The sequence below is a fragment of the Spirosoma spitsbergense DSM 19989 genome (assembly GCF_000374085.1).
Lineage (GTDB): Bacteria > Bacteroidota > Bacteroidia > Cytophagales > Spirosomataceae > Spirosoma > Spirosoma spitsbergense.
This window is the reverse complement of the sequence record NZ_KB893565.1, coordinates 1-57671: the sequence shown is the minus strand read 5'-3', so window position 1 is coordinate 57671 and position 57671 is coordinate 1. Positions and strand designations below refer to the sequence as shown.

Sequence of the window (57671 nt, the reverse complement as noted above, 5' to 3'; positions counted from 1 at the left end):
CCGCAATGATTTCAAGCAGCGGTATTTTGCGTTCTTTACCGATATTTCGCTGGACTACAAAAACTTCGCGTTCCTGAACCTCGTGGCCCGTAATGACGTGTCGTCCACACTGCCCATCAGCAACCGGAGTTACCTGTACGGCGGGGCAAGTGCGTCGCTGATTTTCACCGAAGCGCTGAAGATCCCCAAGAACATACTCTCGTTTGGTAAGCTCAGGGCGGGCTACACGAAGGTGGGTAACGAAGCCACGCCCTACCAGACCCAAACGGTCTATATTGCCAATCCGGTGTTAGGTATTGGTTCGGGTACCGGCTCCATTGCCTCGCCCTTCAACGGGCAGAGTACCCTGACCGAATCCGACCTGCTGGCCAACGCCGAACTCAAACCCGAATTCATTACCGAACTCGAACTGGGCACCGAACTCCAGTTTTTCAACAACCGGTTCGGGCTGGACATCACCTACTACAACAAGGAAAGTACATCGCAGATTTTTACGGTCAACGCAGCCCCATCAACGGGCTACACCCAGAAAGTGATCAACCTGGGTCGCTCCACCAACGAGGGTATTGAGATTGGCCTGAGCGCTAACCCGGTCAAGTTGGCCAATGGTTTTCGCTGGGATATTTCGTCGGCCTTTACCCTAAACCGCAACATCGTACGCGACATTGGCAACCTAAAAGAACTGCCCTATGGCGGTTTCTCGGGCCTCGGCAGCGTACACATTGCCGGTCAGCCCTACGGACAGATTCGCGGGTCCACCTTCGCCCGCGATGATGAGGGTAATATCCTGGTCAACCCCAACACGGGTAAGCCTATCCTATCGGGGCGCACCACGGCCATTGGCAACCCCAATCCCGATTTTATCTGGGGCATCACCAATACGTTCAGTTTCAAAGGCATCACGCTCAACGCCCTGTTCGACTGGAAAAAAGGCGGGGATATGTACTCGTTCACAGCCTACGAACTGCTGAGCCGGGGCGTCACTAAAGATACCGAAGAGCGGGAGGCCATCCTGGTAGGGCCGGGGGTGCTGGGTAACGTGAATACCCTGCAGCCGATTCTGGACGGCGAGGGCAAAAAAATCCCGAATAACATTGGCATTGGTGTTGCGGATTACTACTTCTCCGGTGGTTTTGGCCCCGGTGGTGCCGACGAAGCCAACGTGTTCGATGCCACCGTGTTTCGGCTGCGCGAGGTCTCATTGGGGTATCAGTTCCCTAAAGCGTGGCTGGCCAAAACGCCGTTCGGCGGGGCATTCCTGTCGATTAGTGGCCGTAACCTGTGGTACCTGGCCCCTAACTTCCCGAAGCACCTCAACTTCGACCCCGAAGTGAGTTCGCTGGGAGCGGGTAACTCGCAGGGCTTCGATTTCATCGGCATTCCAACCACGCGCCGGTTAGGCGTAAACCTGCGGTTCAGTTTTTAACAGGATCATCCCAATGTATCCACCCCTGATGTTCGGGGGTGAAGTTGGGACACTATCTCCAAAAGCAAAAAAACGAATGAATTTCATCAATACCATCCGAACGGCTTCGTTGCTGGGATTGGTCTTTCTGGCAGGCTCCTGCAAAGACTTTGTCGACATCAACGCCGACCCCAACAATCCCACAACGCCGGTACTCGACCTCATTTTACCTGCCACGCAGGTGTCTATGGCGGGTAGCCTGCGCGATGTAAACGTGGGCACGTCCATCCTCACGCAGCAGTTGTACATCACCAATCCCAGTCGCAACTTTCAGGATGGCACCGATTATCAGGCATCCTGGAACGCCCTGTACACGCAGGTCCTCGACGACCTCGAAATCATTATTCGCGAAGGTACCGCCCAGCAGCGATGGGACTACGTGTCTATCGCCAAACTGCAAAAAGCCTACATCTACAGCCTGATGGTCGATTTATGGGGCGACATTCCCTACACCGATGCCATAAAAGGACTGACTGTAACCGACCCGGTCTTTGAGAAAGGCGACGTCATTTACGACAAACTATTCACCCTGATCGACGAGGGCCTGGCCGACGCGGCTAAGGGAAACTTCGCCATCCAACCCACCACCGCCGACCTTATTTACAGGGGCGATAAAGCGGCCTGGATCCGGATGGGTAACTCGTTGAAATTGAAACTATTTAATCAGATTCGACTGGTACAGCCTGACAAAGCCAAAGCGGGTATTGCGGCCCTGCTTAGCACCAACGCCCCGCTCATCAGCACCAACGCCCAGGATTTTGCTTTCCGCTTCGGCTCGTCAGAAACGCCTGCCAACCGCCACCCCTGGTACCGGGCCGAGTACCAGGCCAGTAAAAGCTACTATATGAGCCAGAACTTCATGGAACGGCTTTTTGGCACCGACGACCCCCGGCTTCGCTACTTTTTCTTCCGGCAAACGTCGAACTACACCGTTGGGTTTACGCCCACTGGCAACGGTTATTTTGGCCGTTATACCGGCGACGCAACGGCATCGCCCAACGACAACGCCCTGAAAGCTACCTTCGGCGTGTATCCGTCCGGTGGATTGTATGACAACGCACCCATCAACAACATCACAGCAGCCAATGTATTCCTCAGCAATTCGGGGGCTACCGGAGCGCCCAAAGTAGTGACCAATACGGATGGCTCCGGGGCAGGCGTGTTTCCGTTTATCACCAACGCGATGGTTAAGTTTATTCTGGCCGAAGCGGCCCTCACAATGGGCACCACCGGCGACCCGAAGCAGTTGTTTCAGGACGGGATTACGGCGCACCTCAACAGCGTCAACACCATTGCCACATCGGGCGGCAACTCGGCTCCCGTGTTGCCGACGGCTACCATTACGGCGTTTGTGGCCAACCGTACCGCCCAGTATGACGCGGCTAATCCGGCGGGTAAACTAAGTGCCGTGATGACCCAGAAGTACATTGCCCTGTTTGGTAACGGCATCGAATCCTACAATGACTATCGCCGAACGGATTTGCCCGTGCTGGCCGCACCCATTGCTCCACTAAACACCTTTCCGCTACGCCTGACATACTCCGTTACTGAACTGTCTACGAACGGCAGCGTGTCTGATAACGCGGAGAAATTGCAGGCAGCCCAGCAAATTACTCCCGTTTTCTGGGACAAATAATCAACTACCCTCATGAAAAAAATACTCATTTATCTATCTTTTTTCGGTCTGCTGGCCCTGGATGCTTGTAAAACAGAAACCTACGAATGGGAAAAGTGGACCTATACTGCCGTTCCATTGGTGGCTTTGAATACGGCCAAATCGGCCCTGCCCACAGTAGTTACCTCCAATACCTCTTTTTTCGATTTAGGAGCGGCCAACCTGGCCAGTCAGGAGTTTGAATACAGTTTGAATTGGGAAGGGTTTGGCAAAGCCGAGGTAAAGTCGATTGAGGTGTATCTGGGATTCGTAAAAGCCCCCGCTACCGGCAACCCGTCTTACCCGATTATCCTCTCCAGCCCTGGTGGCGTGTATCCGAGTGTTACGCAGTTCCCCTTGCCAAGCCGGGTGGTGGCAACCGACAAACTGTACGAAACCGTCACACAGTTCCCTAAAACCTTTACCGTAACAGCGGCTCAGATGGCTACATTTACGGGTACTGACCTGACCAAAGTAGTTCAGAATGACTACTTTCTGTTCAAATTTATCCTCAACCTCCAGGATGGCCGCCGGATTGAAGGCTTTCAGGAAAACGTGTGCGACGAAGCACGGGGCGAAGTTGGCGATTGCCGGGTGGGTGTTCGGTTCCGAAGGAAGTAGACTAACTAATCATTCATTCAAACGCTCTTTCCTAACCGATGCGCTCCCCCATTTACTTACTCGTTTTTCTGCTGCTAACCAGCCTTAGTAAGGGTATAGCCCAGACCATTCCTTCGCCCAAAGAACACTTTGGGTTCGCTATTGGCGACGATTACCACCTGGCGAACTACACCCAGACCGAAGCCTATTTCAAGAAAATAGCGGCCGCGTCTAACCGGGTGAAATTAGTCGATATTGGACTCACCGAAGAAGGCCGACATCAGTATATGCTGCTGGTCTCTTCGCCCGCCAACTTAGCCAAACTGGACCGCTATAAGGACATTTCGACCAAACTGGCCCGCGCCGAAAACCTGACCAATGAGCAGGCTCACGCGCTGGCCAGTGAGGGGAAAGCCATTGTCTGGATCGATGGTGGTCTGCACGCTACCGAAGTGGTAGGAGCGCACCAGCTTATTGAAACAATCTACCAGATGGTAAGCCGCACCGACCCCGAAACGATGCGGATTCTGGACAACGACATCATCCTGTTTACCCATGCCAACCCCGACGGGCAGGAATTGGTCAGCAATTGGTACATGCGCGAGAAAACACCCGAAAAACGCTCGACTGACAACCTGCCCCGACTGTATCAGAAGTACATTGGCCACGACAACAACCGCGACTTTTTCATCATGAACATGAAAGAAACCCAGAACATGGGCCGCCAGTTGTTTGTCGAATGGATTCCGCAGATTATGTACAACCACCACCAGCGAGGTCCGGCGGGATCGGTCGTGGCTGGTCCGCCCTACCGCGACCCGTTCAACTACGTATTCGATCCGCTCATGATAACGGGTATCGATGCGCTGGGCGCGGCCATGATCAACCGGCTCAATGCAGAGGATAAACCGGGCTTTACGCGCCTGGGCGGCTCGGTATTTTCGACCTGGTACAACGGCGGTCTGCGAACAACCACGCACTTCCACAACATGATTGGCCTGCTCACCGAAATCATCGGCAATCCTACGCCCGAAGACATTCCACTGGTACCCAAACGACTAATTCCCAATGGAAACACTCCATTCCCCGTCAGACCCCAGAAGTGGCACTTCAAGCAGTCCATCGACTATTCGGTGTCACTAAACTATGCCGTGCTGGGCTATGCCGCCCGCTACAGCGACGATCTGCTGTTTAACATCTACCGCATGGGTAAAAACTCAATTGAGCGGGGCAGTAAAGATTACTGGGCTTTAACGCCCAAACGCATCGATGCCATTGAGGAAGCCTTTAACAGCGATCCAAAAAAAGTAAAACCACCCACCAACGCGGCCCTGGCACAGTATGGTTTTGTACCACGCGGGGGTGGGATGCCGATTAAATATTACGACACCATCATGACGGCACCCACCCAGCGCGACCCGCGCGGGTTCATTATCCCGGCCAGTCAGCCCGATTTTGCAACGGCGACTAAATTCGTGAATGCCCTCATTAAAACGGGCATTCAGATTCAGCAGGCTACCGCTGATTTCACCGTAGCCGGCAAACGCTACCCGGCGGGTTCGTATGTGGTTAAAACCGATCAGGCCTTCCGGCCCCACCTGCTGGATATGTTTGAGCCGCAGGACCACCCTAACGATTTTCAGTACCCGGGTGGCCCGCCCGTTCGGCCGTATGATGCCGCTGGCTGGACGCTGGCTTACCTGATGAACGTGCAGTTTGACCGGGTACTGGACGGCTTCGATGGGCCATTCAAAAAGCTGCCCCTCGGCGAACTCCAATCGCCCGAAGGCCACGTTACGGGTACCCCCTCGGCGGGTTATGTGCTAAGTGCCAAAGCCAACAACTCATTCATTGCGGTCAACGATCTGCTGGCATCGGGTATCGAGGTGTTCCGCATGCCAAACGGAACGGGTGGCAAATCGGGTAGTGAAGCCGGCGACTTCTTCGTATCCGCTTCGGCCAAAGCCAAAACGATGCTGGATAAATCGGCCAAAGACCTGGGGCTGGAAGTAAGTGGCTTAGCCAAACGCCCGGCTACGATGCTGAGTAAAGTATCGCCCATGCGGATTGCGTTGTGGGATACCTACGGCGGGTCGATGCCGTCGGGCTGGGTGCGCTGGCTGATGGAGCAATATCATTTCCCGATGGACGTGATTTATCCGAATGATGTAGATGCAGGGAATCTGAAAAAGAAATATGACGTGATTGTGTTCGTAACCCGAGCCATTCCGGCCCTCGACGGTAAGGATGAAAACCCATTCCAGGGTATGGAGCGTGAGCCGCAGAAAGAAAACACCCCGGCCGAATACCAGCCGCGTTTGGGTAAAATTACTGCCGAGAAATCAATACCGCAACTGAAAGCGTTTCTGGAAGCCGGCGGCAACGTGGTTACCATCGGCAGCAGCACGAACCTGGCTTACCACCTGAAACTACCGGTTCGTAATGCACTGGCCGAGATGACCAGCAGCGGTAAAGACCGGCCACTGCCCAACGAGAAATACTACATTCCGGGCAGCGTTCTGCGCGTAGCGGTCGATTCGACCCAACAGGCCACCTGGGGCCTGCCCGCTCAGACGGATGTGTATTTCGATGCCAGCCCTGTATTCAAGCTGGCCCCCGAAGCCATCGCCAAAGGGCAGGTAACGCCACTTGCCTGGTTCGATACGGCCAAACCGCTCCGCAGCGGCTGGGCCTGGGGCCAGTCGTATCTGCAGGATGGCGTAGCGGCTTTCATGGCCCCGGTTGGGGCGGGTAAGTTCTACGCTTTCGGACCGGAAATCACGTTCCGGGCGCAGGCACAGGGCACCTTCAAAATGCTCTTCAACCAGCTTTACAGCATTGGCAAAACCAGTACACCGGGCAGCGATGCTGCCGGTGAGTAATGGTTTTAGCCCAGCATTGGCGGGTTTGTCGGTTCAACCGGGCAAACCCGCCCCGTTTCAGGAAACCCTTAACTACTATAACACCTCCTTAACCGCCTTATGCATTTTTCTGTCAGGAAACTAAACATGTGCCGGGCCGGGCTACTCCTTGCCCTGCTGTGCACGACGCTCGTTGCGCTGGCGCAGGTGCCCAAACCAATCGATGTGTTTGGCTTTGAGCCGGGTGCCGATTACAAATTAGCCAAGTACAACCTGCTGATGGACTATTATCAGCGACTGGATAAGGCCAGCAACCGGGTAAAGATGGTACAAATCGGCAAATCGGTGCTGGGAAAGCCGCTGATGTTGCTGATGGTGTCCAGTGAGGCCAACATGAAGCAACTGGACAAATGGCGCAGCATCAGCGAGCAATTGTCACGGGCCAGAATCGACGCGAAACAGGCCCGGACGTTAGCCGAAATGGGTAAAGCGGTTGTCTGGATTGACGTGGGTTTGCACGCGTCGGAAGTGGCCGCAGCCCAGATGATGCCCGAACTGGCGTACCGCATGGTCACTGAAGAATCGACGGAGATGAAGAAAATCCGCGATCAGGTAGTAGCTCTGCTGATGATCGAAATGAACCCCGACGGACTCGATATTGTGGCCGACTGGTACAACGGCAACCTCGGCACGCCCTACGAAACCACCTCGCCCCCCTGGCTCTATCACCACTACGTTGGGCACGACAATAACCGCGACTGGTTTACCAACAATATGCCCGAAACGAAGGCGGTGTCGGAAGTGCTGTATAATCAGTGGTATCCGCAAATCGTGTATAATCAGCACCAGTCATCCCCCGCCTGGACCCGCATATTCATTCCGCCTTTTGCCAATCCGGTCAATCCGCACATTCATCCTGGCGTTACGTCAGGAGTTAACCTGGTCGGGTCGGCCATGGCCAGTCGTTTCGCCATGAAGAAAATGCCGGGCGTGGTTTCGCAACTGCGCTTTAGTATGTGGTGGAACGGCGGTATGCGTACCGTGCCTTATTTTCATAACCAGATCGGCATTTTGACCGAAACGGCCCACGCTACTCCATCGCCCCGTTTTTATCCGCCCGATTCGCTGCCCAAAACGGTAGGCGTGGGTGTAACGGCAGCTACCAACGGAACCGAAATTTTTTACGCCGACCCCTGGAAAGGGGGAGAGTCGCACTTCCGGGATGCAGTCAATTACATGGAAGAAGCCTCAATGGCCACCCTAGTCCTGGCCGCCGACAAACGGGAGGAGTTCCTGTTCAATATCTACCAGATGGGCCGCGATGCCATCGAAACCGCTGGCAAATCGAAACCATTTGCCTATGTCATACCAGCCGATCAGTGGGACAAAGGAGAAGCCCTCAACCTGATAAACATGCTACGGCAAAGCGGGGTAGAGGTTAGCAAGGCTACCCAGCCGTTTCAGGCCAATAACGTCAGCTACCCGGCGGGGGCTTACATCATTTACGGGGGGCAGGCATTTATCCCCTACGTGATGGACCTGATGGAGAAGCAGGTACACCCCAATCAGCGACTATATCCGGGTGGCCCGCCCATTCCGCCCTACGACCTGGCCGGTTGGACCTTACCTATGCAAATGGGCGTGAAGGTAAACCGGGTGGATAAAGAATTCACTGCCACGGCAGACCCCGTGAAAGGACAGGCGGTAGCCGCACCCGGCGAGGTAGCGGCCAGCGCAGACTATGGCTACCGACTGTCGCGCAACGAAAATGCCAGCGTCAGTGCCGTAAACCGACTGCTGAGCGAAGGCGAAACGGTGTCTATAGGACCTGCCGATGCGGGTTCGTTTTTCATTCAGAAAGGAGCCAATACCGAACGAAGCATCAAAAAATTAGCGAACGAATTGGGGATAAGTTTCACCGCCCAGGCTACTAAACCCGCCAGCGGCATTACCCCCCTCAAACTACCCAAAGTGGGTCTGTACAAATCGTGGGTGGCCAACATGGATGAAGGGTGGACGCGCTGGTTTCTGGAGAGTTATGGTTTCCCGGTTGATACGCTGCACGATGCCGATATGGCCAAAAAAGATCTGTCGGCGTACAGTGCCATCATCATTCCCGACCAGGGCGTAAAGGAAATTCTGAACGGCCACGCGCCCAATACCATGCCCGCTCAATATACGGGCGGATTGGGGCTGGGCGGTACACTGGCCCTAAGCCAGTACGTGAACAACGGTGGGACACTTATCACCTTCGATGAAGCCAGCGATTTTGCCATCGAGTTGCTGGGGTTGCCCGTCAAAAATGTGACCGACGGACTATCTAATCAACAGTTTTACATTCCTGGCTCACTGATTCGGACTACTATAGACACCCGGACTTCACTCGCTGCCGGTATGCAACCAGAAGTGGCAGCCGCCTTCTCGAACAGCCGGGCGTTTGACATAGTCCGGCAACGCAGGGAGGGTGAAGGGGGTAAAGAAACCACGAAGGCCGCTCCCGAACCGGCCGTAGAACTGATTGCCAGCTACGCCAAAAAGGACCTGCTGATGAGCGGATGGGCCTTAAATGAAGATAAATACATTGCCGGGAAAGCAGCCGTGTTGCGGGCGCGTCAAAACAAGGGCAATGTCGTACTGTTCGGCTTCCGGCCCCAGTTTCGCGGTCAGCCACGCGGTACGTACAAGTTGATTTTCAACGCGCTATACGAAAGTACGCTCGCTAAAACCGCTGGAAATACCACCGGAAAAAGCGAATAACAAATTGGGCCTGCCGACCGGCAGGCCCAATCTATGCTGCTCAAAAATCACCGTAATCGACCTGAATGCACGTCAGGCCTAGCGTTCGTCGCCACATATCGACAACCTGCTGCCGATCGTCGACCACAAATTCGACGTAGTAACGGCCCAGAATATGCTGTTCGAAGAGTTCCCGCTTGATGATCGAATCTTTCCGGTTATCCTTTTGGGGGCGCATGAACAGGTCGTAGTCGGACGATTGCCAGCCAAATTGTTCATTCAGCCAGTGGATGGTTTGTGAGCGGCAAACGGCGTCCCGGCCCGAAAAAAACACAATTTTGTAGCCTGCAGCATGCAGGGCTTTCACCAGGTTAATAATGGGCCATTTGGGCGTATCGAGCCCTACCTGATGCCAGGCAAAAGGTGAGCGCTCACCCTTATCGGCCACGGTACCATCAATATCAACCAGAATACAGCGGGGCAGCGTTTCATCCTGCTTCCGCTGAAAGGCGGGATTCGTTGTCATGATTTCAGTCTGGAACCGGAAGGTCTGTTTCAGCACCGCCAGTTGTTCGGCCTGTTTTCGGATAACGGCCTCCCCTACCGAGTCAACGCGGTATTTGTCGCGCTGAATGCATTCGTTTACCAGAACGTCGATAAGTCGGTAGTTGATTTCTACTGCGTCGAAGTGAGTGCTTAGCAGCTTCCGAAACTCATTGATGTAACTCAGCCGGAGGTTTGTATTGTCGATCAATACGTTCCACCCCTGCCGTAAGCCCTCAATGATGGCCGTTTGCTGTAAGGCATTGACCAGATTTTCGACCCGATTTTTCTGGTCGTCGGGCCAGGTCTGCCAGTACTCCGGCAGGGATACTGGCAAGAGGCTCCGGCGCAGATCATCGCGGTTCACACGCAGCCAGTTTGGGTTGTCTGTGCAGAACTGTCGGGCAACCGTCGATTTGCCGCTACCACTCAGGCCACTCAAAATCAGTACTTTCTTCACTCGTGGATTGGGCAACTTCCCCGTTAATAAAATCGTAGGACACCAAGCTTTTCCCGTTTGGCATCCGGTAGGTTTGACTTCCGGCAAAACGAAATTCCGGCAAGGCGTGTTGCCGCAGTGTTTCGTCTGGTACCTCATGGGCAATGGCCGCCACGGGTCGGAGGGTCGTTACGCCCGTGTTGCTCACCCAGCCCGTATCGTTACTGCGCTGCAGCACGATGTTAAGTAATCCCCCGGGGCGGAGCACCTGCCGGAAACTGGCAAAAGCGCGTTCCAGATCGACGTATTCCAGAAACAGATGACAGATGATCAGATCGACAGAGTCAGCAGGAATAGGCACGACATCGTGGTTGATATCCGCCTGCACCAGCACCAGTTCATTCAAAATGGGATCGTATCGGTCATGGCAAATAGCCAGGTAAGCCGGATTAATATCAACCGCGTAGACCGTTCGGGCGTCCACAAAATGGGCCAATCCGTTACCCGTGCAGGCTCCGTACACCGCTACCGTCTGCGGATAACGCTGCTCCACCTTCTCACGGGTAATCTCATTCAGTTCAGCCAGTTGCCCCACCGTTTCGTGGCTCATGTGGCGTTCGTAATCGGCAGCGGGAACGTTGTTCCATGGATTCATTTGGTAGTTGTTTGTGAAGTAGTTTTTTGGAAGTAATCGAGTGTCATCTGGTAAAATCGGTGTGCGTCCGTGAGCAGTTCACGAGCCTGTTCTTCCGTGATATCGATATCCATGTTATAGTCTGCCGATTGACGGGCTTCAGCACTTCGAGCGATTAACTTACTAATTTCACGGTCGAAACGGCCTGTCTTCACGAAAAACTCATGGAACTTACTTCGTGCACCTTCGTGCGATTTAGCGATTACATCTTCGGACAGAAGCAAGGCGCTTATGCAATAAAATACAGCATAGTACGCCCGGTTAGCAAGGGCCAGTTCATACTCGTGTTTTAACAGCAAATCAGCCACTTCCAGTGTATCGGCAGCCCGTTCCAGAAAGCGGTTGAGTTGTTCATTCATATCAAAATCCCCTCCTGTCGGGCGTTTTGATAGATAGGGCCGAATGAGTATTCGTATTGGCGATGAGGGACGACCAAAGGGGAAATTATTTTTCCGTAACGGTCCAGAAAGTCAACCTGTAAATCGCTCAGGCTCCAGACTTCGGTGATGGAATTCAGTTGCCCGTCATTCAGGGTTATCATTAAATCAATATCTGATTCATCATGGTAGTCCCCGCGCGCGTAGGACCCATACAGCACAACGGCACGAAGCCGTTCCCCAAAATGCAGTTCCAGGGCCAGCCTAAATTCGCGGAGCATAGCCGACGTAGCTGGTTCGAGAGTGTATCCTGACGCAAGCGTTCGTGTGGCAGTCGTTACGTTTTCCATAGCCGGATGTGTTTGTTTCGCCGGTTGACAGTATTCATTTACTCAACAATGACTTTCGGCGTTGGGTTTACTGACGCAGTCCGAAACCGGCGGCTAAAGTACGCAAACGAAGCCACAACCAGCCCGATGTACAGCACAGCCATGATGTAGGCACCATACATAAAAAATTCGCGGTAGCTGATGGTGGCCTGCCCGAAGTTCTTGTACAACAGCACGCTCACACTACCCAGATACCCGTACCAGTCGGCCAGCGTGACGATGAAACCCACCGTACTCACGTACCGGAAAGACGCAATTAACCGCTCGAAATATAGCCCGTTGCAAGGCACATAGGCCATGTACAGACCGAGGCCCGTCAGCAGAAACCAGTTGCCCGCCGAGAGCAATTCGAGTGAGTACGCGTAGGTGCTTAACCCCACCAGCGCAGCCCCCGCCAGCATCAGGGCGTTCAATAGTGCGAAGGCGCGAAAGTTGTTGGTTACGCGCTGAAGCAACGCCATCACAATCAGGATACCAACGGCTACCAGCGTTTCGGTTTTAGCGAAAATGCCGGGGTTATCGACGCCCGCATCGCGCAGTATTTCGGGACCGAAGTTATCGCGAAAGTCCCGGAAAGCCGATAGCAGCACGTAGGAAGCAATAAGCAGCACCAGCCCCACCCGAAAGTTGGCGATAAAAGCGCGTCGTTCGGCAGCATCCATCGGTTTGCGTTCAGTACGAAGGGCACGATCTTCGGCCGTTGGTGGGGGCAGCAAGGTGAGGGCATACACGGCCAGCAGCAACGGCGGCACGAAGAGTAATCCCGTTACGAAGGGTAGCCAAAACTCGGAGACGCCCCAATCGGCACGGATGGTGAGCGCAACGGTTTTCACAAACCCGGACGCAAAAATGAACGAAGCCGTCAGTCCGGCTACCAGCGCATCAGTTTGTTTGCGTCCTTCCAGAAAACCCAGCATGATGCCATACACCATACCCAGCGGCAGACCATTCAGAAATAGAAAAATAATATTGTACGGTGCCGGAACCAGGGCAAAACCCAACAGGGCCAGTTCGGCAAACCCAATAAACAGCAGAATACTCAACGCCCGCCGTCCCGGCGACATTTCCGAAACGACCTTGACCCCAATTCGCTTGGAAGCCGCGTAGCCTAAAACCTGCGCCGTGATGAGCCAGATTTTGTAGCTGATACCGGCAAAGGCCACCCCCTCGAACGTGACGGCGGTAATTCCCTTTCGGAAGGCGTACATGCAGGCATACGTACAGAAAGCGGCCACCGCGCCAAAAATGGTGAAGGTGGTTGGGTTACGCAGGAAACGGGGGACGTTAGTAATGGTCACGGCAGGCAAGTACAATCAGAAATTCGTCGGTAACTTTATAGATCAGCCGATGCTCCTGATTAATTCGTCTCGATATGCACCCTTTGTATTCGTGTTTCAGCAATTCCGGTTTGCCTTTACCGTCAAATGGCGTCCGCTGTGCTTCAGCCAGCAGTTTCACTATTCGCGCAAACAGTTTTTTATCTTCTGTTGCCCAGGCTGTAAACTCATCAAATGCTTCATTCTCAAATAATAATCTACGCATCTGGTTGATAATCTGATAGATTAACTTCCCGAACAAGACCATCTTCTACGTTTTTCAACCGGCGCATCAGAGTTTCATTTAAGTAGGCATTGCTGCGAATGGAATCGGTTTCATCTGACGATTCTATTTCAACCGTTACTTTCACCCGATGATGCAAGAACAGTGTTTGCATCGCTTTCAGAAATTTCTCGTCCAGTTCGCCCGGATTGAGGTGATAGGTTGCTTCCATAGCTGGTTTCAATTCAGACAAAAATAATCAAGTCATTACTCATAAGCTAACCTATACTGAAAGCATTCTCTCCAGCAAATGTGCCTCGTTCTGCAAGCAGATAACAACAAAGAAACTAACAAGTATGATGGGCTAAAAGACCAGTTGTGATTACCAGAATTTTTTTGTCAGAACAGGGTAAGAACGTGTTAGGCCATCGGGCTGAATCCCGGTTTGCGCAGCCGTAGCATTCCCGGCAAAGTGGTGCAAAGCCAGGCCCCCGGGGTAAACGAAAACCGGGTAATCAGCGTTAAAAAAGCAGACACAAAACAGCAACACAACACGCTTTCATGCTAACAGGAATTAAATCAATCGTTACGTTATTATTCGCTGGCTACCTGGTACTGGCAGTACCTACAGGATGCCGTCAGTCTAACGAAAGTGATCCCCTTGCTCCTGCTTCTACCCGAACGTTAGTCAGCAGTTCGCTGATAGGCGAGTTCTCGACGGCTCAGTTACGGAGCCGGTTTAGCGGTGTTACGGCTCCGCTTCAATTTTTCATTCGCTATGGCATCAAGGCTTATCGGCTGGAATACACCACAACGAACACCGATGGGAAAACCATCAAGGCGTCGGGGGCACTCCTTGTGCCAACGGCGCAGGCCGCCTTTCCGCTGCTCAGTATGCAACACGGGACAATTACGAGTGACAGTGATGCCCCCTCTTACTTTGAGTCAGGCAGCGAAGCCTATACCTATGGTTCGGTATTTGCGTCGCAGGGCTACATCATTGCGGCCCCCGATTATATTGGCTACGGAGCCTCGAAAGACCTGCCTCACACGTACGAACAGCGAAACGGACTGGCAACGGCTTCGCTCGATATGCTGCGGGCCGCCCGCGATTTCCTGGCCGACCAACAGGTGAACTGGGACAAGCGCTTGTTTATTGCCGGCTATTCGGAAGGGGGTTACGCTACGCTGTCACTGCAAAAGAAACTGGAAGAAGAAACCGGCAACGAGTTCAATCTGGTTGCCTCAAGCTGCGGGGCAGGGGCCTATGACAAACCGGCTTTTATGAACCAGATTATCAACAATGAGTCGGCTGGCGTAGATTATATCAATCGGCTTTACCTATGGGTGCTGCTCACCTACGACCGCATCTATGGACTAAACCGCCCCATGACGTATTATTTCAAAGAGCCTTATGCCTCGCAGATTAAGGCCCAGGGAAAAGACGCATCCATCAATGTCAGCCTGAATAAGATCTTCACGGATAGTTTCAAGCAGGCCATCAACACCGGAACGGATAAAGAATTCCTGGCTGCGGTGCAGGATAATGACATCCACGACTGGAAACCCAAAACCCGTACGCAGCTTTATCATGGCGATGCCGACGAGATCGTTCTATACCTCAATTCTCTGAACACATACGAAGCCATGCAGAAACGGGGTGCCACGAATGTAGAACTAAAAACCATGCGGGGAGCCACCCACGGAACCGGTATTCTGGAGTTCATTACCGGAACGTACGCCTTCTTTGGTTCGGTACAGTAAGCTGTTTTGCAGGGGAGGGATCGAACATCCGTTTAGTGGGGGTTTTTCGTCTTTCATACCTCTCCGATTCTACGTATTCTCCTCCTTAATCCTCCAGCCGGGCGGTCAATTTTTTGTTAAAGGGAGGCCAGTTACAGGCAAATGGCGTGCAGGGCCTAAAAGGACGTGAAGTCATTTTGATATTACATCGTTAACGTCGGTGTAGAGGACTCGTATTTCCGACCAATGTAGTAATAGCGATGGCGACAGGCGTTGCACTGGTACGCCTTGCTCGGGACAATTCTTAACCATTTTGGCCTTGCAATACGGTCGGTGTACATATTCCCGCAGACAGGACAATCTTTTTTAAACCTAACCTTTCGAAAAAGGTAAAATAGTACAGCAAGTATAGCCATACTGACCAGGGCCAGCAGAGTGATTGATTTGAGTGTCATGGAGAGTAGGGATTTTAGTATGAAGTTGCTCCAAATCAATCACTTAATCAACTATTACCCGCAAAAAATAAACAGCATATTACCTCTTCTACATATAGTACAATTTTTGTTCTTCTTAAGCACCTTACGGGTGCGTATATATCTATTACTGAGACTATTTGACCAATAATTAGCTCAACATAGGTCAGTATAATCCTACATTTTGCCCCCAAACTGGGATTTACATGAATTCCAGCTGTTTCTGTCTGTCTGCATACCTTACTACAAACGATATTTCCCTACCGATTCCCCTTCTTTTTCTTCTTCGTCTTTTCCCGGGCATCTTCGTCGTCTTCGGCCCGGCGTTTCTGCATGGTTTCGGTACGGTCTAACTCCTCCGATTCCGAGAAGGCTTTCCAGTCAAACTTTTCGTCGAAGGGGTCGAGAGCTTTTTGTGGGTCGAACAGGCGGACGTCGGCGGGGAGGGCGCGGAAAGGGGTAAAGTCGGGCTGGTCGGTGAAGAGGTCGCTCATATCGGTAGCCCCGGCGTCGTACTGGTTCAGGCAGGGAATGCCCAGAATGTTCCAGAACGTTTTGAACACGCTGCCGAAACTGTAATGCACATGACCGACGTAATTCTTTTTTGCGTAGGGCGAAATGGCGACCATCAGGCTCCGGTGCGCGTCGATGTGGTCAACACCGCCCTGCGGGTCGTCTTCCACGATGAAAATAGCCATGTTTTTCCAGTAGGGCGTGTTCGACAGAAACTCGATGGTGCGCCCCACGGCCAGGTCGTTATCCGACATGTAACTCTCCGTGAATGGGAAACCAGCTTTCGGGCGCGGTTTGGTTCCGTGGTCGTTGGGCAGCATAAGCGTAATGACGGGCGGCAGCGTATCGCCCTTACCAATCCCGTTCGGCATCCATTTTTCGTTGAACTCTTTGATGAACACATCGGCCCGAAACTGGTCGGGTACGGCCATATTATAGGTAGGAAACGTGCGTGACGACCGGTCGAACAGGGGGGCGGGCAGCGGGTAGTTGATGGTGTATTTTTCACCGATGTATTTCATGGTACTGTCGCTGTAGGCACCCGCCATTTCGACCCCGAATCCAAAGTTAAAGAAGCCCTTTTTCCAGCGTTCGAGGTGTTCCCACATGGAGCCGCCTTCGTTGTAATCTTCAGGGTAAATGGACCCGGCCGAACCGTAAAAACTCAAATTACCGGGAGCCTCCGAACTATCGCGCATGGAACGTTTGCCGCCGTACGCTGCCGCTGTTCCTGTTTCGACCCACTCATTCGGGTACGTGTTTACGAGCCACCGATGCCCGTCTGCCGATACGTCGGAGTCGCAGTAAAAATTGTCGGACATGGCAAACCGGCGGGCTAAAGCGAGATGATTCGGCATGACGTTCGCGTTTTCCACCACCTGATTCCCACGCCGGGCTTTCACCGGTACGCCCACGCCATAGCGAGCCAGGGTCGAGTCGCCATCTCCGTTGGTCACCTGCCCGAATATTTCATCGTAGGTGCGGTTCTCTTTGGCCAGAAAAACGATGTGCTTAATGGGTGACTGCTTCTGACCGGGAAACGCCGGGATAGGATTGGCCGATGGTTTCACGTCCGATACGGGGCGAACGGTAAAGTTGTTGGCCATAACCTGCTCGGTTTCGGCTTTTAACTGGCTATCCGCTGGAATGTCTATCACCGATACCGTACCATTCATCAGACTGCCGATATAGCTTCCCGTTGGTCCAAGCTGGAAATTTTTACCGCCGTTCGGTCCGCTGCCAAATCCTTTGGCGTTGGCCACAACCAGCTTTTTACCCGGTCCGCCGTCGCGGTCCAGACTCACTTTCAGTTTCGACGGAAACCAGCCCGTCGGGATATGCCCCAATACGGTCAGCGTTGGCACATCGACTACGGCCACGGCGTTGATACCCGCTTCTGCCACGAACAGCCGTTTTTGGTCCGGCGAAAGTGCCAGCCCAAAGGGAATGATGCCCCGTAGAGTACCGAGCCGTGGGTCGGGAGAGAGACCGATGTTTTTCAGTACTTTACTAGTTTTTACGTCGATGACCGATATGCAGTCGTTATTGCCGTTGCTCACGAACACGTACTGGTCAGTCGCTACTACTGAGTTGGGACTACTGCCACCCACCGCTGGAAAATCCTCCACCATTTCCCCTACAAGGAAACCGGTTTTGACTTTGGCCGTAACTACTGGCTGACTACCCAGTCGAATGCTCCAGACCGAAAACGCTTCCGGCACGTTCGGGTCGCCGAGGGCGGGGACTCCTTCGGACGGAATACCTTCCTTCATTTCGGTCGAGCCATATTTCGTAGCCGGAAAATTATGGGCCGTTTCCTTGAGGTCTTTCCTATCTAAATCCGTGAACGGCTTATACTCAAAAACGCCCACATTGGCCACATAAGCCGTTTTTTCATCCGGCGATAGCGTAATACCGAACGGGTAGCGACCCGTTGGCACATTGTGCAGAATCTTTTTGGTGGCCATGTCGATAACCAGCATCCGAAAGCCAATCTGGTCAACAGCATACAGAGTTTTGCCGTCCTGCGTGAGGACCATATCGCCGATGTAACCGTGCTTGTAGTCAGCCGTTGACGTTTTTGCGCTACAGTTAATTACCCCACCCGGTTTGCCGGTAGTGAGGTCGAACGAGAAGATTTTGTTGGTTTCTCCCCCCGCCACATACACAGTCTTGCTGTCGGGGGTTACGGCCAGCCCCATAAAACAGGCTTCGAGAACACCGTTATCCGTTTTGACCCCTTCCGGAATCTGCTTCACCGCTGGATTACTGCCGAATACATCGCTCAGGATGGAAATTGAAAACGGATTTATCCCCGAATTGGCAGTAACAACTGTCTTTCCGTCAGGCGAAATTATAAGGCCGTAGGGATGCGGAGCCGTTTCTATCTGCGTGCCGCGTGGGGTAATAAACCGGCCGTTGGGCAACACGGTCTTGCCGGTTTTATTAATTTTCGTTTGTTCGTTCCCCGCCGGGGCCGACATGATATAACGGGGCGCTGGCTGCGCTATAGCACTCAGAGAAGCCAGGAAAAGAAGGAACGTTGCTCGCATAGTAATGAAGTGACCCCGTTGGGGATTAGTTAAAGGCTATTTATTTTCCTGTTGCCGGTAATGTTCCCGGCGCTGGTCGGCTTTGTCGTCCATTTCGGGACCCTGCTGGATTTTACGCCAGTCGAAGGTTCTGTTGTACGGCTTCATGGCCTGCTGCGGGTCAAACACCCGCACGTCGGGCAGTACGGCGTCGTAAGGCGTGTAATCGGGTGTAGACGTGAAAAAGTCTTGTAGCAGGGAGGCCGTTGCGTCGTACTGGTTCACGTAGTTTACGCCGAGGATGTTGTAAATCACTTTCAGAATCGAACCAAAGTTAGCGTGTGTGTGGGAAACATACCCCCGTTTCACGTACGGACCAGCCAGCATCAGCACCGAGCGATGGGCATCAATATGGTCAACGCCCCCCTGCGGGTCATCTTCGGTTACAATCACCAGCATATTTTTCCAATAGGGCGTTCGCGACAGAAAATGAAGCATCCGGCCCAGGGCCAGGTCATTGTCGGCCATGTATGAATGCAGGTACGGGTAGCTTTCCGTTGGGCGTGGTCCGGCTCCGTGGTCGTTGGGCAGCATGGCCGTAATGAGTTGCGGCAAAGGCTGTTTATTTTTCCCTAACCATTTAGCCGTGAACTCCCGCTCGAACTGGTCCATCCGAAACTGGTCGGGGATATTGGTGTTATAACCGGCGAAGTTGCGCGACGTATGCCGGAAAGCCGCTGCGGGCATGGGAAACACTACCGGCGTTGCGGCTCCGAAGGTGGTGTCGTACTGTTCTTCGTAATTACCGGCAAACTCGTTGACCTGCCCAAAATTATAGAAAGACACCTTGCTGCGCTCCATAGCTTCCCATAGTCCGCCAATCTCGTTGTAATCTTCAGGATCGATTGCACCCGACGCTTTCGGGAACCGCCGACCGGGAGCTTTAGAGAATGCATCGAACCGCCCCGCTGAGGCCGCATTAGCTTCGACCCATTCGTTCGGGATGGTACCCATCATCCAGTGGTGCCCGTGAATGCTGGCATCCGAGTCGCAGTAAAAATTATCGGAGAATGCCCAGTGCCGGGCTAACCGGGCGTGGTTGGGCATTACATCGGCTCCCGCCACGCTGATGGAATCAACGGGCAAATCGGTGGTGCGGCCGCTATTACCCCGCGTGGTATTGATCTTGGTTTTTATCGTCACGTTCGTACCAAAGCGGGCCAGAGTGGAGTCGCCTTTACCGGTTTCAAGTTGCCCCAGTACCTCGTCGTACGTCCGGTTTTCCTTGGTGATATAGACGATGTGTCTGATGGGAGAACAGGTAGCAGCCGGGCGCGACTTTGGCAGTACCGGTAGCGGATTTTTTCCATTGTCGGCGACGGAAACGGTCTGGTAGGTATTGTCAATCACCTGTTTGGTGTAGGTAGCCAATTGCGCAGGAGTCGGTACCGGAATCGCCTGAAATGTACCCAGCTGAATATCCCCGATGTATGTTCCGGCGGGCGGTTTCACAAAATCCGCTCCGCCATTGGGTCCGGCTCCGTAACCCCGTGCGGAAGTAACATAAAGCGTTTTCTCATCGGGCGAGAGCGCCACGCGGGTAGGTCCCCAACCGGTAGGAATCAGTCCGCGTACTTTGCGGGTCGGCACATCGATAACGGCAACGGCGTTGAACGCCAGTAGAGCTACGTAAAGGTTTTTTTCCGGTCCGCCGGTGCGGTCTTTCGAGAGCGTCAGGCCGAAAGGAGTCATACCCCGATATTTGTCGATGCGCTGGTCGATTTTCAGCGGAATGGTTCCGGCCAGTTTCCTTGCCTTGTAGTCGATAATCGAGATGTTATCGTTGGTGGCGTTGGACACGTAAGCGTAGCGACTGCCCACTACCACCGAGTTTGGCGATGACCCGCCGACCACTTCAGCATCTTCAATCATGCTGCCAATCTGCACGCCCGTTTTCAGTTTTGCCGTAACCTTGTTCGTTGTTAAATCGACCAGCCAAACGCTCATGGCTTCGTCGGCCAGCGGGCTGCCCAGCCCCGGAATTTGGCGCCCTTCAATTTCCACCCCTTCCCGCGACTCGTTGGTATGCGCACCGTAAGCCGGGAACTTGAGCATCATCGTGTCCTTGTTGGTCTTCGTCACACCCGGCACTAACGGATACGAATACAAACCGACGTTGGCCACGAACGCCGTACGTTTATCCGGGCTGATGGCCAAACCAAAGGGTTGCCGCCCCGTGGGAATGGAAGCTGTAATCTGTTTGGTTTTCAGATCAATGCGTACCAGTCGAAAATTAGCCCGGTCCAGCACGAGTAGTTCGTTGCCGTTCACCAGCAAATCGGACGTGAAGCTATCGACAAACCCATTACCATTCAGGTCAATGCTATCGGTAGCATGCAGGGTTTCGGTATCGAATACGATGACGCGCCCTTTATCGCCGTTACTCAGATAGACCGTTTTATTGTCGGCGGCAAAAGCGACGCCCAAAAACGTAGCCCCATTAACCGGCGACGGAATTTTACCGGCATAATCGGGAATACGGGTAGCGACGGGGGTTTGTCCAGCTAGGTTCAGCACCGTCAAAACGCCGTCGTGCAGCGTAACAGCCCGTTTCCCGTCGGGCGACAGCGTCAGCCCAAACGGGTCGTTGGTGATACGAATCGTGTGCCCTGCCGGGGTTACGTATCGCCCGCTGGGCAACACCGACTTTCCATTGATATCTATGTGGCAGAACTCGGTTCGTCCGGGAACTTGCAGTGTTGTATATGTTTTTGACGACTGAGCCAGCGCATCGATGGAAAAAAGGAGAAGGGATAGGAAAAAGTATTTCATAGCTTTTTGTCATCCCGACGAAGGAGGGATCTTGAGTCTGCTTAATGTGTAAGATCCCTCCTTCGTCGGGATGACAAAAACAGGACAAAAAAACTACAACAGATTTTCAAACTTTTCCAGATAATGCTCCATGCCAGGGGTGGTAAGGCCCGGAATTTTGGCCTGTTCGTCCCAGGCCCGTAGCTGTAAAATCCCCTTAAAGTACGGATTGGTTTCAAATGCCAGCGCTTCGCCCGCTTTCATTGGGCCACCCTGAAACTCCAGTGTTCTCACGCTGGCTTCCGATAGCCGGGCAAAGTAATCGGGGTGTTTATACACCAGGTACCGCTTGGCATTAACGTGGTTTTCAATTAGTTGCGCCACTTTCTCCGAGAAGCCCTGCTCGCGCAGGAAGTCGGCACCGAGTTTTTCGTGGTCCACCGTACCATAGCCATCCATGTATCCGTTGGCCAGTTCGGGGGGCAGTAGATGACCAATATCATGCAGGAAAGCGGCAACGACTGTTTCGTTATCGGCACCGTGCTGCTCCGCTAAGTGAGCACACTGCAGGGCGTGTTCGAGCTGCGTAACGGGTTCGCCATAATAGGCATCCTGACCACTCTGGGCAAAAAGTTGGGCAATCATTTTTGAGGGATTTACCCCAGCCCCTCACCACCAGGAAGGGGTTGGGGTGTTAGGCATACTGTAAATACGTTCGTTCAATCGTTCCGTCGTCGTAGAGATCAAAAAGAGCGTAGCCAGCGTGGGTTTGGCGGTGCATCTCACTTTTCCACCAGTTACCGCTCACGGCTCCGTTGCAGAAATAGCTGACGTTGTTGTACACAACCTGATCGAGCAGGTGTGTATGACCACTCAGGCAGGCTTTCACATTCGGGAACTTCACGAACAGCGCAACAAGGTCCGGGGCATTGGACACGGCCAGCCCGTCAATCATGGTTTGTTTACCATCAATGGCCGGAATGGGCTGGGCAAAGTCGAACACCGTGGCGGTCAGAATCGGTACGTGCGACATGACCAGTACCGGCGTAGTGGCGGGTGTCTTCTGTAAATCAGCCTCCAGCCAGGCGAGTTGTTCTGCATCGACGTTGGTAGCATACCACACACCATTGGCTTTGGGCTGTACACTATCCAGAACCACAAAATGCCAGCCCTGCTCATCGAAACTATAATAGCGATTTTTCAGATGAAGTTCGTCCTGTATCCAGGCTTTACCGTAGGCGCCATCGGCTTTGGCCGCGTCGAAACCCCAGATATCGTGATTGCCGATGGCATACCGAATTGGTAACGAGTTTTCCGCTTTTGTGACCCGGTTCCAGGCATCCCACTGCTTTCTGACGGCCGCTTTATCGAGCACGAGCGCGTCCATAATCACGTCGCCCCCATGCAGAACGAACGCTGGTTTGTCGGCCTGCTTCTGTATATGCTGCAAACAGGCCGCTACACCATCCATCTGCTTTGTTTCGGGCAGAATATGCGTATCGCCGAGATAGGCAAACCGGACAGCGCGTTTGCGTGCTCCAGTTGTTGTAGTGGCGAGGTCAGGCGCAGTTGCGAAGGGTAGCAAACTGGCCGACTTGAGGAGAGTTCGACGGTTCATAGGCAAGGTAAAATGAATTGTCAGCGCATCTACTCAGTCATTTCTGAGAACAGCCGAGTGGGTACGCTGACAAATTAACGAACAATTACTTCAACAGCCACATGGTGGCGTTGATATCATCGTTACCACCATATTGGCTCGTCAGGGTTGCGTTGAGATTGGTCCCATTGGTGGTCCGCTCGTTATTCGGATACTGCCACCGCTTGGGGATACGGCCGCTGTTTCCGGTACCTACACCCGTCAGGAAGGTCGGCACACCCGTCCGGCGCTGGTTGTACCAGGCTTCCATCCCCGAATTCTGGAAGAACGCCAGGTACTTCTGAGTCAGAATCTGTTGCAGCCCATCGGCTGTGTTACCAGCGTACTTTACAAGGGGCTGGGCGAGGTAATCGGCCAGGGTGAATTTGATCGGGTAGGTATCGAAGTTGCTGATGCCACCATCCCGCGAAAAGGTAACGGTATTGTCGCCATCCTTCAGCCCGTAGAAACCCATCGACGCGCTGATGCCTTTCTGGTAATAATCGGCGGCATTGCCGGTAGACCAGCCCCGGTTGATGCCTTCGGCAATGTTGAACTGTAGTTCAGGATAACTGATGATAAAAACAGGCTCGCCGGCATAGGTTGTGTAATAGCGTTTGCGATTTTGGAAAGAATATTCTCCCTGGAGAGCTTTGGTCGACATATCCTGCAAATCCTCGCCCGAACTGGCCCCCACAAACGCGGTAAAATCGGTGGGTTTTAAGCCCGCTTTCAGCTTGACAGCGGCTGGTTCAGCCACCACGAACAGGCGTGGATCCTGCCGGGCTACCAGCAAGTCGATATAGGTTTTAGCCATGTTCTCGCGGGTTGCGCTCTGACCAAAATTATCCTGGTTGCGGGGGTACTTCGTAACGCTGTTATAGATGAACTGAAGGTTATCGTCCATACTGGTCATCACCGGGTACTTAGCGGAGTTGGTAATTACATCGGCAAACGTCTGTTTGATGTTCAGGTCGGTATCTGCTTCTTTTTTGCTCAGGTTAATCAATACCCGCAGTTTGTAGGTGTTCACTACTTTCTGCCACTTGCGCAGGTCATTGCCCAGCAGGTAATCCCCGGCCAGGGTATTGTCACCTTTGGTGATAACAGAAGTCAGGTCAGTATTAGCCTCTTCCAGCCATTTCAGAATCTGTATGTACACCGTTTTCTGGTCGTCGTACTTCGGCTCCAGGTCGGTTTGGCCTTGTAGGGCTTCCGAAAGCGGCACATCGCCCACGCGCCGGGTCATGTTCTCATAGAAGTAAGCCCGGAAGAACTTGCCCAGTGCCGAATACGGATTTACGTCGGCGGCACCAGCCCGTTTAGCTTCCTGTTCCATCTTGATCACGTCTTTCAGGGTGTAGAAGTTCAGGGAAGTAGTGGTCCAGGAGTACTCGTTCGTGGCGTAGTAGTTGTAATTACTATCGTAGAACTGGTTGTACCGCTGCTCGGCTCCCCAGGGGTCGTACGTTACCCCGGCAAAGCCCGACGGGCTGTTACTGGCATTGTACATATCGTTCAGAATACCCCGTAGCACCAGCGAGGCCGGCGCATTGACCGGACGGTTGGGGTCTTTTTCGAGTTCGTCGAACGATTTCTCGCAACTTGTCAGCAGAAGTGACAGTACGGTTATCGACAGGCAGAATAAAACACGAACGTTCATTATAGATAGGAGTTTACCTGGCTCCGTACACGGTTTGGAACGGAGCCGGGAGTGATGTTTTTAGAATGTTAGATTGAGATTGATCCCGTACCGGCGTGTGGTAGGCGTTTGCAGGTCTGACCGGCCATTGCCCGTAAACTGGTCGATGTCGATGTCTTTACGCTGGGCAAAGTAAAGCAGATTACGCCCTACGAGCGAGACCGATGCCTGTTTTACACCAATGCGGTTTAGCAGGGCAGATGGCAGGCTATAACCGATAATAACCTCCCGCAACTTGGCAAAGCTACGACTGATTATATTGCCTCCATCGAACCCGTACCGACGGGCGATATAGTCCTGCAAAAAGGCTTTCGTTGTGTTTGGGGCAAACTGAAGTTCGCTATAATTGGTCACGCGACCGTCGGCATCGTAGTTAATCTGGCCCCCGTTAGAGACCACAACGCCTTCGCCTACGTACGACTTCACACCCAGCAGATCCTGCTTGCGGGCTTCGCCCATAACGCCCTGCACCGTATTGATAATCCGGCCACCGGCGTAGGCCTTCTGTTGCACGTAGTCGGAAATAACGCCCCCCACCCGGCCATCGAACTGGAAGCTAAACGTAAGTGCTTTGTAACGAAACTGGTTGTTGACGCCCCACACCCAGTCGGGGTTGATGTTGCCAACGTACTGAGATACGGGTCCGATGATGGGCCGACCACCGGCATCGTTGATGATCTGACCATCGGGGGAGTAGACGTACGTACGGGTGTAGTAGCTATCGACGCGGTCGCCCACTTTAAAGAAGGTGTTTAGGGAGTTTACGCCGGGGTAAAACTCTTTGTACCGCTCGGTGTAGGTCGACCAGTTGGCCAGCACATTCCAGTTCAGTCCGTTAGCGTTGCGGAGTGCCTGACCCGTTAGTGAAAGCTCCACCCCTTTTTTCTGGGTTTTGATGCCGTTTACGAGCAGCGACGAGTAGCCCGTGGTTTCGGAGATGGGCAGGTTGAAAATGCGCGGCCCATCGTTGCTAATGTAGTAAGCCGCGTCGAAAGTCAGCCGGTTATTCAGGAAACGAACGTCCAGCCCGGTCTCAAACTGCGAGGTCGAGTTGGGTTTAATATTGGGATTGTTCAGCGTGTTGGTATAGTAGGCCGACGGCTGGTTATTGTAGGTCAGGGGCGTACCGTATACCGCCGAGTTCTGGTAGGTTGGTCCGTCGTAGGCCGACTGGTACTGCTCGCCGTAGCCCAAAGGGAACTGCGGAATGCCGATGGTCGACTGGGTGAGGGCATCTTTTACGTTGGCAAAAGAGCCGCGCACTTTCAGGAATGAAACGGCCGCAGGCAGTTGCACGTAATCGGATATCACCGTACTCAGGGCTACCGAAGGATAGAAGAATGTGTTGTTGCCTTTCGGTAATGTCGACAACTTGTCGACCCGGCCCGTAGTCGACAGGGTAACGAAATCGCGCAGGGTGAAATCGGCCGAATAATAGGCCGACAGTACCCGCATATCGGCCAAGTAGCTGGACGCAACCAGCGGGTTGGCCGAGTTGGCAAAGGTGTAAACGCCCGGCACGTTCAGGTAGTTGGTCGAAGTAAAGTTCGAGTTGTAATTATATACCCGCAGGTTACCACCGGCAATGGCGTTGATACTCAAAGCCGGTATCACTTTACGATTATACTTGATAAGCAGGTCAGTGTTGTTATCGAGCAGGTTCCGGCGGTCTTCGCGGTAGTCGCCCCGCGCTTCCTCGCGACCATAAGCCGTAGCCGAGTAGGGCATTTTCTCCGTCCGCAGCAGATTCCAGGTCGACACCTGCGTCCGCAGAGTAGCATCCAGCCCCGGAGCGATGGTATAATTCAGCGAAGTCTGACCAATAATATCGGTTTTGTAATGCCCCCGCAGCCACTCTTTCGATACGAACCAGGGATTGTTGTAACGCTGGTATTCAGCGTAAATCTGCTGGATACCTTCTTTACCCGGCTGCCAGTAGTTCTTCAGCTGATCGACATCCCAGTCGGCACCACCCCAGATCCCCACGTTGTAAATCAGGGAATTTGGTCCGTAGTTGATATCCGGAATATTGGGCGTGTACTGGCGGTTCACCTGTACATCGGCCATAAACCGGAGTCGGTCGGTGAAGGTATACCCCGTCGAAATTTTGAAGGTAGTACTGTTCAGCTTGGTGTTAGGAACCAGACCGCGCTGGTAGTTGTGTGAGAGCGAGAAGCGAAGATCATATTTTTCCCCCGATGATGAAACGGCAATATTGTTGGTCGACAGAATCCCGGTCTGCAAAAAGCGGGAGAGATTATTGGCACCCCGGGCCACGTAAGGTGTTGGCTGGCGGTCGCTGATGAAGGGCTTAACGGCCGGGTTGGCGTACGTAGTCGTGTAACTCTGGCCGGGGGTAACGGGACTATCATACTGCGGGATCAACTGCCCGTTAAAAGCTGGTCCCCAGATGTCATAATCACCATCATTGTAACCACCACCGCGTCCGTCGCGGAAGGCATATACGCCGTGGTCGCCGGGGCCGTATTCATTCTGTAGTTTAGGAATAGCCAGAAAGCCGTTATCGAACATCTGGCTCGTGTTCACGTCGACCTGGAAGCCCCGCTTATCTTTCGAGCCGCGTTTGGTGGTAATCAGGATGGCTCCATTTTTGCCCCGGAAACCGTACAGGGCCGAAGCGGAAGCCCCTTTCAGGACCGAATAGGTCTCAATATCGTCGGGGCTGATGTTCCACGTATCGGAGTTGATGGGTACGCCATCGATAACGAACAGCACGTCAGTATTACCCCGCAACACGATGTTGGGTCGGCGCAGCAGTTCAGCACTAGCCCCAATGGTAAGCCCGGCTACTTTACCCACCAGCGAATTGATTGGATTTGGCTCACGGGCTTTGGTCACGTTGGCCCCGTCAATCGACTGAATAGAGACACCAATGGTGCGGATATCTTTTTTGATACCCAGGGCCGTAACAACTATTTCGTTCAGCGTCGATGTACCAACGGCCAGCGAAACATCAATCGCCGTGCGCGTACCGACGGGTACTTCTTTTGTTTCATACCCGATAAAAGAGAACGTCAGTGTAGCATTGGCGGGTATACGAATCGAGTATGTACCATCGGCCAGGGTGGTGGTTCCGGTGGTTGTCCCTTTCACCAGAATAGACACGCCGGGCAGCGGCTGGTTATCATCGGCGGCCGTAACGCGTCCCGAAACAGTTTGTGCCAGGGCGGCAAAACCGGGCAGCAGGCAAAACAAAAAAGCCACCCATAATCGGCGTAGCAAACGAGTATCGGTCAACCGGGAAGATGGCACCGGAATTGGTAAAGTAGACATCATAACATATGCAGGTTAGTATTACTTAGGTAATTACCTGCAAAGGTATAGCCTCACTTTTTCAGCAATGACTACTGAATATCAACGATTTGTAAATAGATAATAAAAAAATTTAATATTAAATTAATGCTTATTTACCAGATAGTTTTCTGACGTACATGAATAAGTTTACCACGCAACGATGCGTCAATAAGATCATCCAGATCTATTGATCGATGTTGTAACCTACTGGAAATTTTGTTTACTTGCGGACCTTACATCCACCTCCCTTTCATGCCGAAACATCTCCTTTTATTACTATTTTTTTTATTGAATGCGTTGCTGGCCAAACTAACGGTACAGGCACAGACAATACCCTCCCCCTCTGCCTCCTTTTGCGGCACTACAGACCTGACAGCGGAGCAGGCTCGGGAACTGGTACGGGACGGGAACAGAGCGTTGCGCCAAAAGATGACCTCGTCTACCAATACGCAGCCTGTTACATTCGTCCCTATTCGTCCGCACATTATACGGCGAAGCAATGGTACTGGTGGGTACAGTCTGGCTAGCATGAATCAGATAATGGCGTTGACCAATGGTTACTATCTGCTCAACGGGATGGGCATCCAATTTTACTTTGCCGGATCAACGCCTGACTACATCGACAATGATGATATGTACAATTCGTACAATAACCAGTCAGTTGATGCCTATGATGCGCGTAATGCCATGAATCAATATTATGTCAATCAGTTTTCAAATTCGGGGCTGGGTGGGTATGCTTATTATCCGGATAATGCGCTGTATTCTACCCGGTCTTTTATCCTCAACGAAAACAATATTGAGGATATGGGGAATCGCCTGGTGCCCCATGAATTGGGGCACAACTTCAACCTGATTCACACGTTTGGTCAGAATTCCGGCAATGGTTCGCTTGGTACGGGTGTAACAACCGAGTTGGTTACCCGGGGGCCCGGTGCCAACTGTACTACCGATGGCGATCTGATTTGCGATACGCCCGCCGACCCGTACAATATGGCTGGAACAGGTATAATCTACAGTAATGGTTGCCCACAGTATGACCCCAACGGTACGGCACGTGATGCGAACGGGGATGCCTATATGCCACTCATTACCAATATCATGTCGTATTATGGTCCGTGTACGCATGATTTCACGCCCGGCCAATACGAACGAATGCAGGCTGCCCTGGCGCTGCGGCAGACGCATACCGCCTACACCCTCGATGCACCGGCCACCAATGTAACGGCTCCCGGCAATCTGACCGGCAGCGTGAGTGGTCAGTCCATCATGCTGACATGGCAGGCCAATGCGGCTAACGAAATGGGCTATTTTATTGAACGCTCTGGTTCACCCGATGCGGGTTTTGTGCCTATTGGTGGTGTAGCACCAAACGTTTCAACTTACACGGATGATAAGGTGGTATTGAATACTCAATACTATTATCGCGTCCGGCCATCCAACACGACAACGGGTAGCCTTAGCTCAGCCTTCGCCATCAAATTTATTCCCTTCCTCACCCCCACAACTACCAATATTACAGGGACCTCGGCACAGTTAAACTGGAATAGTGCCGGGTCGGGAGCCACCTATGATGTACAGTGGCGTGCGGTAGGGGCCTCCAGCTGGATACAGTTTACGAATCTGCCCAATTTCGCCATAACGTTAAGTGGACTATCCGTTAATACCTCGTATGAATGGCAGGTCAGAACGACGGGGACAGTCACCTATACGAACCCGGTTCGTTTTACAACCATTTGTCCCGTTCCTGTTCCCTACACTGCCTACCCATCCCGCACAGTAGCCTCACTGAGTTGGCTATCTGGCTCCTCTGAGGTGCATAGGTTGCAATGGCGTTCACGCAATACAACGGACTGGACGTCAATTGAAGGCATCAGTAGTCCCTATTATTCCCTGTCGGGTCTGAACCCGGCCTCGCCTTATGAGTGGCGCGTACAGGGTACCTGTCCCGGCTCAACGACTATCACTACCGATTTCAGCCCTGTGCAATCGTTTACAACGCTATCCTGCCCGGTACCCCTGTTGCAGGTAAGTTCGAATAGCTCAACCGCTGTTTCGCTGATCTGGAGCACTTCCTTCTACGAAACAGGGCGTATGTTCGCCCTTCGATACCGACCCGTTGGCAGCCCCAACTGGACAACTATCGATCAGATAACTACCGGGGAGTATACCACCTATCTGCTTAGCGGGCTGACACCCAACGTTGTGTATGAGGCACAGCTCAAAAGCGTTTGTTCAATGACAGAAAGTTCTGGTTATTCTGCCACAATCACCTTTACTCCCGCCTGCCAAACGCCCTTAAACCTATACGCTTCTCCTAAAGCTTCCACAGCGAAACTGTCCTGGAATACGCCTAATGCCTATACCCCTGAAACTGATGCTACGTTTCAACTGCAATACCGGCCACTGGGCCGTACTGACTGGCTCACGGTCAGCAACATTATGTCGGCTTCAGCCAACGCCAGCACAACCTACTCCCTCACGGGTCTAACCAGCAATACGACCTATGAGTGGCGGGTCCGGAATAGTTGTCCGTCCAATAGTCAGTCTGATTACGCAACAGGCACTCCGTTTACCACTGTTTGTTTAGCTCCTTCCTACGCATACGGGTATCTGCCAACGGCTACGTCCATAACCCTCCGATGGTCTACATCCGTCGACCCGGGTACATTATTTGACGTTCGTTACCGGGTAACCGGAGCGGCTGACTGGCTGACACTCAATCGTCTGGCTGTTACGGACAATGCCAGCACGTTTGCCTACAGTTTAACGGGTCTGACCAACAACAAAACCTACGAATGGGCTATCCGAACGGTCTGTTCTGCCGTCGATAACTCGATTTACACCTCGGGTCAGTCGTTTACTACCGGTTGCCAGATACCCAGCGGGCTGAGTGTTTCGCCCAAAACTACCTCCGCGTACTTGAGCTGGGCACTCACGGGTACAGGCGTTACTTATGATCTGCGTTACCGACGCACTGGTACAACGGCCTGGACAGACATCCTTGGCCTGACAACCTTCAGCGCAACGATTACGGGGCTACAAACAAACGCTGGCTACGAATGGCAGGTCAGATCGAACTGTGGCGACGATATCTACTCGGCGTATTCGGTTTCCAGTTCTTTTGGCACTTATCCCTGCTATTCACCCCATAGCCAATCGGTTATCATCCTAACCCCTACATCAGCCCAGCTAAACTGGTCCTTTAACTATGGGGATAATACGACAAGGTATCAGCTTCGTTATCGAGTGGTTGGATTCCCCGACTGGACCACGCTTAGTAATCTGACTGGAGCAGGAATTTCGGGCAGTGTAGTGGTAACAAACCTGACTACCGATTCCCCCTACGAATGGCAGATCAGAACGATCTGCTCACCCACCGAAAATTCGGACTTTTCGGCATCTTCCCTGTTCCAGACATGTGGTGCATTCTATACGCTTCAAGCCGGTTTTTGGTATGACACGGCCACCTGGTCGTGTCACCGGATACCAACCGGTTATGATGTGGTACAAATCAAACACACCGTGACGCTACCGGCTGGTTACACGGCCACTGCGCTTCGGGTACTAGTCGATCCGGGAGTACAAATCAACTACGGAACCAATGCCCGATTAAAACTAGGTCAGTAGTTGAATTAGCGCCGACATGCTAATTCAACTACTGACCCAACCAGTTTTTTATAGTCGCTTCAGCATAGCCAGCACTGGAGCTCATGCCTTTCCCACCAATACCGGTTATGATACGAATAGAATCGTCGATGCGATGTTCAAAAATTTCGGCAGGGGTTTGGCTGTAAAAGCCCGCCCACGTTTTCTGGATGGTTAAGGGAAAGGTAACGATACGCCGGGCTTCGGCCAGCATCAGGTCGTTGATAAAATCCTGCGTGTGGTAGCCCAGGTCTTCGGCTTCGGTAGCGGGCGCATACTCGTGCGAATCACCCACAATAATACCGCCGTCTGTTGCCTGTTTGAACAGGATGTGAATGCCCCACTTTTTGAGTTCGGCACGGTCCGCCGGGGCACTTGCCGCTACCTGTTCGTAAGACGGACATTCCTGAAAGGCTTCGTACCGCCGGATGCTCAGGCCCGTCAGGATATTCCCTGGCAGGTTCAGACCCGCTACCGGTGCCGCCAGCAACATCTGTAATTTACTCACGACCAACCCGGCACTAGCCAGTACCTCCGGGAAGAGCAACCGCACCTCGTGGCCCGAACAAATCAGCACCTGCCCGGCCTCGAATCGCTGCCGGTTACTGAGCGTTACAACCGCACCATCTGCCTTCGATTGCACATCGACAACTGCCGAACCGGGCCGATAATCGACCGCATATGTTTGCTGAACGTAAGCAATCAGCCGGTGAATCATCTGTTCCGGCTCCACACTCATCTCCTGCGGGAAGAAGATCCCTCCCAGCACGTAATCCGGTTGTAAAGACGGGTATTTAGCCAGACACTGGGCTTTGGTCAGCAACTCGCTGGGATAGCCGATGCCTTGATAACGATCATGAAGTTCAGTAGCCAGTAGCCATTCATCGGCATCCGACGCGATGTAGATAGTACCGTTCTCCCGGATGGTGATATCCGTTTCCTGCTGGATGGCCCGGTAGATTTCCAGGCTCCTTCGCCCGTACTCGAACCACCGCCCGGCCAGCCCGGAGGGGACCACCTGCCCAAAATTGCGTACCGTAGCACCAACGGGGTAGCGGTCTTTTTCGAGCAGCAACACCCGTTTTCCGGCTTTAGCGGCATGGTAGGCATGAAACGTACCGAGTACACCGGCACCGATGATAATGAAATCGTACATGATTGGGTATTGGTCATTGGTGCGTCGTCATTCGATTGTCATTAGTGGTCATTTAATGATCATTGACAACAACTGAACGGCCATCAATGACCACAAAATGACAGTAAAAAAATGGCTATAAAATGACAGGCTGAGAAGCCAGCAGAGCGGGTAGTTCAGCCAACGAACCCAGCAGTTTATCGTGCGGATAACCCTCCAGCTGTTCCCGGGTATGTGTGCCATTCACTAAGCCCAGGTTGAGAAAAACTCCGGCCGCCCGGCCCGACAATAAATCGGATGGTGTATCGCCGATGTTCACAACCGCTTTCGGGTTTTCTACACCCGTCAGCTGCATGGCCCGCTCAATCATATTCGGGTACGGGCGGCCCCGTTCCACTTCATCACTGGCAATGGATACCTGAATCAGGCTATCAGCCGTACCCACCCGCTGTTCACTAAGACCGGTTAGCCAGCCAAGTTTTTCGAGGATAATGTCGGTCACAACCCGGTAGAAACCCGTGGTGAGGGCAATAGCAATGCCCCGTTCATGCAACCAGGCAAACGTTTCCAGACAACCTTCGGTAGGCGTTGCTCCCTGGGTTTTGTAATGTTGTTCCAGAATGTGCCGAAACGCATCATACGATCCATCTATCTTCGCCTGAATATCGGTATGCTCGTCGCCCAGCTGTTCTTTCCACAGCGTTTCAAATACGTAGCGCTTGGCAAGGCCCTGCATGGCCAGAATGCGCCCGGCAGTAACGGAGAGTCCTGTTTGAGCAGCTGCCTCGGCAAAACAGCGTTCTACTTCGTGATGATCCGTAACGGTAGTACCAGCCATGTCGAATACCACTAACGACAGGGGGGGCTGTTCAATTGATTGCATAGTAGATTAAGTAAAAGGGGATTGGTCATAAAGTGGAACGGCAAAGCAACAGAAAAGTTTAATAGGACTGGCATAAGCGGTGTTAAGAAAATAAGAAAATCAGGAGGTTGCCTGTTCAGGCAAAATACGCAGGCCAGGCTACAACGAATCGGTACGGATGGCTTTATTTCTACCCCAAAACAGGTATATTCAGCGTCAGTTCGTTTGATTTACCGTACTCCATATGGTTATGCATCCTCGTTTTCTGTTAGTACTCCTTTATCTCCCGGTTATCAGTCTTACGCATGCCCAATCCTATGACCTCATTATAAAAAATGGACGGGTCATCGATGGAACGGGTAACCCCTGGATGTATGCCGATGTGGCTATCCAAAACGGGCGCATCGTTCGGGTGGGAACCCTATCGGCCACGGATGCCAAACGCACCATCGACGCCACCGGTCTGGTCGTTGCTCCGGGTTTTATTGACGTTCACGCCCACGTAGAGGGCAGTCTGGAGGCACAGCCCGGCGCACCCAATTTTATTTATGATGGCGTTACAACCGTTGTAACCGGCAACTGCGGGGGTTCGAGTGCCAACCTGCGCAGCTATTTCGATACCCTCCGGCTACGGGGGACATCGATCAATGTGGCCTCGCTGATTGGTCATAACTCAGTCCGTTTGCAGGTTATGAAGATGGCTTTCCGCGACCCGACCACCCGCGAACAGACCGCTATGGATAGTCTGGTGGAGCAGGCAATGCAGGACGGAGCCGTTGGCTTATCGACCGGACTCATTTACACCCCCGGCACCTACGCCCATACACCCGAAGTAGTGAATTTAGCCAAAATAGTGTCCCGCTACGGCGGAGTATATGCCTCTCACATACGCAACGAGGGGCAGAATGTAAAACAAGCTATTGAGGAAGCTATTCAAATTGGTCGGGAAGCCCGACTACCGGTAGAGATTTCGCACTTTAAAGTAGCCAGTAAGCCCTTATGGGGAAAAAGCACTGAAACGGTTGATCTGGTAGAATCGGCCCGGCGCGAGGGGCTGGACGTGACCGTAGATCAATACCCATACACGGCTTCCAGCACCTCTTTGGAAAGTATTCTACCTTCCTGGGCACTAGCCGATGGCGATTCGGCCGTGCTGCTTCGTTTTCGCGACCCGGTTACCAGAGCTAAAATCAGAACGGAGATGCTGGCAAGCCTGAAGAAAAACCTGCGAAAAAATTATGCCTATGCCGTTGTGGCCAGCTACCGGCCCGACACCACGTTCAATGGCCTGGCAATTAGCCAGATTAATCAAAAACTGGGTCGCCCTAACACGCCGGATATGGAGGCCGACCTAATCATGGACCTTATGGAACGAGCCAGTCTGAAACGCATCCAGATGGTGTATCACACCATGTCGGAAACGGATGTCGAAACCATTCTACGGTATCCGAACACCATGATTGCCTCGGATGCCGGGGTGGCTACGTTTGGGTCGGGTATGCCGCACCCCCGCGCGTACGGCACCAACGCCCGCGTGCTTGGCCGATACGTACGGGAAAGACATATCATCCCGCTTGAAGAAGCTATCCGCCGAATGACCTCCTTGCCAGCCCAGCGTTTCCGACTTACCGACCGGGGATCGCTTCGCCCTGGCTATGCGGCTGATATTGTAGTGTTTGACGAGAAAACAATTTCCGACCGGGCTACTTACGAGCAACCCCACGCCTACACAACGGGCATTTCGTGGGTTATTGTCAATGGTACACCCGTTGTCGATAATAGTCAACATACGGGGCAACGACCAGGGCAACTACTCAGGGGTCCCGGATATGTTACTGTAAACAGATAAACATTACAATTATCTTAATGATTTATCAAAATTGGCATTTAATTTGTGAGCCTAGGTATACACTTACTTAGCAACGAATTACGCCATGAAAAAACTCTTCTACACCGTGCTGGCAGTTGGTATAGCCACGACTGCTTTTTGCCAGAAGACGTTTATTTTATCGCATCAGGATAAAAAAGGGTTCATTTCTGCATCAGCCGGTGTCAGTTTGCCCGTGGGCAGTTTTGCCAATTGCAACGCCACTGCCCCTCAGGCCTGCATGGCCGGGCAGGGCCTCGCTTTTAACGCAGCTATCGGTTATCGAATTGCAGGGCCGGTAGGCCTGATGATTCGTGGTGAGCAACACCGGAATACGGTCAATACGGGGGCTATGCTCGATGCGCTGTACCGTAATGACTCCGACATCTGGACGGCTAAAGCCGATAACTGGTCGGTCATGACGGTGATGGCAGGTCCGTATGTCACCATGCCAATGGGTCGTTTTTCAGTCGATGCCCGGCTACTGGCGGGACGTGCGCTGGCGGTATTGCCGAACACCTCAATGTCTGGCAACTTTGGGCGAACGGAAATGTCGGTGACAACGACGGGTTCCCAAAGTATGGCACTGGCACTGGGTGGGGGGATATCCCTCCGGTACCGGCTTGGCCGTGCGCTATCCGTACATCTCGATGCCGATTACAGCCGGTCTGAATTCACCTTCAACAACCTGACCTCAACGGCCATCAGCACCAACAACCGGTCTGAGAGTTTGTCGTACAGCAGCGACCGCACCGTTAGCGTGGTGGGCGTATCGGCCGGTCTGTCCATCTTATTTAGCACAAAATATCATCCCTTCTGATAACCGCTAATCTATCCCGGTACGTAGTTCATCCGTATTGAGTTGTCTTCTTCCCGGCAGTATGGTAGTTTAGTAGTCAACTCTCATTACTACAGGCCATGACACTCATTCGCCGACATGCCGTTCTTCGACGCGTAAAAGATATTACCCTCAGTACCACCCTTACATTAGCCCTACTCAGCGGCTCAGCCATATTGCAGAGCTGTGGTACCAATAACAACACGGACGATGAGCAGCGAACCGAAACCCGTTTTAAGCGGGGTGTTCGCACGTACATTACAGAAACAGCGCCCGGTAACTTTAAAATTACGGACGAACAAGAAACCGAAACCAATAAAGCGGGTGCCATTGTTAGTTATTACGATGGTCACCGGGATACACTGAGCGTGGAAGCAGCCAAACGCCTGGTAGAAACTGACAAGTCGACAAGCACTTACCTAAATAATCCGCAGGCATACCACCACCGCAGTGGTTTGGCCAATGTCTTGCTTTGGGGCAGTATGGGCTACATGCTGGGCCGCTCGTCGGCTCCCCAGTATCGCGACGATGCCCGGCGGTACGGTTCGGGGGTGTACGCCAACTCTTCGCTGTATCAACGCTCCACGCGGGTTGGCGAAAACATTCGTACGTCCCGCGTTACGCGTACCGTTCGGCCATCACGGGGTCGTAGCGGCTTTTTTGGCGGACGCAGTCGCGGTTTTTCAGCCTGACAGGGTGGGTAATTTGTGATGGATAAGACCATTCATCTGCTGGATACTCAGTTTGTTACCAATACCCAACCACAATTTTGCCTTATATTTACCCTATGAATCGAGACAGAAACTGGAAGCGGCTGCAGCAGGAATCATTCGATATTTGCATCATTGGTGCCGGGGCCAGCGGGGCGGGTGCGGCCCTGGACGCGGCCCTTCGCGGGTATAAGGTTGCTCTGGTTGACCGGGGTGATTTCGCCGGAGAAACCTCGTCCCGATCGACGAAACTGATTCATGGTGGTGTCCGGTATCTGGAGCAGGCGATTAAAAAACTGGACCTGGCCCAGCTTCGGCAGGTACGTCACGGGTTGGCCGAACGCCGGACGGTTATTCGGAATGCGCCCCACCTGGCGCAGCCACTGGCTATCCTTACACCCGTATTCAGTTGGTTCGAGGGCATGTACATGACTATTGGGTTAACGCTCTACGGTTTTATTTCCGGTAAGGACAACTTTCCGGAGAGCCGCTGGCTTACCAAAGCGCAGGCCCTGGATAAAAGTCCGATGCTAACCCGGCAGATGCATAGTGCCGTACTGTATTACGACGGACAGCTCAACGATGCCCGCTACGCCCTCGCTTTGGCTCACTCCGCCGACGAAGCGGGTGCGGCTACCGTCAACTACGCTGCCGTAACAGGTTTCAACAAGGAACAGGGACGCATACAATCGGCCCTGGTGCAGGACCAGCTCACCGGTAAAACAACGGTAGTGCGGGCTACCGTCTTTCTCAACTGCACCGGTCCTTATGCCGACGGTGTTCGGCTACTGGCCAACCCACGGCTCGACCAGCGAATCCGGCCCAGCAAAGGCGTCCATATTGTGCTTCCCCGCGAAACACTACAAAGTGACCATGCCATTCTGATTCCAAAAACGAGTGATGGGCGGGTTGTTTTTGCTATCCCGTTCGATAACAACGTATTTGTTGGCACAACGGACAATGATTATCAGGACCTGGCCCACGAACCCATACTGGAATCCAGTGAAGTCGATTACCTCCTCGAAACGGTACGTCCCTATCTGGACAAAGCCCCTGGCAGGGTAGATGTACAGGCTGGCTTTGGCGGCATTCGCCCGCTGATTGTTAGCAGTCGGGCCGATACAAAAACGTTGCTTCGCGACCATGAAGTTGAGTACGATACAGAGTCGGGCTTGCTTAGTCTGCTCGGTGGTAAGTGGACAACGTACCGATTGATGGCGCAGGATGCCATTGACCGCGCCGGCGAATTATTGAAAAAATCAGTACCTGGCATAACGGAGACACACTATCTAGTAGGGGGAGAAAACTACCATTTCGATGCCTGGAAGGCACTAAAAACGCAGTATGGTTTTTCGGACGATGTGTGTAAGCACCTGGTTCAGACCTACGGTGTTCGGTCAGGGCAGGTAGCACAAATCACGCAGGAGCAGCCCGCACTGGCAGAAAAACTCACCGACCAGCTACCTTTTTTGAAAGCGGAGGTAGTTTATCAGGTACGGGAAGAAATGGCGGTTACGCTTCGGGACGTACTGGCCCGCCGATGGCGGCTGGAACTTGCCGATTGGCAGCTAACCGCCCGGGTTACTCCGCAGATTGCCAGGTTAATGGCATCAGAATTAGGCTGGAGCGAAGAATATACCCAGCAGCAGGTACGAGATTATCGGCAGAAACTGGCGGCTTTTGCGCAGGAAGCCGGACTACTTTCCAAACAGTCGGCTACCGCCCACCTCTAGCTGTATAAGACTGTTCCGGGCCGGAATAAAGTATGCAGGAATTATTTTTTGTTGGTTTGGGCATGTCTGACTTCCCGGACCATATTCATTAATCGTTTCCAGCATCGGCCAATGGCTTTTTTGTCCTGCACTTGCTGCTCTTTCGCTGGCGATTCGGTGGACGACGATTCCGTCTTTTTAGCCGTGTTGCGCGCCAGCGTGGGATTCTCGCTCTGTTGTTTTATCGGCTCGACCAGTTGTGTCGTTTTGGCAACCGACTGAGTTGGCATTTTAACCGCTACTGATGACAGGATGGGGTAGGCAATCAGCGAAGCAGTCACGACAATACAGGCTGCCGCTTTTTTCGTCAAAAGAGTTCTCATAGAGGCAATAGTTTAGGGTTACCGTATAAGTTACATCAGCCATTTCAGCAAAAACGCCTACACCGCGAATATAACGACTAAATAGTATTATTGCTTCATAGAGTAGAATTAAAACAAAAACAAGTACCTTATTTCTTTATCATATCAACTATAATGCCAAAAAAAATATTGTATTTTAGATGCTTAAAATTACATTAATAATCTCCCAAGTGGCCTGATTTACCACAAGAGTTGGTTAGCTTACTATAAGAAACAGTATGAGTGCCTTGTTTAAGTGTTGCCTACTCACGTGTTGCCTACTCGCTGATCTCGCCCACGCACAAACGCCGGTTACCAGCCTGAAAGGTCGGGTGCTGGATGCCAAAACGGGGCAGACGCTTCCCTTCGCTACGGTTTACATCAACAACACATCGCGTGGCACCACCGCTGATGAAAATGGAGTATACCAACTCACGAACGTGCCGCTGGGCAACCAGGAACTGGTAGGCTCCAGCCTGGGCTACCAAACCATTCGTCAGTCGCTGCGCCTGAGCAATGCCCGCACCATCGATCTTAAACTCGACCCCACTGGTCAGGCCCTAGCGGCCGTTACCGTTACGGGTCGCTACAATAAAGTCTGGGAACGACAGTTTCGGCAGTTCAGCCGCGAACTGCTGGGTAGCCGCCCGCAGGCGCGGCAGTGCCACATCAGTAACCCCAATGTGCTTTCCTTCCAGGAGGAAAAGGGCCGCCTGCTGGCATCGGCCACCGAGCCGCTGGTCATTGACAATGAAGCCCTGGGTTACCGACTGCACTACGATTTGCTGCATTTTGATGTCTACCGGAGCCGTATGAACTTTGCCGGTACCGCCCGGTTTGAAGAATTGACAACTACCGATGCCCGACAGCAGGCCAAATGGCAGGCTGGTCGGCAGAAGGCGTACCACGGGTCACTGCAACACCTGCTGGCCAGTTTGCTGACGGGTACGCATGAGCGGGCGGGCTATACCGTTTACCAGACCCCGCTGACCGGCGACAACAACGTGAATCAGCTTTTGCCACTGGTGCGCACCACGGAGCGACACTACCTCGGCCCCGACCAGGCCCGCGCCCTGTTTCTGCCTGGTGATCTGCCTTTTGAGCGTCGGCTGGTGTCCTCTCAACCGCTGGAAGTCTATTATAACCGGGTCTACACGGCCAATTCTCCCTACCGTGATTCCCCCTATGCCTACTCGATGCTGCTGTTACCCAATCAGTCTGTGGAACTAACCACCAACGGGGGAATAACGCAGGGCAACGGACTGGATGTGCGGGGGTACCTGGGCAGTGAACGGCTGGCTACGCTGCTGCCCGTAGACTGGCTGCCCGCCGATGCCGAAAACCTGATCCCAACCGACATCGAGGCCGGCCGACCCGCCAAACCCGATGCGGAACTGGACTCGCTGGACGCCCTGCGCCAACGGCAGTATGAGCGTACAGCTCCCATCGTGTATGTGCAGACTGATAAAGGTTTTTACTACACTGGCGACCAGCTCTGGCTGAGTGCTTACGTGTTGGATGCCGCCCGGCAACTGCCGGTAGCCGGGCGCAAAGGCGTGTTGCAGGTCGAACTGATCGCGCCAACGGGCCGGGTAGTTCAGCATCAATGGCTACAGTTGGCCGATGGGCGGGTGGCCGCCAGTTTCCGGTTGGCCGATACACTGTCGGCGGGAACGTACCGGCTGCGGGCCTATACCGCGCTGGACCAAATAGCCAATGGACCCGCTTTTGAACGGTCGTTGACCATTTTTAGCCTGAAACAGTCGGGTTCGGAAGTGGCAACTGGCCGGGCAGGACGGGGGCTGGCTCCCGGTACGGCCACGGAGCCAGTCTCAACCGACTCGCTCGACATCCAGTTTTTACCCGAAGGAGGACGGTGGCTGGTGGGCGTGCCAGCGAATCTGGGCATCAAGGCACTGCGCTCCACCGGACGGGGGCAGGCCGTTAGCGGGCGCATCGTTGACCCGGCTGGGGTAGCCATAGCGCAGTTCAGTACCAATGCGCTGGGCATGGGGCGGGTAGCCATCACCCCGCAGGCGGGGAAGTCCTACAGGGCCCTGATTGAGCCGATACCGAATGTGGTTAGCCAACCCGTTTTGTTACCCGTTGCCGAAGCGGAAGGCTGGAGCCTTTCTGCCGATGCTGTCTCGGACAGTATGCGGCTTACGGTACGGGTGCGGGCAACGGGCCGCTATGAACAGCAACCGGTGTACATCACGCTACAAAGCCGGGAGCAGTTGATGTACCGGCAGAAATGGTCGCTGCCCAAGGGGGAAGCGCAGTTTACATTGCCCCTTAGCAGTTTGCCGGCCGGCGTATGCCGACTCACACTGTGGGACCAGACCGGTCAGCCCCGTGCCGAGCGGCTGGTGTTCGTTCCGGAGCGTACCGAAGCCATCCAGATGCGGGTAGCCCTGGGCAAGCCCCGGTACGAAGCCCGCCAAACGGTGGGGCTGGGGCTAACGTTTCGGGATGCGGATAACTATCCGGTAGCGGGCAGTTGGTCGGCATCGGTTACGGACGCGGACCAACTGCCACCCGACACGCTCCCGCCCAGTATCCGAACGCATTTGCTACTAACGAGTGGCTTGCGGGGCGCAGTTGAATCACCCGCTTACTATCTGGAACCCGACCGGCTGCGCGACCTCGATAACCTGTTGCTAACCCAGGGCTGGCGACGGTTGCCTGCGCCCCAACCCGCCGATTCGACCGGGGGCTGGCGTTTAAGTGGCCACGTCAATGACCGCCGGGGAAAGCTTGTAACCCGGAGTGCGGTACTTCTCCAGCTGGAACAGAATGGCCAGAAAATACTGCGTAGCCTCGATACCGACGGGCAGGGTGCTTTTCGGCTGGATGGGCTGCTGGTGACCGATACGGTACGGGTGGTGGCCCGTGCGCTCCAGTCGGCTGATGCGGTGGTAACCTTCGACGCGCCGGGCACCCGATTCAGTACTCAACCGCTGGCTACGCTACAACAAATCGACGCAGAAACTCTGTCTGACGCCCAGCTGCGTCAGACGGCCTGGCCTGCATTCTACCGCGACTCGACGGCCCGGCAGTTGGCTGAAGTGGTTGTAAGAGCATCTAAGCTCACTCCTGAACGTTCGGCAGCGGAGCAACAGGCAAGCATACACGGGGAGGCCGATGGCGTATTTGTACCTAAAGATGTAAATAGGAGCCAGACGCTTGCGGAAATGCTGCCTCAGGTACCCGGAATGAATCTATTGCTTAATCGCAACTACTCTAGTTTAGGCAACAACTCACCGCTGTACCTACTTGACGGAGTGATTATTGACAAGACTATATTGAAGGATATATTGGAGTCAGTTAGTGGGTCGTCGGTTAGCCGTGTTGAGCTACTGAGAAATGCGGGTACTGCCAGCATCTACGGGGCGCGTAGTGCTAACGGTGTCATTGCCATTTACACAAAGAAAGGCGGAGAACTGGTCCTGCCGGAGCACACTAGTGTGGCCACGACGGTGAACGGCTTTGCCACCCCACGCGAATTTTACGTGCCCCGGTACGAAACCCCGGAAGTCAATCCCTGGCCCGACCGGCGGGATGTGCTATTCTGGCAACCGCTGGGCGAGAGCGGCCCTGACGGACTGGCTAACCTGGTCTTCCCGCTCAACGATATGGCCAAACGATTGCGGATTGTAGTGCAGGGCATCTCTAATGAGGGCGCCCCCATCTCCTTCTCCTGGGTGCTGTCCGTTCGGTAGGCCCAGTATTTAACATGCCACACCCTATTTTCTCTCAGCATCACATGGATTTAGCTGCCAGACTGGTGTAAACAGTTGCTATTGCGGAATGGCTTGTTGGTAAAAACCGTTCGAATCGGTCGGCAGTATCAATAGAGACCGTTTTTCTTTAAAAGCACTATCAGCATTTCATAAGCTACACAAATATAGGTATTTTACATTTTTTTTGTGCAAAATACCAGTTTTTATGTTTAGAAGAAAGATTTATGAAGAACTGGAAGCGCACCTGTTGAAAAAGCAGGTAACCGTTATTACGGGTATGCGCCGGGTCGGCAAGTCAACGGCGGTGCGCCATTTGCTAAACAGGGTGCCGCACACCAACGTCTTGTATCTGGATTTGGAACGAATCGAGAACCGCATTCTCTTTAATCAACAATCCTACAACGACATCGAACGCGGCCTACAGGCGTTGGGCCTCTCGTTTACCGAACCGGCGGTAGTGGCCCTGGACGAAATTCAGCTAGTGCCCGCCATTACCAGCGTAATCAAAAGTTTGTACGATACGTACAACATAAAGTTTATCGTTACCGGCTCAAGCTCGTTTTATTTAAAGAATCATTTCTCCGAAAGTTTAGCGGGACGGAAGCAGATTTTTGAGATGCATACCCTCGACTTTGAGGAGTTTTTGCTGTTCAGGAATCAGGATTTGAACGGGCTACAGGTGGGTAGAATGCAACCCTTTCTGTTTACGTTTTATGATCGATGGCTTGGTTTATACGAAGAGTTTGTCCAGTACGGTGGTTTCCCGGAGGTAGTTTTATCCGACTCAGCGCAGGAAAAAACGGATTATCTGAAAGACGTTTTGAATGCCTATATCGAGTTAGACATAAAATTACTGGCCGATTTTAGCCTGAGCGACACACTCTACAAATTGATTCAACTATTGGCAGTTCGCGTAGGGAGCCGTATGGATTACAGCAAGTTAGCCAGTCTGATTGGTGAGAATCGGAACAAGGTCAAAGATTATCTGCACTTACTGGAATACACCTATTTTATTCAGATCGTCCGCCCGTACACGGGTGGTTTGAACAAAGAGTTGACAAAACAACCCAAGTTCTATTTCTCGGATACGGGTCTGCTGCAGCTTATGGGACAGGTAAGCAGCGGCCAATTATTCGAAAATGCCATTGCGAATCAACTAACCCGATTAGGTCCGCTTAACTACTACGAACGCACAACCGGCACCGAAATAGATTTCATCCTGGACCGAAATCAGGCCTTTGAGGTGAAGGAAACCTGCACACCACAGGATGTGAAGGTACTCAATGGCCGGGCCAAACTCCTGGACTTATCGGACAGCCGCTTGATAGGTCGTCATTGGCCAGCCAGCGGATTCAGTGATTTTGTGTGGGGTGGTTCTGTTTGGTGATGAGTGCTTTTATGCCAGACGGATTGCGTAAAAGGCCTGGTACTCGAATACGCATTACGCGCCGGAAACGATTATCTTTGTGCTTACAAAGACATTACAGTACCAAAACGAACCGGACTCGTCCGGCATGAAGTCTGAAAACGCATGTTCGAGAACCTCCAGGATAAACTCAATAAGGCCATCAAAACCCTGAAAGGGCAGGGCCGCATCACTGAAATTAACGTTGCCGCTACCATCAAAGAAGTTCGTCGCGCCCTGACCGATGCCGACGTAAACTACAAGGTAGCCAAGGATATTACCGACCGGATTCGGGAAAAAGCCCTTGACCGAAAGGTACTTATCTCCGTTGAGCCGGGTCAATTGTTCGTCAAAATCGTTCAGGAAGAGCTGACTGAACTCATGGGGGGCGAAGCTCAGGGCATCAATTTAAAAGGAGAACCCGCCGTTATTCTGATTGCGGGGTTGCAGGGATCTGGGAAAACGACATTTTCAGGTAAGTTAGCTGCTTATCTGAAAAAGCAGGGGCGCAATGTACTACTGGTTGCCGCCGATATTTATCGTCCGGCCGCTATCGACCAGTTGAAAGTACTGGGCGAGCAGGTTGGTGTAGAGGTGTATGCCGAGCCGGAGAATAAGGATGCGGTTGCCATCGTAACCAATGCCATTAGTCAGGCCCGTAAAACCGGTAAAAAAATTGTGATTGTAGACACGGCCGGTCGTCTGGCCGTCGATGAAGTCATGATGCAGGAGATTGAAGCCGTGAAAAAGGCCATTTCGCCCAGCGAAACCCTGTTTGTAGTCGACTCCATGACGGGGCAGGACGCTGTTAATACAGCCAAAACCTTCAACGAACGACTTAATTTTGATGGCGTTGTACTGACCAAACTTGATGGCGACGCCCGGGGTGGAGCGGCTCTGTCCATCAAAACGGTTGTAAATAAGCCCATCAAGTTTATCAGCACGGGTGAGAAAATGGAAGCCCTCGACGTGTTCTACCCCGACCGGATGGCCAGTCGGATTCTGGGTATGGGCGACGTGATTTCGCTGGTAGAACGGGCGCAGCAGGCTTTCGACGAAGACGAAGCCAAACGCATCAACGCCAAGATGCGGAAGAATCAGTTCGACTTCGACGATTTCCTGAGTCAGTTACAGCAGATCAAGAAGATGGGTAACGTGAAAGACTTGCTCGGCATGATTCCCGGTATGGGTAAAATGGTTAAAGATTTAGACATCGACAATGACTCATTCAAGCCCATCGAAGCTATTATTGGTTCCATGACGCCCAAGGAACGCCAACGTCCCGACATCATTGACGGAAGCCGTAAAAAACGCATTGCCAACGGCAGCGGTACGGATATTCAACAGGTGAACAACCTGCTGAAGCAGTTTGACGAGATGCGGAAGATGATGAAAAAAATGAATACCATGCAGGCATCGGGCAAGCTGAATAAAATGATGCGATAGGGTAAACACACTTCCCGGAAATAAAATGAGCCGGTTCAGGATTTCACTGACCCGGCTCATTTTATTATCTACCCATCCTTACAAATCCAGATAATAACGTCTGCGGGCTGGCTCGAACCGTTCGATGGCATACCGAAGGGACGTTCGGGGCAGTTGACGGATGTGGTCGTGCAGAAATTCTTCCAGGGCATCGGCATTGCGCTTACCTACTTCGCGCAACATCCAGCCGATGGCCTTATGAATAAGGTCGTGCCTGTGGGGCAACAGTAATTCGGTAAGGGCAAAGGTATCACTAAATTGACCCAGCCGAATCAGGGCAATGGTCGACACGATGGCCATGCGCTGACTCCAAAGATGGTCTTCGCGGGCCAGATCATACAAAACAGACCGGTTACTCTGAATGACATGCCGACCCAGTATATGCGGACACGTAACGTCGACCAAATCCCAATTGTTGATGTACTGTCGATTGGCCAGATAGCGTTCCAGGATTTCGGCTCGTTGAAGTGAGTTACCTTCACGGGTCTGCGTAACCCATATAAGTAATCCTACCATTCGGCATTCGTGATACTCGTCACGCACCAGGTATTCGGTTTCGCTGACAGGTAGTTGGCGGTATTGCTTAACGATAGCGTGCTGTTGCGGCATTGACAGGCCCAGAAACCGGTCCCCTTCCCCATATTGACCTGGTGCTGTTTTAAAAAAGTGCAGCAGTGCAGCAGCTCTTTCAGGTTGGGCTAGCGCCAGAATGGTCTCTTTAACGGTGGTGGAAGTTGGTTGCATCGGTCATAAAAAAAGCAGAGACGATTTGCGCGTCTCTGCCATAAATGAAGGGTACTGATACGCTAATCATTCAGCTTGGAGCGGACAAAGTCCTGCTCGGCCAGCATTGGGATTGAATACAACACGGTCTTGTTACGCTCGAAAGCAGGCTTATCGAGGTCGGCGGCTAAGTACTGGTTTTTCACGAAGGCATCTACTATCTGCTGAATCAGCCGTTCATCGCTGGGACGTTCCTCATTATCTAACTCCAGTACGTCGGTATCGTGGGTATCGCTCTTATAGGGATTTCGGTCAACAATAGGTGGTTCGGAGGCAACGATAATTTTTCCTCCGTTGTGTCCATTGGTGGGCGTTTGCTTGTCAACGGGCATCCTGGTCTCAGGCTCTTCTTCACCATCGGCATCAACCAGTACGAGTTCTTCCTTTCTCTCATTCTGGGGTACTTCATCCAGTGACACACCATCCTGGGGGGTATCGTCCTGCTCCGGTTGAGGTTCGGGCTCCTGGATAACCGTCTCAACAACCGGAGGCATAGTACCTTCCAGTCCATCGAGCGGTCCGCCATCGAAGCCAGCCGCAATAATGGTTACACGCAGGTTCTCACCCAGCTTATCATCGGTGATAGCCCCGAATTTGAACATCTTGGCTTCACTCTGAATTTTGTGGGAAACAAACTCAGAAATAGCCGTTTGCTCCTTCAGCTTCATGGCGTGCTTCTTACTGGACGAAATCGTGAGCAGAATCCGTTTCGCTCCCCGGATGTCATGGTCATTGAGCAAAGGAGAGTTCAGAGCGGCTTCGATAGCTCGCACAGCCCGATCTTCGCCCCCGCCAATTTCGGCCGAACCCATGACGGACTGACCGGCTTTTTCGAGCACTTTCTTCACGTCGGCAAAGTCCGCGTTGATATCACCCTGGGTAGTGATGATTTCGGCAATACTTTTCACAGCATTGGCCAGTACATCATCGGCATGGGCGTAGGCCTCTGTCCAAGTCAACTCGCTATACAGTTCAGCCAGTTTATCGTTCAGCACCACGAGTACGGTATCGCAGCTTACTTTGAGCTTTTCAATTCCTTCCCGGGCCTGATCTTTTTTATCGGTGCCTTCATACCAGTACGGGGCCGTTACGACGGCTACCGTAAGCAGGCCCATTTCCCGCGCCACTTCGGCCACTACGGGTGCCGCCCCTGTACCAGTCCCCCCTCCCATACCCGCCGTAATGAACACCATTTTTGTGGGAGGTGCCAGCAGGTTTCGTATCTCATCGATACTGGCACGCGCGGCTTCTTCGCCTGCTTTAGCTTCGGTACCGGCTCCCAATCCATCTCCCAGTTGTAGTTTCGTTTCGACGGGGTTACTCATGAGTGCCTGACGGTCTGTATTGCACACGGCAAAACTGACATCATGCATCTCCATTTTCCGCATGTGCTTTACAGCATTACCGCCCATGCCTCCGACCCCTACAACCTTAATGATGATAGGGTTATCGTTCGGAGTTATTTCAAATTTATAGCCCTGATTAGTCATCGTGTGGGTTTGTAATGTCTGTTAGTTTACGAATGAGAGATACCCGTATTATCGGTATACCGTCTAAAGACTAAGGATAATAGCCCGTTTCGTCGCCCTTTATCGGCTGGAATATTTCTTTCAGTTTGTCGTACCAGTTTTTCTTTGGCTCCTCAACCGGTGGTGCCGGCGCAGGTGTAGGTGCAGCGGGTCTGCTCTGTGGTACAGAACCAGACCGGACAACATTGGGCGAGGCAACCAGTTCTTCTTCTTTATTGGACCGGTTTGGATCACTGATAAACGAAATCCGGTTATCGATAGTCTTATAGCCAGCCCACACCAGGCCAACGGCCGTAGCATAGGTAGGATCGCCAACCAGGTCGGCGCGGCCATTAGGTTCGAGATTTTCAGGATACCCAACCCGTACCTCTTCAATGCCGGTTACGCGGGCAAAAATAGCCTCTACGCCCGGAATCAGCGCTGAGCCGCCCGTCAGTACAATGCCCCCCAGCAGTTTGCCTTCGTAACCCGACCGAATAATTTCAGCCTGTACCAGAGCCGCAATTTCGCGCAGCCGGTCTTCAATGATAACCGCTACGTTTTTCAGCAGCACATCTTTTGGTTTGCGATTAATCAGACCGGGTACGGCAACGACTTCGTTTAAATTGAACTCGTTCGGATTGGCGTTGCCAAATTTTTTCTTGAGTAACTCCGCCTGATTGGGCAGAATTTTACAACCTGCCTGAATGTCTGATGTCAGGCTATTGCCTGCCCAGGGCAAAACAGCAATGTGGCGTAACACGTTTCGGTAGTAAATCGCCATTTCGGTCGTACCACCGCCAATATCAACAATGGCTACACCGGCGTATTTCTCCTCTTCAGTTAGTACGGCCAGGCCGGAAGCCAAAGCAGACAGCATCATGGTATCCTGCAACAGGTTGTTGCGCGAAATACATTTCCGGGTATTCCGAACGGCGGTTGTCTGCGCCGTGATGAGTTGAAAATCTGCCCCGAGTTTCACGCCGTTTCGCCCAACGGGTTGCTGAATGTTGGTTTCTGTATCGACCACAAAATCCATGGGCAACACGTGGATGATCTCCTTATCGGCCGGAACCGAGGTACGGTACATATCGTTGAGCAGGTGATCGATGTCGTCCGTTTGCACCTCGTCGCCAAAGGAAGAGCGGGTGATACTCCCACTGGCCTTAACGGAAGTTACGTGCGAACCACTAAAACTCACATTTACTTCATAGATATCCAGATTCGACTGATTCGAGGCTTCAGTAACCGCCTTACGAATGGCGTTCACTGTATTGTTGACGTTTACGACCGACCCTTTGGCTACCCCATCGGTTAAGTTCGTTTCGCCCACACCCAGTACTTCGAGCGTTTCCTGCTCTTTGTTATTCCTGATCACACGCCCGGCCACCGCGCATATCTTTGTACTCCCGATATCCAGGCCTACTACAATCTTATCGTCCATGCCCGTTGTTATTCGCAAATTATTTGGTTCCGATACTGAACGTTTATCCGACTATAACGATCCCATGTTTTAGCGGGTAAAATGTCCGTATAGACTAATTTTAACTTTCTAAATTTCGCATCCAGTTCAGTAGGCAATCCAAACTCAATCTGATGATTACCCAGTTGAGGCTGCATCGTTACCATCCCTTCCTTATCCACAGACAATTCAGCGATTTGCGCCCGCCAGAACGGGTCATCGTGTATCCGTTTCAATAGTTCCAGCAAAGACTGATTCCGTTCACTCACCAACGACCGGTTCTGTTCAAAATAACCACCCGTCAGTATGGGTACACGTGCCGAGTAATTCATTGAGATTGGAAAAAATCGCCCATCCTCGCTTACATACTGACCCGACATCATCCGCACCCCATCTCCAGAAACCAGCAACCGGGCCAGTGGATGAGGTTGCTCGATAACGACGAGCAGATCTCCCGGCAGATCACGTGAAATCTGGCAATTCCGAATCAATCCGTGTTGTTTCAGCCTTTTCTCCAGCCGTTTCAGGTCGACACTGGCATAATCTTTGCCAACAAGCGGGTCTGCACCTTCGTTTGTCAGGTAACCCATTACATCGCGTCGGGTCAGAAAACGGTTTCCGTCCACCTGATCGATCTGTATGACTACCTTCCCAACGTGCTTCTGCCCATACCGTATTTCGGTAAAAGCAATAAGGCCGAACAGCCCCAAAAGCCCTCCGAGGGTGAACAACCACTTTTTGGATGATTTAAAGGTAGAAAACATCTGTAAATAAGATGGATTGTTTGTGAATTTTTTTATCTATTGGTCAGTTAATACCGATTTTAGTACAGGCACCATCTGGTCAATGTCTCCCGCACCAATGGTAACCAGCAGAGAAGGCTTCATTTCTCGCACAACGCCGGGTAACTCGTCTTTGGTGCATTTTCGTTTGCTTTTCGATTGTATGCCCCGAAAAATCAAGTCGGAGGTGACTCCTTCTATCGGTAATTCGCGGGCGGGATAAATATCCAGCAGGATAACCGAGTCGGCCAACGATAGACTTTCGGCAAAACCGTCGGCAAAATCGCGGGTGCGGCTAAACAAATGAGGCTGAAAAACCGCCGTCAACTCCCGATCAGGGTACAAGGCTTTCACCGATGACAGAAACGCCTGCACTTCGGCCGGATGGTGGGCATAATCGTCGATCAATACGGCTTCATCGGTTTTAAGAACATACTCAAACCGACGGCGTACGCCCCGGTAGGTGTTCAGTGCCGACCGGATTGCTTCGGGCGGAACGCCTACTTCCAACGCTACAGCCCCAGCCGCTACAGCATTCTCTACGTTATGAAAACCGGGAATCAGCATGGCGATGTCAGCGATTACGCCCTGCGGATGTACCAGGTCAAATACGAACGTCGCCTGTTCTATCCGAAGATTCTGGCTGTGATACTGCCCCGATTGGAGTGAATAGGGTCGCACCTGCGCGGCTGTTTTATCGGTTAGCGACAACCCTTCTTTCATAAATAGTACCCCGTCATCTTCAATCTGACTAACGAACTTTCCGAACGATTCCAGCACCGCATCATGTGCACCGTAGATATCCAGGTGATCGGCATCCGTTGAGGTGACGATGGCATATTTGGGAAACAGTGTCAGAAAAGAGCGATCAAACTCGTCCGCTTCCACCACGCAAACTACCGATTTCAGGTCATCGGCGGGTTGGTTGAGTAAAAAGTTAGTACCGTAGTTATTGGTAATGCCACCCAGAAAAGCCGCACAGTTCACCCCCGAATCGCGCAGAATATGCGCTACCATCGACGACGTTGTGGTTTTGCCATGCGTACCCGCCACGCCGATTGTTGTCATCTGCCCGGCCAGCAAACCCAGGACCTGCGAACGTTTCTGGAGCGTGAAGTCATTCTCCGTGAAATAAATGTACTCGGTATGGCTTTTCGGAACAGCGGGGGTGTAAATCACCAGGGTTTCAGCGGGGTTTTCCCGGAATGCGGCTGGTATCAATTCAACATCGTCCGCAAAATGAACGACCATACCTTCTGCCTGTAAGGCGTCCGTTAGTGCCGTTGGCGTCTTATCATACCCCGCCACGGTGTAGCCATTAACCCCAAACCAACGAGCCAGGGCACTCATGCCGATACCACCGATACCCAGGAAATAAATGTATTTGAACGTAGAGAGCGTCATTCTTTAGTTAATAGGTTGTCATTCTGTAATCAGTAGATTGTCATTCCGGGATGAGCGACGACCAATGTGAAACGACAATCAAGTGCGTTTGGTTAGTTTTATTATTTCTTCAGCAATGTCGCGGGCGGCATTGGGCTTGGCTAATGTTTTGATTCGGGTACTTAATTCCTGCCGTTGAGCCGGATTGTTGAGCAGAGTCAATGCGGTTGTAATAAGTTCGGCCCGCGCTTTCTGATCGCTAACGAGCAAAGCGGCTTTATTATCGACCAGGCTCATCGCATTTTTGGTCTGATGATCTTCGGACGCATTCGGGAAAGGCACCAGAATAGCCGCACGGCCTACCAGACACAGTTCGGACACCGACAGGGCACCCGCCCGCGACACGACAGCATCAGCAACGGCGTAGGCTTTGTCCATATCGTAAATAAAATCGTAAGGCTTAATCAGGGGCGAACCAAGCATTGCAACGGCTGCCCTCGCCCGCTCAATAAAAGCCGTACCTGTTTGCCAGATTACCTGAACGCCAGCATCAATAAAGCGGGACAGCCCAGCCTCAATGCTTTCATTAATAGTTCGTGCTCCCTGACTACCGCCAATAATTAAGAGCGTAGGACGATTAACCTCAAGGGCAAATAAGGCACGACCAGCCTCAACCTGCCCATCGGCAGACTGGATATCGCTTCGGACGGGGTTACCCGTTCGTTTTATTTTATCGGCGGGGAAGAAAGCTTCCATACCCGGATAGGCAACGCAGATACGTTTTGCCCAGCGGGCCAGCACTTTATTGGTCAGCCCAGCATAAGAATTCTGTTCCTGAATCAGCGTTGGGATTCCTTTCAGCGACGCAGCCAGCAGAACAGGACCGCTGGCGTATCCGCCAACACCTACGGCGGCATCGGGTTGAAAGTCGCGGACAATTTGCCGGGCACGCAGTAAACTCCGTCCTAACTTTATTGGAAAGCCAAGGTTATCCAGCGTCAGTTCGCGTTTTATGCCAACTACCGGCAAGCCCACAATAGCATAACCGGCACGGGGTACTTTTTCCATTTCCATTTTACCTTCGGCCCCAACGAACAGGATTTCGGTGGTTGGGTCAATGGTTTTCAGTTCATTGGCAATGGCAATAGCCGGATAGATATGGCCGCCGGTTCCGCCCCCGCTAATGATAACTTTCATATCGTTTATATTTTACTCTCGTCGGCTTCATCCCGGCTGACGCTCAGAATAATACCAACCGCCAGACCGGTGAATATAAGCGATGTGCCTCCCATACTCAGCAACGGCAAGGGCTGACCCGTTACGGGAGCCAGACCGACAGCTACGCAGATACTGGCAAATGCCTGAAAAACAATGCTGAACGTAAGCCCTGCCGATAATAATCCACCAAACGGTCGGGTTGCTTTTTGGAGTGTTTTTAACCCTCGCCACAAAAACCAGAGGTAAGCCAGTACCACGGGTATGCCGCCCAGTAACAGGCCATATTCCTCCACAATAATGGCATAGATGAAATCGGAAAATGGATTGGGCAGCGTATTGCGCTGGTGACTGTTGCCCGGACCTTGCCCGGTAATACCTCCGTTGGCCAGCGCAATGTATGACTGCTCGACCTGAAACGGAATCGTATCCGACCGGGTGAACATACTTACCCGGCTAACGGCCGTACCTAACCGCTGCCCATAGGCCAGAGCAATACCACCGAACAACAGGCAGGCAACAATCATGTAGCCCAGGTAGCGAACGGGTACCCGCCCAATGTACATCAGCAAAAAACACGTGGCCGCCAGCAGTAAAGCAGTCGACGTATTTGAGAGAATAATGAGTGAGCAAATAATGGCAATCCACAGAATAAGATTGAACAGCACCGCCGGATTGTCCATGAAACGCTGCCGCTTGGCCAGCATAGCGGCCAGATTGGAAATAAGGGCCAGCTTGGCCAGATCAGAAGGCTGAAACGTTTGATTGATAATGGGAATGGTCACCCAGCGGGATGCATCATTCAACGTTTCTCCCTTCCAATAAGCCCACAGCAACAGGGGAATAGACAGCCAAAGACCAAACTTCGACAGTTGAGCGTAGTGAACGTAATTGATTTTGTGGGCGAAATACGTACACGCAATACCAATCAACAGCAGTAGCCCGTGCTTGAGCAGGAAGGCTTCGGTGTTGCCATCCAGTTCTCTGAATGCTTTGGTACCCGTTGCGCTATACACAACCAGGATACTCATGATAGAAAGATAAAGAACAATCCACCAGATTTGGCGGTCACCTTTTAGGTGCGTACGAATCCATTCGCCTAGTGCCATATTTTTTGACCGGGTCGCCGGTGCGATTATAAATGATGAATGCGTTTTCAGGCATTCATTATTAAGTTTGTTACCGCAGTTTTAAACTGGTTACCCCGATCCTCGTAATTTCTGAACAAATCAAAACTGGCGCAGGCGGGCGACAGCAGGACCACATCACCCGGCTTTGCCCAGGCAAGCCCCTGAGCTACAGCATCCTCAATATACTGGGTTTCATGAATAGACGAAATCGTGTTACCAAAGTAATTTACTAATTTATGATTATCTGCGCCCAGACAAATGAGTGCTTTTACTTTTTGACCAACTAATTCATCGAGCTGGCTATAGTCGTTGCCTTTGTCTAAGCCACCGGCAATCCATATCACCGGTGCGTCCATACTCGACAGTGCGTAAAATACCGAGTCAACATTCGTTGCTTTCGAGTCATTGATGAATTGAATCCCGTTGATGGCTCCGGCTGGTTCGAGCCGGTGGGCCGCATTCTGAAACGTTTTCAGGCCAGTTTTAATAACCTCCTCCGATACACCAACAGACTGCGCGGCCAGTATGGCCGCCAGCATATTAATGGCGTTGTGCGGGCCACGAAGGGGTGTTTCAGCCTGTGCAAAGGCAAATGACTGCTCCCTGTTCGTTGCTATCAGTTGCCCATCCGTCAAATAACCACCGGGCGAAGCAATTGTTGTCAGCGAGATTGGCAGGGACTGAACAGAGGGCATACGCCGGGCCATTTCAGCCAGGATAGGCTGGCTTTCGGCGAAATAAATAAAATCGTCTTCGGGCAAAGCGTTCTGTAAAATCCTGAATTTAGACGCTACATACTGGTCAAAGTTGTAGTCGTACCGGTCCAGGTGGTCGGGGGTAATGTTGAGCAGCACCATCACGTCCAGATGCGTACGGTACATATCGTCCAATTGAAAACTACTCAGTTCCAGCACGAAATAATCGAACGTATCGGTTATCACCTGTTCGGCAAAACTATCCCCAATATTTCCCGCCAGCCCAACATTCAGCCCGGCCGTTTTCAGCAGGTGATAAATCAGCAGGGTTGTAGTGGTTTTTCCATTGCTGCCCGTAATGCCGATCAACCGGGCACGGGTATAACGGGCGGCAAACTCAATTTCAGAGATAACGGGGATTCCCTGCGCCCGGAGTTTTTGTACTAACGGCACTGTTGCCGGAATACCGGGGCTTTTTATTACTTCGCTGGCAGTCAAAATACGTTCCTCCGTATGTTGCCCTTCTTCGAATGAAATACCAGCGTCCTGTAGCGTTGAGCGGTAACTCTCTGCCAGTGAGCCTCTATCGGACAGGAAAATATCAAACCCTTTAGCCTGTGCCAGCAGAGCAGCACCGACACCACTTTCACCCCCTCCAAGAACAACTATCTTCCGCACTTCCATGGTAACTATATACTACCGGCAAAATAACGCATAAATAGAAAAGCCCCGGCTATCAATCGGGGCTTTTCCACCAAAAATTTATTTCGAATCAGTTATTCTTTCAAAGCCAGCGACCTGGATAACCGCATGTGGTTAGCCCCTTTTACAATCAGGAAAATAACCCAGGCAATGATTAAAAACTGGATGAGTGCATTCAGGAAATTACCATACCGGATAGCGACTTCGGGGACAGTCCCAATCGCTTCTTTCAGGACAATCTTCAACTGACTCAAATCAATACCACCCAGAGCTAACCCAATAATCGGGTTAAGAATATCCTCCACCAGTGAGGTAGTAATTTTGCCAAAGGCAACACCAATAATGACACCGACAGCCAGGTCGAGAACGTTACCCTGAGCAATGAATAGTTTGAATTCACTTAGCATAACTAATTGGTTTTTAGGTTAGCAATAAAACAAGCAACATATTCAGGCAAAGAATATACTATTCCGAATAAAATCAAAATCGGCCGGGCAAAGGAGCATCCGCTTTCTGGGCATCCCGCTTCTTTTTGAACGAACTCAAATTGTAAACCAGCCCGATAGCCAGCGTTTGCTGAATCTGGAGGTCGGGACTAAAGTCCTTATTGTACAGCAAAATCAGGCCGAGCGTTGTACTCAAATACCGACTTGCTTTTGCGGTCAGCAAAAAGTCGAGCCGATGATTGATATTGTCCAGATGCGTGTATTCCGAGAAGAGTTGATACCGGGCATTCAGCGATATATTATCGGTCAGGTTGCGGTTTAGGGCCGCCTGCAACTGAAAGGCCAGCCACTCGGTACGAACACTTTTTCCAGGTTCAACGCCATAGGCTTTTTGCGTAACGTCGGGAACATACGTGCCATTGGCCAACTGACGTACCCGTACGCTCTGGTCGGCCAAGAATGTAAAACGCGGAGCAATGGGACTCATTCGAAGGGAGAACCAGTCATTCGGCTTATAAGCAATACCCGTCGATAAGGTTAGCTGAGCCGGTGCAAAGAAATTGGATACCCGTAATCGGGTCTGGTCGGCGGGGAGTTTATCGTACCGATAGCCCGCAGCAAAGAACGTATTGAAGGTTCCGGATACGAACACATCCCACCTGGGTGCAATTTTGTGCCCCAGCACCGAGATAATGATAATCTGGTCGGCGGCTTTGCGCGTATTACCTAACTGGGTAACGTACCCCAGTTGCAGATCGGCGGTATTATCCCAGGACGTTTTTTCTTTTTCGTAGAGCGCGCGGGCCGATATAGCCCCCCCTATTGCCAGGGAATTTACGCCCCCACCCGACCAGTTACTGAATGATGCCTGATTGAAATTGACGCCCCCACTAAAAGACCGCTGCCAGTACGACGTATCGGGCTTTACAGCCACTGTATCTTTGAAGTTTGTGGTAATCCGGGTCGAATCCTGAGCCAGCACCTGATATAAGGAGCACAAGCTGCAAAAGACAAATAGTACACACTTAGTCATAATTCATTTACAGTAGGATGGGCAGGAAGTTTTTGGACGGTAGATAGGTTGATTGGTTTCTCAAATTCCTCCACTTTTTTCGTTCGCAGAGTTGCAGCGGGATAACCGTAGTAGTATCACCAGTACGTACATACAGCAGAACCAACGCTTCGTCCGAATGAGGCTCCATTTTGTATGGTGATGGGTTTTGGGTTTAAAAGTAACATCCCCTCTTAAATCTATCGTATCGAAAAGGCTTCTAAGCCCGCAATTCCCCTGAAAATCAGTATGCCGACCCAAACGTACCGGCGGGAAAGCGTTTGAATCGGCATATTGGTTCAACAATAAACTTAACTAATCGACACGAAGATTTATTCTCTTAACTCGCTCTATTATAGCGCCTTATTCGGAAAATCCTCAATATATCAGCAGTTTCTAATTTGGGTGTTTTCAAGTAATTTCGACTCCGTACAGGTAAGCAGTTTCTTGATATAGATGTCTAAAACTGGTTAAGGGTTTGACCATAAACAAGGCCCGGAAGGTAGCCCAAAGTTTGGCTTTTGTTTTGGCTTCTCGCCAGAGAACTTCAAACGGATGACTGCACCACTGAATGAGCTGATCGGTGGTAAAGGCCATCAGCATTAGATAAGCCAGCACCGTGGCCAGCGACTGCTGACCATGCCCATAATTATGGTCGAAGCCGTAGCCCTGATTTTTTAACGTGTT

At 52.2% G+C, this 57671-nt stretch carries 40 protein-coding genes and 1 pseudogene (1 of these 41 running past the window's edge); 14 read left to right on the top strand and 27 right to left on the bottom strand.

From position 1 onward, the window contains the following. The 5 genes from B157_RS0122115 to B157_RS0122090 all read left to right on the top strand — a co-directional run. Positions 1-1426: the end of a SusC/RagA family TonB-linked outer membrane protein gene (locus B157_RS0122115; RefSeq protein WP_020605496.1), read on the top strand. 1820 nt of this gene lie to the left of the window's left edge; only the last 1426 of its 3246 coding nucleotides appear in the window; its start codon lies beyond the left edge, outside the window; the stop codon is at positions 1424-1426. Between the two features lie 76 nt (positions 1427-1502). Then, positions 1503-3101: a SusD/RagB family nutrient-binding outer membrane lipoprotein gene (locus B157_RS0122110; protein WP_026308886.1), complete on the top strand. Its 1599-nt coding sequence runs from the start codon at positions 1503-1505 to the stop codon at positions 3099-3101. 12 nt (positions 3102-3113) lie between these two features. After that, a complete protein-coding gene (locus B157_RS0122105; RefSeq protein ID WP_020605494.1) occupies positions 3114-3740 on the top strand; it encodes a hypothetical protein in 627 nt (208 codons plus the stop codon). A gap of 38 nt (positions 3741-3778) precedes the next feature. Then, positions 3779-6601, top strand: coding sequence for a M14 family metallopeptidase (locus B157_RS0122100; protein ID WP_020605493.1), 2823 nt, complete (start codon positions 3779-3781; stop codon positions 6599-6601). A gap of 99 nt (positions 6602-6700) precedes the next feature. Beyond that, a complete protein-coding gene (locus B157_RS0122090) occupies positions 6701-9337 on the top strand; it encodes a M14 family metallopeptidase (RefSeq protein WP_157618540.1) in 2637 nt (878 codons plus the stop codon). A gap of 40 nt (positions 9338-9377) precedes the next feature. On the opposite strand, the gene B157_RS0122085 is transcribed toward B157_RS0122090, so the two are convergent. From B157_RS0122085 to B157_RS0122055, 7 genes are read right to left on the bottom strand one after another with little or no spacing between them, the layout of a single operon-like run. Beyond that, entirely contained in the window at positions 9378-10319 is a 942-nt protein-coding gene (locus B157_RS0122085; RefSeq protein ID WP_020605490.1) for a phosphatase domain-containing protein, read from the bottom strand. After that, positions 10282-10953, bottom strand: coding sequence for a class I SAM-dependent methyltransferase (locus tag B157_RS0122080; RefSeq protein WP_020605489.1), 672 nt, complete (start codon positions 10951-10953; stop codon positions 10282-10284). Before B157_RS0122080 ends, B157_RS0122085 begins: the two co-directional genes overlap by 38 nt. Then, positions 10950-11351 (bottom strand): HEPN domain-containing protein, encoded by a 402-nt coding sequence (locus tag B157_RS0122075; protein WP_020605488.1) that lies wholly within the window; start codon positions 11349-11351, stop codon positions 10950-10952. The genes B157_RS0122080 and B157_RS0122075 overlap by 4 nt, the downstream gene beginning before the upstream one ends. Beyond that, complete coding sequence (locus tag B157_RS0122070) at positions 11348-11719, bottom strand: nucleotidyltransferase family protein (protein WP_020605487.1); 372 nt, start codon at positions 11717-11719, stop codon at positions 11348-11350. The genes B157_RS0122075 and B157_RS0122070 overlap by 4 nt, the downstream gene beginning before the upstream one ends. A 38-nt stretch (positions 11720-11757) precedes the next feature. Beyond that, the gene (locus B157_RS0122065; RefSeq protein WP_020605486.1) at positions 11758-13056 is read right to left on the bottom strand and encodes a DUF5690 family protein; all 1299 of its coding nucleotides are present in this window, start codon (positions 13054-13056) and stop codon (positions 11758-11760) included. Further along, positions 13043-13300, bottom strand: a complete 258-nt coding sequence (locus tag B157_RS0122060) for a Txe/YoeB family addiction module toxin (protein WP_020605485.1) — start codon at positions 13298-13300, stop codon at positions 13043-13045. The genes B157_RS0122065 and B157_RS0122060 overlap by 14 nt, the downstream gene beginning before the upstream one ends. Beyond that, complete coding sequence (locus B157_RS0122055; protein WP_020605484.1) at positions 13293-13529, bottom strand: hypothetical protein; 237 nt, start codon at positions 13527-13529, stop codon at positions 13293-13295. Before B157_RS0122055 ends, B157_RS0122060 begins: the two co-directional genes overlap by 8 nt. Before the next feature lie 329 nt (positions 13530-13858). Here B157_RS0122055 and B157_RS0122045 point away from each other — a divergent pair, with 329 nt between their 5' ends. Next, positions 13859-15061, top strand: coding sequence for an alpha/beta hydrolase family protein (locus tag B157_RS0122045; protein WP_020605482.1), 1203 nt, complete (start codon positions 13859-13861; stop codon positions 15059-15061). 712 nt (positions 15062-15773) lie between these two features. On the opposite strand, the gene B157_RS0122040 is transcribed toward B157_RS0122045, so the two are convergent. The 6 genes from B157_RS0122040 to B157_RS0122015 form a co-directional block, all read right to left on the bottom strand. Next, on the bottom strand, positions 15774-18578 hold the full coding sequence (locus B157_RS0122040) for a bifunctional YncE family protein/alkaline phosphatase family protein (RefSeq protein ID WP_026308885.1): 2805 nt from the start codon (positions 18576-18578) through the stop codon (positions 15774-15776). Positions 18579-18614: 36 nt separating this feature from the next. Continuing rightward, positions 18615-21389: a phosphoesterase gene (locus tag B157_RS0122035; protein WP_020605480.1), complete on the bottom strand. Its 2775-nt coding sequence runs from the start codon at positions 21387-21389 to the stop codon at positions 18615-18617. A 93-nt stretch (positions 21390-21482) separates the two neighbouring features. Then, positions 21483-22013, bottom strand: coding sequence for a phosphonate degradation HD-domain oxygenase (locus B157_RS0122030; protein ID WP_020605479.1), 531 nt, complete (start codon positions 22011-22013; stop codon positions 21483-21485). 49 nt (positions 22014-22062) lie between these two features. Continuing rightward, on the bottom strand, positions 22063-22986 hold the full coding sequence (locus B157_RS0122025) for a metallophosphoesterase family protein (protein WP_020605478.1): 924 nt from the start codon (positions 22984-22986) through the stop codon (positions 22063-22065). Positions 22987-23071: 85 nt separating this feature from the next. Then, complete coding sequence (locus B157_RS0122020) at positions 23072-24667, bottom strand: SusD/RagB family nutrient-binding outer membrane lipoprotein (RefSeq protein WP_020605477.1); 1596 nt, start codon at positions 24665-24667, stop codon at positions 23072-23074. A 60-nt stretch (positions 24668-24727) separates the two neighbouring features. Continuing rightward, positions 24728-27931, bottom strand: a complete 3204-nt coding sequence (locus B157_RS0122015; RefSeq protein WP_020605476.1) for a SusC/RagA family TonB-linked outer membrane protein — start codon at positions 27929-27931, stop codon at positions 24728-24730. 342 nt (positions 27932-28273) lie between these two features. On the opposite strand from B157_RS0122015, the gene B157_RS0122010 reads away from it, so the two are divergent. Then, complete coding sequence (locus B157_RS0122010) at positions 28274-31651, top strand: fibronectin type III domain-containing protein (protein WP_020605475.1); 3378 nt, start codon at positions 28274-28276, stop codon at positions 31649-31651. A gap of 28 nt (positions 31652-31679) precedes the next feature. Here the strand turns inward: B157_RS0122010 and B157_RS0122005 are convergent, their stop codons facing one another. Both B157_RS0122005 and B157_RS0122000 read right to left on the bottom strand, forming a co-directional pair. Further along, positions 31680-32825 (bottom strand): TIGR03364 family FAD-dependent oxidoreductase, encoded by a 1146-nt coding sequence (locus B157_RS0122005; protein WP_020605474.1) that lies wholly within the window; start codon positions 32823-32825, stop codon positions 31680-31682. A 115-nt stretch (positions 32826-32940) separates the two neighbouring features. Next, positions 32941-33687 carry an HAD family hydrolase gene (locus tag B157_RS0122000; protein ID WP_020605473.1) on the bottom strand — a complete coding sequence of 249 codons (747 nt, stop codon included), beginning with the start codon at positions 33685-33687 and terminating at the stop codon, positions 32941-32943. Positions 33688-33916: 229 nt separating this feature from the next. Between B157_RS0122000 and B157_RS0121995 the strand changes: the two genes are divergently transcribed. From B157_RS0121995 to B157_RS0121980, 4 genes are all read left to right on the top strand, one after another. Beyond that, positions 33917-35515 carry an N-acyl-D-amino-acid deacylase family protein gene (locus B157_RS0121995; protein WP_041952239.1) on the top strand — a complete coding sequence of 533 codons (1599 nt, stop codon included), beginning with the start codon at positions 33917-33919 and terminating at the stop codon, positions 35513-35515. 85 nt (positions 35516-35600) lie between these two features. Then, positions 35601-36353 carry a hypothetical protein gene (locus B157_RS0121990; protein WP_020605471.1) on the top strand — a complete coding sequence of 251 codons (753 nt, stop codon included), beginning with the start codon at positions 35601-35603 and terminating at the stop codon, positions 36351-36353. Between the two features lie 98 nt (positions 36354-36451). Beyond that, positions 36452-37063, top strand: a complete 612-nt coding sequence (locus B157_RS0121985; RefSeq protein ID WP_020605470.1) for a Cj0371 family chemotaxis-regulating polar lipoprotein — start codon at positions 36452-36454, stop codon at positions 37061-37063. Between the two features lie 95 nt (positions 37064-37158). Continuing rightward, positions 37159-38814: a glycerol-3-phosphate dehydrogenase/oxidase gene (locus B157_RS0121980; protein ID WP_020605469.1), complete on the top strand. Its 1656-nt coding sequence runs from the start codon at positions 37159-37161 to the stop codon at positions 38812-38814. A 41-nt stretch (positions 38815-38855) separates the two neighbouring features. Here B157_RS0121980 and B157_RS0121975 read toward each other — a convergent pair whose 3' ends face one another. Next, positions 38856-39176, bottom strand: coding sequence for a hypothetical protein (locus B157_RS0121975; protein WP_041952238.1), 321 nt, complete (start codon positions 39174-39176; stop codon positions 38856-38858). A gap of 257 nt (positions 39177-39433) precedes the next feature. Here B157_RS0121975 and B157_RS0121970 point away from each other — a divergent pair, with 257 nt between their 5' ends. The 3 genes from B157_RS0121970 to ffh all read left to right on the top strand — a co-directional run bounded on the left by B157_RS0121970 (position 39434) and on the right by ffh (position 45788). Then, positions 39434-42916 carry a carboxypeptidase-like regulatory domain-containing protein gene (locus tag B157_RS0121970; RefSeq protein ID WP_026308884.1) on the top strand — a complete coding sequence of 1161 codons (3483 nt, stop codon included), beginning with the start codon at positions 39434-39436 and terminating at the stop codon, positions 42914-42916. 226 nt (positions 42917-43142) lie between these two features. Further along, positions 43143-44324: an ATP-binding protein gene (locus tag B157_RS0121965; protein WP_020605466.1), complete on the top strand. Its 1182-nt coding sequence runs from the start codon at positions 43143-43145 to the stop codon at positions 44322-44324. Positions 44325-44468: 144 nt separating this feature from the next. Further along, on the top strand, positions 44469-45788 hold the full coding sequence (gene ffh / locus B157_RS0121960; protein WP_020605465.1) for a signal recognition particle protein: 1320 nt from the start codon (positions 44469-44471) through the stop codon (positions 45786-45788). 78 nt (positions 45789-45866) lie between these two features. Here the strand turns inward: ffh and B157_RS0121955 are convergent, their stop codons facing one another. The 11 genes and pseudogenes from B157_RS0121955 to B157_RS39090 form a co-directional block, all read right to left on the bottom strand. After that, positions 45867-46571, bottom strand: coding sequence for a DNA alkylation repair protein (locus B157_RS0121955; RefSeq protein WP_020605464.1), 705 nt, complete (start codon positions 46569-46571; stop codon positions 45867-45869). A gap of 62 nt (positions 46572-46633) precedes the next feature. Continuing rightward, positions 46634-48100: a cell division protein FtsZ gene (gene ftsZ / locus B157_RS0121950; RefSeq protein WP_020605463.1), complete on the bottom strand. Its 1467-nt coding sequence runs from the start codon at positions 48098-48100 to the stop codon at positions 46634-46636. Between the two features lie 70 nt (positions 48101-48170). Continuing rightward, positions 48171-49562, bottom strand: a complete 1392-nt coding sequence (gene ftsA, locus B157_RS0121945) for a cell division protein FtsA (RefSeq protein WP_020605462.1) — start codon at positions 49560-49562, stop codon at positions 48171-48173. A gap of 8 nt (positions 49563-49570) precedes the next feature. Then, complete coding sequence (locus B157_RS0121940) at positions 49571-50344, bottom strand: cell division protein FtsQ/DivIB (RefSeq protein ID WP_020605461.1); 774 nt, start codon at positions 50342-50344, stop codon at positions 49571-49573. Positions 50345-50380: 36 nt separating this feature from the next. Further along, the gene (gene murC, locus B157_RS0121935) at positions 50381-51766 is read right to left on the bottom strand and encodes a UDP-N-acetylmuramate--L-alanine ligase (protein ID WP_020605460.1); all 1386 of its coding nucleotides are present in this window, start codon (positions 51764-51766) and stop codon (positions 50381-50383) included. Between the two features lie 78 nt (positions 51767-51844). Further along, positions 51845-52942 (bottom strand): undecaprenyldiphospho-muramoylpentapeptide beta-N-acetylglucosaminyltransferase, encoded by a 1098-nt coding sequence (gene murG / locus B157_RS0121930; RefSeq protein ID WP_020605459.1) that lies wholly within the window; start codon positions 52940-52942, stop codon positions 51845-51847. 5 nt (positions 52943-52947) lie between these two features. Next, entirely contained in the window at positions 52948-54069 is a 1122-nt protein-coding gene (locus B157_RS0121925; RefSeq protein ID WP_020605458.1) for an FtsW/RodA/SpoVE family cell cycle protein, read from the bottom strand. A gap of 47 nt (positions 54070-54116) precedes the next feature. After that, on the bottom strand, positions 54117-55469 hold the full coding sequence (murD, locus tag B157_RS0121920; RefSeq protein WP_020605457.1) for a UDP-N-acetylmuramoyl-L-alanine--D-glutamate ligase: 1353 nt from the start codon (positions 55467-55469) through the stop codon (positions 54117-54119). A gap of 92 nt (positions 55470-55561) precedes the next feature. Further along, complete coding sequence (mscL, locus tag B157_RS0121915) at positions 55562-55894, bottom strand: large conductance mechanosensitive channel protein MscL (protein WP_020605456.1); 333 nt, start codon at positions 55892-55894, stop codon at positions 55562-55564. A 73-nt stretch (positions 55895-55967) separates the two neighbouring features. Continuing rightward, entirely contained in the window at positions 55968-56966 is a 999-nt protein-coding gene (locus B157_RS0121910; protein WP_026308883.1) for a DUF3078 domain-containing protein, read from the bottom strand. A 429-nt stretch (positions 56967-57395) separates the two neighbouring features. Continuing rightward, a pseudogene (locus B157_RS39090) lies at positions 57396-57671 on the bottom strand (hypothetical protein); the annotation flags it as partial.

Coding starts and splice junctions, on each gene's coding strand:
- B157_RS0122110 (WP_026308886.1), top strand. CDS start 1,503: ATGAATTTCATCAATACCATCCGAACGGCTTCGTTGCTGGGATTGGTC.
- B157_RS0122105 (WP_020605494.1), top strand. CDS start 3,114: ATGAAAAAAATACTCATTTATCTATCTTTTTTCGGTCTGCTGGCCCTG.
- B157_RS0122100 (WP_020605493.1), top strand. CDS start 3,779: ATGCGCTCCCCCATTTACTTACTCGTTTTTCTGCTGCTAACCAGCCTT.
- B157_RS0122090 (WP_157618540.1), top strand. CDS start 6,701: ATGCATTTTTCTGTCAGGAAACTAAACATGTGCCGGGCCGGGCTACTC.
- B157_RS0122080 (WP_020605489.1), bottom strand. CDS start 10,953: ATGAATCCATGGAACAACGTTCCCGCTGCCGATTACGAACGCCACATG.
- B157_RS0122075 (WP_020605488.1), bottom strand. CDS start 11,351: ATGAATGAACAACTCAACCGCTTTCTGGAACGGGCTGCCGATACACTG.
- B157_RS0122070 (WP_020605487.1), bottom strand. CDS start 11,719: ATGGAAAACGTAACGACTGCCACACGAACGCTTGCGTCAGGATACACT.
- B157_RS0122060 (WP_020605485.1), bottom strand. CDS start 13,300: ATGCGTAGATTATTATTTGAGAATGAAGCATTTGATGAGTTTACAGCC.
- B157_RS0122055 (WP_020605484.1), bottom strand. CDS start 13,529: ATGGAAGCAACCTATCACCTCAATCCGGGCGAACTGGACGAGAAATTT.
- B157_RS0122045 (WP_020605482.1), top strand. CDS start 13,859: ATGCTAACAGGAATTAAATCAATCGTTACGTTATTATTCGCTGGCTAC.
- B157_RS0122040 (WP_026308885.1), bottom strand. CDS start 18,578: ATGCGAGCAACGTTCCTTCTTTTCCTGGCTTCTCTGAGTGCTATAGCG.
- B157_RS0122035 (WP_020605480.1), bottom strand. CDS start 21,389: ATGAAATACTTTTTCCTATCCCTTCTCCTTTTTTCCATCGATGCGCTG.
- B157_RS0122030 (WP_020605479.1), bottom strand. CDS start 22,013: ATGATTGCCCAACTTTTTGCCCAGAGTGGTCAGGATGCCTATTATGGC.
- B157_RS0122025 (WP_020605478.1), bottom strand. CDS start 22,986: ATGAACCGTCGAACTCTCCTCAAGTCGGCCAGTTTGCTACCCTTCGCA.
- B157_RS0122020 (WP_020605477.1), bottom strand. CDS start 24,667: ATGAACGTTCGTGTTTTATTCTGCCTGTCGATAACCGTACTGTCACTT.
- B157_RS0122010 (WP_020605475.1), top strand. CDS start 28,274: ATGCCGAAACATCTCCTTTTATTACTATTTTTTTTATTGAATGCGTTG.
- B157_RS0122005 (WP_020605474.1), bottom strand. CDS start 32,825: ATGTACGATTTCATTATCATCGGTGCCGGTGTACTCGGTACGTTTCAT.
- B157_RS0122000 (WP_020605473.1), bottom strand. CDS start 33,687: ATGCAATCAATTGAACAGCCCCCCCTGTCGTTAGTGGTATTCGACATG.
- B157_RS0121995 (WP_041952239.1), top strand. CDS start 33,917: ATGCATCCTCGTTTTCTGTTAGTACTCCTTTATCTCCCGGTTATCAGT.
- B157_RS0121990 (WP_020605471.1), top strand. CDS start 35,601: ATGAAAAAACTCTTCTACACCGTGCTGGCAGTTGGTATAGCCACGACT.
- B157_RS0121985 (WP_020605470.1), top strand. CDS start 36,452: ATGACACTCATTCGCCGACATGCCGTTCTTCGACGCGTAAAAGATATT.
- B157_RS0121980 (WP_020605469.1), top strand. CDS start 37,159: ATGAATCGAGACAGAAACTGGAAGCGGCTGCAGCAGGAATCATTCGAT.
- B157_RS0121975 (WP_041952238.1), bottom strand. CDS start 39,176: ATGAGAACTCTTTTGACGAAAAAAGCGGCAGCCTGTATTGTCGTGACT.
- B157_RS0121970 (WP_026308884.1), top strand. CDS start 39,434: ATGAGTGCCTTGTTTAAGTGTTGCCTACTCACGTGTTGCCTACTCGCT.
- B157_RS0121965 (WP_020605466.1), top strand. CDS start 43,143: ATGTTTAGAAGAAAGATTTATGAAGAACTGGAAGCGCACCTGTTGAAA.
- ffh (WP_020605465.1), top strand. CDS start 44,469: ATGTTCGAGAACCTCCAGGATAAACTCAATAAGGCCATCAAAACCCTG.
- B157_RS0121955 (WP_020605464.1), bottom strand. CDS start 46,571: ATGCAACCAACTTCCACCACCGTTAAAGAGACCATTCTGGCGCTAGCC.
- ftsZ (WP_020605463.1), bottom strand. CDS start 48,100: ATGACTAATCAGGGCTATAAATTTGAAATAACTCCGAACGATAACCCT.
- ftsA (WP_020605462.1), bottom strand. CDS start 49,562: ATGGACGATAAGATTGTAGTAGGCCTGGATATCGGGAGTACAAAGATA.
- B157_RS0121940 (WP_020605461.1), bottom strand. CDS start 50,344: ATGTTTTCTACCTTTAAATCATCCAAAAAGTGGTTGTTCACCCTCGGA.
- murC (WP_020605460.1), bottom strand. CDS start 51,766: ATGACGCTCTCTACGTTCAAATACATTTATTTCCTGGGTATCGGTGGT.
- murG (WP_020605459.1), bottom strand. CDS start 52,942: ATGAAAGTTATCATTAGCGGGGGCGGAACCGGCGGCCATATCTATCCG.
- B157_RS0121925 (WP_020605458.1), bottom strand. CDS start 54,069: ATGGCACTAGGCGAATGGATTCGTACGCACCTAAAAGGTGACCGCCAA.
- murD (WP_020605457.1), bottom strand. CDS start 55,469: ATGGAAGTGCGGAAGATAGTTGTTCTTGGAGGGGGTGAAAGTGGTGTC.
- mscL (WP_020605456.1), bottom strand. CDS start 55,894: ATGCTAAGTGAATTCAAACTATTCATTGCTCAGGGTAACGTTCTCGAC.
- B157_RS0121910 (WP_026308883.1), bottom strand. CDS start 56,966: ATGACTAAGTGTGTACTATTTGTCTTTTGCAGCTTGTGCTCCTTATAT.